Source organism: Micromonospora sp. NPDC048898, from assembly GCF_043198035.1.
Classification (GTDB): domain Bacteria; phylum Actinomycetota; class Actinomycetes; order Mycobacteriales; family Micromonosporaceae; genus Micromonospora.
Map to the genome: position 1 here is coordinate 111,599 of NZ_JBICUF010000001.1, position 56,971 is coordinate 168,569.

The following is a 56,971-nucleotide window of genomic DNA, read 5'->3' on the forward strand; positions in this document are numbered from 1 at the left end:
AGAATCCCGCGTCGATGCGGGACATGCCGACCCAGCAGATGCCGGTCATGCACGACGGGCGTCGCAACGACATGCAGGCACCCGGTACGGAGACCAAGCAGGCGTTCAAGACCACCGAGTTCTGGATCTACCTGATCGCGGTGGCCGCCGTACTGGGCGCGTCGCAGGTCGTTGGTCAGAACTCCACCGGGGTGGACATCTTCCGGGCCGACAACGCCTGGTTCCTGATCACCCTGCTGACGCTTGGCTACCTCGGTAGCCGTGGCCTCTCGAAGGCCGGCAGCAACTGGCGCAGCAGCGAGGAGCGCAAGGCCCGGCACTGACCGGTTCACGGTGCACGGTGGCCTCCGGGAGATCCTCCCGGAGGCCACCGTGGTGTTCGTACCGGCTACTCGTCGCCGCCGAAGTCACCACCGAAGTCGCCCTCGAACGCGTCCTCGATCATCTCGCCGGCGACCATGCCACCCGCGACGCCGAGCGCCGCACCGGCCACCATGCCGCCCATCCCGTGCCCACGGCCCTGACCGTGACCGCGGCTCGGGCCGTACTGCGAGCGGAGGCTGCCGTAGCGGGACGTGGTCTCGCGCAGCCAACCGTCGACGACCTGCGCCCAGTCCACCCGGTCGACGTCGGTGTGCGCCACCTGGAAGCGACCGAACGCGTCGTGCCCGGCGCTGAGGAAGCCGCCCCGCTTGTCGCACTCCAGGATGACCTCGACGCCGCGCTGACTGGTCACGAAGGTCAGCTCGACCTCGTTGATGGTGCTCGCGTACTGCGGCGACGCGAAGAACTCGATCTCCTGGTAGAACGGCAACGTCTGCTGGACGCCCCGGATGTGACCGCGCTCCAGGTCGGCGTGCTTGAACCGGAAACCGAGCCGCTGGAACGCCTCCAGGATCCGCTCGTGCACCGGCAGGGGGTGTACCGCCACCTGGTCCAGGTCGCTCTTGTCGACCGCGCGGGCGATCGCCAACTCGGTGCGCAGGCCCATCGTCATGCCGTGCAGGCGCTGGCCGTACACGTCGGTGATCGGGGTCTCCCACGGCACCGGGAGCTGGAACGGGATGGAGAGCTGCTGCTTCGGGGCGAGCACGAACGCGCCGCTGACCGCCATCCGGTGAAACTCCAGGGTGCCGGAGTATTCGGCGTCGTGCCCCTCGACCTCCACCCGGGTCACCAGGCCGATCACCACCTGCTCGATGGCCGCCTCGGCGTCGCCACCGACGAGGTTGACCTGCCCGTCGAGGGTCAGGCCGGGCCGGGTGTTGGGGTTGGTCAGCACAGTGTCCACACTGGGACCGCCCACACCGAACGCGCTCAACATCTTCTTGAAGACCATCGGAACTCCTGTGCGACGCCGACCGCTCCTCCGCTGGAGTCGGACGTTGACTCGACGGGCACCCTATCCAGCACCCCTGTGAGATGGCTGTGAAGCGCCACCGCCGTCTGAGTCGGCCGCGGAGTCGGCCGCGGCTGCGGCGCTTGATCGACTCGGGTTCCTGAAAAACGGGGCATCACCACGACCGGGACACCCCGACTTCCGTGAACCCGAGTTGATCAGCGCTTCAGATCCGCGATCGCAGTCCGGCCGGTCGATGTCTGCCTCCCGTGCACCGGCAGCGAAGGGTGGACGTCAGGCGGCGAGCCTTCGGGCTGATGTCGCAAACGAATCGGGGCAGCACCGCCAGCGGCCCGACCCACACCGAGAAGTGACCGGACCGGGCGCCGGTGAGGCGGCCTGCCTTCCGCTGCACGGCCACCGGACCACCCCCCACCGCCCACCGCCCACCGCCCACCGCCCAGCGCCCAGCGCCCAGCGCCCAGCGCCCAGCGCCATCGTCGACGGCGGTGCGGGCCGCCAAGCACCGCCCTGGCCTGGTTCCCGCACCGCGGCATGCCGAGAGGCGGCATCAGCAGAGGTGATCAACTCGCGTTCATGAAAGTCGCGGTGTCCTGGTCGCGGTGACACCCCGCCTTTCAGCAAACCGAGTCGATCACGCATCGCGGCGCGCAATCGACGTCTCTCACGCTGCGACTGAGGGGACGTTCCACGCATCTCGGCGACACAAAGTGCAAGATCGGCGCGGGACAGGGCGGGGAGCAGGCCGCCGCGGGACGGGGACACGCAGCGCGGGGCGGGAACGCACGGCGCGGCGCGGGGACGGCGCGGCGCGGGGACGGCGCGGCGCGGGGACGGCGCGGCGCGGGGACGGCGCGGCGCGGGGACGGCGCGGCGCGGCGCGGGGGCGGCGCGGCGCGGCGCGGGGACGGCGCGGCGCGGGGGCGGCGCGGGGCGGGGACGCGCTCAGGCAGGGGTGACGATGACCAACTCGCCTACCTGCTCGCCGATCGTAGTGCGGGCCTCCGTCGGCAGGCCCACGTCGGTGATCAGGACGTCGGCCGCCTCCAGTGGGGCGATCGTGGCGATGCCGATCGTCTCCCACTTGGTGTGGTCAGCGAGCACCACGAGCCGGCGGGCGGCGCCGATCAGGCACCTGTTGACCCCGGCCTCCAGCAGGTTGGGTGTGGTGAACCCGGTGCGTGGGCTGAGCCCGTGCACGCCGAGGAAGAGCAGGTCGACGTTGAGCGCGCTGATCGCCGCCTCGGCCACCGGCCCGGTCAACGCGTCCGACGGGGTGCGGATGCCGCCGGTCAACACCACCGTCTGGTCGGCGCGCGGGTCCTGGTAGAGCGCGTCGGCCACCGGGATCGAGTTGGTGACCACGGTCAGCCCCCGTACGTCGGAGAGCAGGGTGGCCAGCGCCGCCGTGGTGGTGCCGGCGGACAGCGCGATGGCCATCCCCGGCTCCACCATCGTCGCCGCCCGCTCGGCGATGGCCCGCTTCTCAGCCTGCTGACGGATCGACTTGGCCGCGAAGCCGGGTTCCTCGGCCGAACCCGGTCCGGCGAGTGTCGCGCCGCCGTGCACCTTGTCCACCAGGCCGCGCTCGGCCAGCGCCTCCAGGTCACGGCGGATCGTCATGTCGGACACGCCGAACCGGCTGACCAGGTGGCTCACCCGTACGCCGCCCCGTTGGCGGATCAGATCGAGGATGGCGGTCTGCCGCTGCTGGGCGAGCATGGGAAACCTCCTTCGCGCCGCGACCTGTGGTCAGAGTCTGGGCCGATCCTCACGGACGACCGCCACCGCACCGGCCGGCACCGTCAGCTCACCGGCACACCGCGCACCGGTCAACAGCTCGACGCCGGCCGCCGGGAGCCGGATCTCCGCCTCGGTGTGGTTGATGACGAACAGCCAGGTGCGCTCGCCGTCGCGCCGGCGTACCGCCTCCACTCCGGGCGGCGCCGGTGCCGCCGGGCGCACGCCGGCCTCGTCGACGAGCCGGGCGACCAGCCGCTCGGTGGCCGACTCGTCCAACCGGGTGCCGACATACCAGGCGGCGCCGTCGCCCACCCGGCGCCGGGTCAGCGCCGGCACGCCCGGCAGGGGCCCATCGGTGTACGACGCGAGCACCTCCGCGTCGTCCGCGTGCAGCCACTCGGTCCACACGTCGGCGGTGCTGCCGTCGTCCAGGTGGACCTGCTCGCCCTCGCGCAGCGGGAAGAACTCCTCGGTCCGTACGCCGAGCAGCTCCCGGAACGCGCCGGGGTAGCCGCCGAGGCGGATGTGGTCGTTGGAGTCGACGATGCCACTGAAGTAGGTGACCGCCACGGTGCCGCCGCCCTCGACGTAGCGGTGCAGTGCCGCGACGTCGGCGTCCCGGACCAGGTAGAGGGTCGGCACCAGAACCAGCCGGTAGCCGCTCAGGTCGGCCGACGGGTGGATCACGTCGGCGGTCACGCCGGCCTTCCAGAGTGCGCGGTAGAGGGCGTTGAGTCGGTCGTCGTAGGTGACGTCGGCGCTGGGGTGGGAATCCAGCTCGACTCCCCACCACGCCTCCCAGTCGAACAGGATCGCCACGTCGGCGTCGACCCGACTGCCGCGTACCTCCGCGAGGGCCTTGAGGTCCGCGCCGAGTTGGCAGACCTCGCGGAACACCTTGGTGTCCGGCCCGGCGTGTGGCACCAGCGCGGAGTGGTACTTCTCGGCGCCGAACCGGGAGGCGCGCCACTGGAAGAACAGCACCCCGTCGGCCCCGCGGGCGACGTGCGCCAGGCTGTTGCGGCGCAGTTGACCGGGCAGCTTGGCCACGTTGCGCGGCTGCCATTGGACGGCGCTCGTGGAGTGCTCCATCAGCAGCCACGGATCGCCGCCGGCGACGCCCCGGGTGTGGTCGGCGGCGAGCGCCAACCCGAGGTGCGCCTGCGGGTCGGCGGCGGTCAGGTAGTGGTCGTTGGACACCAGGTCCACGTCGTCGGCCCAGGACTGGTAGTCCATGTCCTTGACGCCCATGCCGATCATGAAGTTGGTGGTGATCGGCTGGCGGACCAGGGTCTTCAGGACCTCGCGTTCGGCGCGCAGTTGGGCCCGCAGTTCGTCGGAGGAGAAGCGCAGGAAGTCCAGCTGCTGGGTGGGGTTGGCGAAGGCCGTCACCGTGCGCGGCGGGTTGATCTCGGCCCAGTCGCCGTAGCGCTGACTCCAGAAGGCGGTGCCCCAGGCGTCGTTGAGCCGGGCCAGGTCTCCGTAGCGCGCCCGCAGCCAGCGGCGGAACGCCTCGGCGCTGACGTCGCAGTAGCAGTGCGCGTTGTGGCAGCCCAGCTCGTTGGAGACGTGCCACAGCACCACGGCGGGGTGTTCGGCGTACCGGCCGGCGACCGCCCGCACCAACTCCAGCGATCGCTCCCGGAACACCGGTGAGCTGGGGCAGTACGCCTGTCGGCCGCCCGGCCAGAGGATCGTGCCGTCGGCCTGTCGGGGCAGCGTCTCCGGGTGCGCGCGGGCCAGCCACGGCGGTGGGCTGGCGGTGGCGGTGGCCAGGTCGACCTGGATCCCGCCGTCGTGCAGCAGGTCGAGCACCCGGTCCAGCCAGCCGAACTCGAACCGGCCCGGGGTGGGCTCCAGCAGGGCCCAGGAGAAGATGCCGACCGAGACCAGGTTGACCCCGGCGCGGCGCATCAGCTCGATGTCCTCGGACCAGGTCTGCTCGGGCCACTGCTCGGGGTTGTAGTCGCCGCCGAAGGAGATGCCGTTTCCGTGCCATTGCCGCATGAGAGCTGAGGGTGCACGTCGCGCGCCAGCCAAGTCAACAGTTTCCAACATTGATTTCGTCTTCCACGCCTACCGAGTAACGGGCGCATCAACACGGGGTTATCGAGGTGAACTGCCCTCTTGACAGCGCCTGACCGAGGGGTAGCTTGAGGCTCCACTGGCCGACCACGTTGACCAATGTGGATTATCGGTGGATTTCGATGGGTGATCACGGCTGCCTGACCATGGGAGCGTCCGGAGGATGACGATCCTGCACCTGCGCCGCGCGCGGACCAGCCTGGTGCTCGACGCGCGGGGCCCGGGGCTGCCCCGGGTCGTGCACTGGGGCGGCGACGTCGGCGACCTCGACGACGATGCCCTGCGCCAGCTCGCCGAAGCGACGGTGCCGCCGGTGGTGCCGAGCAGCTTCGACGCGCCGCCCACGCTGTCTCTCCTACCGGAGGCGAGTGCCGGCTGGGGCGGCCGGCCGGGACTGGCCGGGCACCGCGACGGACGGGACTGGTCCACCGCGTTCCGCCTCGACGGGTTGGACGTGTGCGACATCGGCACCGACCCGGGTCACCTGGCTGCGGGCGGGGAGGTGGTGGGCGTACTCCCGACCGACGGTGGGCACGACGCGCCCGGCGCGGCGCTGCTGACCGTGCGGGCGTCGGACCCGGCCGCCGGGCTGACCCTGACCTGCGAGATCACGCTGGACCGGCACGGGCTGCTGACCATGCGGCACCGGCTGCGCAACGACGGCGGCAGCGTGTACGAGCTGCGGGAGCTGACGCCCGTGCTGCCGGTGCCGGCTGTCGCCACCGAGCTGCTCGACCTGACCGGCCGGTGGTGCCGGGAACGGTCCCCGCAGCGACACCCGTGGCCGCACGGCGCCTGGGTCCGCGAGGGCCGACACGGACGGACCGGGCACGACGCGACGCTGCTGCTGGTGGCGGGCACCGCAGGGTTCGGCTTCGGCCACGGCGAGGTCTGGGCGGTGCACACGGCGTGGAGCGGCGACCACGTCACCGTCGCCGAGCGGCGTCCCACCGGCGAGTCCACCCTCGGCGGCGGCGAGTTGCTGGCCCCCGGCGAGATCCGGCTCGGCCCCGGCGAGTCGTACGAGACTCCCCTGCTCTACGCCGTCTGGTCCGACGACGGGCTGGACGGGCTCAGCGACGTACTCCACTCGCACCTGCGGGCCCGGCCCGGCCACCCGCGCTCCCCCCGACCGGTGACCCTGAACGTCTGGGAGGCCGTCTACTTCGACCACGACCTGGACCGGCTGCGGGCCCTCGCCGACCGGGCCGCGCAGATCGGCGTGGAGCGGTTCGTGCTCGACGACGGCTGGTTTCGCGGCCGGCGCGACGACACCGCCGGCCTCGGTGACTGGTACGTCGACGAGGGCGTCTGGCCCGAGGGTTTGCAACCGCTCATCGACCACGTGACCGGGCAGGGCCTGCGGTTCGGTCTGTGGGTCGAACCGGAGCTGGTCAACCCCGACTCCGACCTGTTCCGGGCGCACCCGGACTGGCTGCTGGCCGTGCCGGGCCGGCTGCCGCCGCCGTGGCGCAACCAGCAGGCGCTCGACCTGGGCCGCCCGGAGACCTACGACTACCTGCTGGAGCGCCTCGACACGCTGCTCACCGCCCATCCCGGCATCAGCTACCTCAAGTGGGACCAGAACCGGGACCTCACCGAGGCCGGGCACCACGGCCGTCCCGGGGTGCACGGGCAGACCCTGGCGGTCTACCGACTCCTCGACGAGGTGCGCCGCCGGCACCCGGGCGTGGAGGTCGAGAGCTGCTCGTCCGGCGGTGCCCGGGTGGACCTGGCCATCCTGGCTCGCACCGACCGGGCCTGGGCCAGCGACTGCAACGACGCCCTGGAACGGCTCAGCATCCAGCGCTGGACCGGGCTGCTGCTGCCACCGGAGCTGATCGGCACGCACATCGGCCCGCAGCGCTCACACACCACCCGCCGCGTACACGACCTCGGCTTCCGGGCGGCCACCGCGCTCTTCGGCCACCACGGCATCGAGTGGGACATCGCGTCGATCAGCGCCGCCGAGCAGACCGAACTGGCCGCCTGGGTGGCACTGCACAAGCGGCTGCGCCCGCTGCTGCACTCCGGGCGGGTGGTCCGGGTCGACCACCCGGACCCGGCCGTCTGGGCGCACGGCGTGGTCGAGGGCGACAAAACCCGAGCGGTGTACGCGGTGGCCCGGCTGGCCACCTCGGTGGCGCAGACCCCGGGCGCGGTACGGCTGCCCGGCCTCGACCCGGCCCGGCGGTACCGGGTGCGACAGGTGGCGGACGTACCCGCCCCGGCGACGATCGAACGGGCCGCGCCGCCATGGCTGGCCTCCGGTGTCACCCTCAGCGGGGCGGCGCTGGCCCGGGTGGGCGTGCAACTGCCCGCGTTGCACCCGGAGCAGAGCCTGGTGCTGGAGGTCGACGCGGTCGGCTAGAAATTTTTCCGCCGGAGTGTCGAGAACGGCGGTGCCGGCTTCTACCTCAGGGTGAGAGCACCGACGACGGTGCGCGGACGTGAGGGGCGAACCATGAAGTACATGCTGCTGATGCAGTTCAGCGCCGCCGGGACCGACTTCCCGAGCATCGACACCTGGACCCCGGACGAGGTCCGGGCGCACATCGCGTTCATGGGCGAGGTCAACGACAAGCTCACCGCCGCCGGGGAGTGGGTCGATGGGCAGGGGCTCGGCGGTCCGCAGCAGGCCCGGATCGTCCGCGCCGGTACGGGCGGTGCGCCGGTGGTCACCGAGGGGCCGTTCGCCGAGACGAAGGAGTTCCTGGCCGGCTTCTGGATCGTCGACTGCGACAGCCCGCAGCGGGCCGTGGAATTGGCCGCGTACATCTCCACCGCACCCGGCCCCGGGGGCCGTCCGCTGAACATGCCCATCGAGGTGCACCCGGTGATGTCCGCCCCACCGCAGGAGCTGTGAGGGCTGACTACCGATCCCCGCGTCGAGGACCTGCTGCGCGAGCTGGCGCCGCAGGTCCTCGGCGTGCTCGCCCGCCGTTTCGGTGACTTCGCCACCGCCGAGGACGCCGTGCAGGAGGCCCTGCTGGCCGCCGCCACCCAGTGGCCGATCGACGGGTTGCCGGCGAACCCGCGCGGCTGGCTGGTCCAGGTCGGTTACCGCCGAATGATCGAGCTGGTCCGCGGTGAGCAGGCCCGGCGCCGCCGCGAGGACCTGGTCGCCCGCCGAAACCCCGACGACCAGCGGTACGCCCCGGCCGCGGACGAGGAGTTGACCGCCGAGCGGGACGACACCCTGGTCCTGCTGATGCTCTGCTGCCATCCGGCGCTCGCCCCGACGTCGGCCGTGGCGCTGACCCTGCGCGCCGTCGGCGGGCTGAACACCGCCGAGATCGCCCGCGCGTTCCTGGTGCCCGAGGCGACGATGGCGCAGCGGATCAGCCGAGCCAAGCAGCGCATCCGCGCATCCGGGTTGCCGTTCCGGATGCCCGAGGAGGTGGAACGGGCCGAGCGGCTGGTCGCCGTCCGGCAGGTGCTCTATCTGATCTTCACGGAGGGGCACACCAGCACCGCAGGCCCGGACCTGCGCCGCATCGACCTCGCGGCGGAGGCGATCCGGCTGGCCCGTGCGTTGCACGCGCTGCTGCCCGAGGACAGCGAGACGGCGGGGCTGCTGGCGTTGATGCTGCTCACCGAGGCGCGCGGCCCGGCACGGACCGGGCCGTCCGGTGAGCTGATCTCCCTTGCCGACCAGGACCGCAGCCGCTGGGACGCGGCGGCGATCGCCGAGGGCGTCGCACTTGTCACACGTGCGCTGCCGCGCGGGCCCGTCGGCCCATACCAGGTGCAGGCAGCCATCGCCGCCGTGCACGACGAGGCACCGAGCACCGGGCAGACCGACTGGCCGCAGATCCTGGCGCTCTACGAGGTGCTGGGGCGGCTCGTCGACAGCCCGGTGGTGGCGCTCAACCGGGCCGTGGCGACCGCCATGGTGCACGGGCCGGCGGCCGGCCTCGCCGCCCTCGCCGCGCTGGCCGACGACCCCCGACTGGGCGGGCACCATCGGCTGCCCGCCGCCCGCGCCCACCTGCACGAGATGGCCGGCGACCGGGAGCAGGCGATCGTCGACTACCGGGCCGCCGCCGCCCACACGAGCAGCCTGCCCGAACAGCGCTACCTGACGATGCGGGCAGCCCGCCTCGCCGCCGAGCCCGTCGACCTCCGTGACGACACGATCTAACTGGCCATCTTGGACACTTTGCGTCAGCTCGTAACAGCGCGGAACGGAAAATGTCCAAGATCTACCCAGCCCGACGCGTTCATAGATCATCGACGACCAGGGGGAACACATGGCGTACGTGCTGCTGGGGATCGCGATCCTCGCCGAGGTGCTGGCGACCAGCCTGATCAAGAGCACCGCCGGGTTCAGCCGCCTCTGGCCGACGGTGGGCTGCCTCGCCGGGTACGCGCTGGCGTTCCTCCTGCTGGCCCAGGCCGTGAAGGAGATACCGGTCGGTGTCGCGTACGCCCTCTGGTCCGGTCTGGGGACCGCGGCGATCGTGGCGATCGGCGCGGTGTTCCTGGGCGAGTCGGTCGGGCTGGTCAAGCTCGCCGGCATCGCTCTGATCATCGCGGGAGTGGTCATCGTGAACCTGACCGGGGAGCACTGACCGCAGCCGTGTCGGTGATCCGGCGCGGCCGGGCCGGGCAGCTAGGGCGATGGATCGGCCCTCGCAACCGGTTCAGTTGACACGCCCGGACTCCGGACAGCCGCAACGGCCCGCGCGGACACGGGCCGTTGCGGGGCGGTCATCCCCACCACAAGGATGTGCGCCACCTCCGGCTCTTAACCGGTTAAGACCGACGGTAGGCAGGTCACCGTCATCCCGTCAAGCGCCCGCGAACCGGACGGGAGGGTTGACCCGGGCCGAGCGGGGTATCCCGGGAACGATCAGTCGGTGAAAGGGGAAACCAGGATGGTCAGCGTCGGCTACACCCTGATGGGCGAACAGGCCGGTCCCAAACAGTTGGTCGACCACGCGGTCCGCGCCGAGGCCGCCGGCTTCGACCAGCTGGTGATGTCCGACCACTACTATCCCTGGCTGGACTCGCAGGGCCACTCCCCGTACGCCTGGTCGGTGCTCGGCGCGGTCGCCCACGCCACCTCCCGCGCCCAGCTCATGTCGTTCGTGACCTGCCCGATCCGCCGTTACCACCCGGCCGTGGTCGCGCAGAAGGCCAGCACCATCGGGGCGCTCTCGGACGGCCGGTTCACCCTCGGCCTGGGTGCCGGGGAGAACCTCAACGAGCACGTGGTCGGCGGCTGGCCGCACGTGCAGCAGCGGCACGAGATGTTCGAGGAGGCGTTGCAGATCATCCGGCCGCTGCTCAACGGGGAGACGCTGACGTTCTCCGGCAATCACTTCGACGTGCCCGACGCGTACATCTGGGACCGCCCCCAACGGCCGGTGCCGATGGCCGTCGCCGCGTCCGGCCGGCAGTCCGCGACGCTGGCCGCCGAGTACGGCAACGGCATCATCTCCACCGAGCCCGACCGGCAGATCATCGAGATGTACGACGACGCCGGTGGCGCGGGCCAGCCCCGCTACGGGCAGGTGGCCATCTGCTACGGCCCCGACGAGGCGGAGTGCCGCAAGATCGTGCACGACCAGTTCCGCTGGTTCGGGATGGGTTGGAAGGTCAACGCCGACCTGCCCGGCCCGGAGTCCTTCGCCGCCGCCACCCAGTTCGTCCGGGAGGAGGACGTCGCCGAGGGCATCCCCTGCGGCCCGGACGTCGACGCGCACGTCGAGGCGTTCCGCAAGTTCGTCGACGCCGGCTTCACCCACGTGGCGATCATCCAGGTCGGCGGGGAGAGCCAGCCGATGTTCCTGGACTGGGCGCAGGAGCAGTTGCTGCCCCGGCTGCGGGCGTTGTGAGGCCGGGGCCCGGCGGCCGCTTCGGCCCGGCGCAACTGCGGCTCGCCATGGCCGCGCCCCGGCCGGCCGCCGGGCTGACCAGCGAGTGGCGGCTCGTCGACGGGCTGCGCACCCACACCCGGCGCAGCACGGGCCCGGAGACCGGGGCCCCGCCCGTGGTGCTGGTGCACGGCCTGGCCGTCTCGCACCGCTATCTCACCCCGCTGGCCGTCGCGCTGGCCGCCACCCATCCGGTGTACGTGCCGGACCTGCCCGGCTTCGGGCTGACCGAACACCCGGTGGGCGCGTACGACGTCCACCGGCACGCTGATCACCTGGCCGCCTGGTTGGCCGCGTACCGGCTGCCTCCGGTCTGCCTGCTGGGGCACTCGTTCGGTGCCGAGGTGGCCGCCTCGGTCGCCGCGAACCACCCGGAGGCGGTACACGCCCTGGTGCTCGCCGGGCCGACGAGCGATCCGGCGGCCCGGTCCCGGCGGGCCCAGTTCGGCAGGTGGCTGCTGGACACCCTGGGCGAGGCGCCGCTACAGGCGCCGGTGCTGGGCCGGGACATCTGGAACGCCCGGCCGTGGCGGGTCCTCGCGACGCTGTCGCACTCGGTACGCAACGCGATCGAGGCGGATCTGGTCCGGATCACCGCGCCGACCCTGATACTGGCCGGAGGGCGCGACCCGATCGCGCCGGCACGGTGGCGGGACCAGGTGACCCGGCTGGTGCCGGAGGCGGACCTCGTGGTCGTGCCCGGCGGCCCGCACAACGTGGTCGCGACCGCGCCGACAGCTGTCGCGGACGCGATCCGCCACCTGCTCGCCCCGCATCCCGCACTCTCGACAGGTGACGCTCATGCGCTTCGGTAACACGGAGATCCGCCCGCTCGGCGGTGGCGTCGGCTGCCTCCTGATGATCCTCTTCTCGATCGTCGCCTCGGTGGTGCTCACCGTGCTGCTCAACCTGGTGCTGTGAGGACGGCCGCGACCGCGATCCGCCCACTCGGCGGTGGCCCGGTCAGCGGCGTAGGCCCAGGGCGCTGAGCACCTCACGGGAGGCCAGCCGGGCCGGGTCGAGCACCGACCGGCGGGTCCACCGGGCGGCGGGCGCGACGGTGGCCCGCCAGGCCGCCCGGACGCCGTGCGCCACCGGCACGACAGTCACCGACCAGGCCCACCGGGCTCCCCGCAGCAACGGGCGCATGCCGTGCCGCCACACCCAGCGCAGCCCCTGCCCGAGCGGGCGCAACAGCAGGCGGTAGAACTGCCGCAGCACCCAGCCGGCCGACCACCACGCACCGACCACCACGGCGACGAGCAGCCGGCCGAACCCCACGACGACCCACCAGATCCCTCGGACCAACCCGACGAGCGCGGCGCCCACCGCCCCGGCGAGAGCGGCGACGCCACGCCACAGCAGCCGGCCGGCGGGGGTGAGCGCAGCGCCCAGCCAGCGCAGCGGCCGCCGGACCAGATGCTCGGCGAGCCACACCAGCACGCGCCCCAGAGCGACGAGAGGCGGACGCAGCCCTCGGCGGGCAAACCAGACCAGCGGTGCCCACAGCAGCGTGCGGACCAGCCAGGCGATGCCGTACGCCAGCCAGACCAGCGGCTGCCAGATCAGCGTGCGGGCCACCCACGCCAGGCCCCGTCCCAGCCAGAGCAGCGGAAGCCAGACGAGGGTTCGGGCCACCCAGCGCACCGGAACCCAGAGCAGGTTGCGGGCGCACCAGACCAGCGGGAGCCAGAGGAGTCGGTGCAGCGCCCAGCCCAGCGGGGACAGCAGCCAGCGGCGCAGGAACCGGCCGGCGGGGGTGAGCAGGCTTCGGTACACCAGCCGGCCGGCAGCCGCGACCAACTCCCAGAGCAGGCGTACCGGAAGCACCACGACCAACGCCACACCCCGCGCGACGGCCGCGACGAGCGGGAGCGCGACGGCGGCCGGCTCTGCCGTGTTCGCGGCTGGAGTGGCGGGGTGCCCGCTCGGCGGGCCGGGCAGCGGCGAGCGGGCCGGCAGGGGGTCGGTCACGGTGGGCACGGTAGCCGGCCCGCGCCAGGTCTCAGGTGTCGGTCGCGGCGGGGCCGAGATCGAGCGTGGTCAGCAGCGGATAGTGGTCGGAGGCGGTGTCCACGGTTGCGCCCCGGACGACCCGGCACTCCCGCGTCCGCCGCGCCACCGCGTGGGTGCCGAGCAGGTAGTCCAGTCGCATCCCGGCGAACTCGGCCCCACCGAGGCGGGTGGGCACGGTCAGGCCCTCCGCCTCGGCCGCCGCGGCGTTGACCGACGGCCAGAGGTCGACGAGGTCGGCGGCGAGCAACCGGGCGATCGCACGGGTGTCCACCTCGCCCCCGCCCCGGCGCAGGTGCCGCCGCCGGTAGAGGGTCGGCATCCCGGCCAGCCGCTCGGTGTGGTCCACACCCGGGTCGAGCGAGTTGAGGTCACCGGCGACGAGCGTCAACGGGCCCCCGGCCCGCCGCACCGCCCGGACCAGCCAGTCGGCCTCCATCCGCCGCCGTCCACCGGAGTACGGGTAGAGGTGCGTGCCGAGCACGGTGAGCGGGCCGGCGGTGGTCGCCACCACGACGCGGACGGCGGCGTGGTGGAACGGGCGGCGCAGCGTCCCCGCGTCGAGGACCTGGTACGGCGGCCGGACCAGCACCGCCACCGGCTGCCCGAGGCAGGACCGGGCCAGGTGCGGCGTCATCCCCACCCGACCCGCCACGCTGGCCATCAGCCCGTCGCGGTCGAAGCCGCGCAGCTCCTGGAGGGCCAGCACGTCCGGCGCCTGCTCGTCGACGACCCGGGCCACCTGGTCCAGCCGGTCGGCACCGCCGCGATCCCGACCGCCGGTGCGGATGTTCCAGGTCAGCAACCGCAGCACGGCGGGCGCTCAGTCGGCTCGGCCGGCCCGCGCCAGCTCGTCGTCGAGGGTGCCCACGTCCTCCGACTCGATGGCCGGTCGGTTGCCTTCCCTCAGGTCGGCGTTGGGGCGGATGACGAGGTAGAGCAGCCCGATCCAGAGCGCGGAGAGCAGGATCGCACCCATGAAGTCGGTCGGGTGGTGCATCCCCCGGTACATCCGGGAGGTGGCGACCCCGACCGGCATGAGCACGGCCAGCGCCACGAAGATCCACCGCCACCACCTGTCGGTACGCGGGAACACGATGACGGTGATCGCCAGCCAGACGCAGATGGTGGCCGCGATGTGCCCGGACGGGAACGACGAGGTGGGCATCTGCCCGTCGAGGTTCTCCACCGGCGGGCGCGGTCGGTCGACGGCGCGGGCCGAGGCGAGGAACAGGGTCAGCTCACCCACCATCGCCAACGCCAGGAAGAGCACCGGACGCCAGCGCCGCCAGACCGCCAGCACCAGTGGGCAGAACACCAGCGAGATGATCAGGATCGCGTGGGTGTCGCCGAACTTGCTCCACCACCAGCTCACGTCGGTCAACACGTCGGTGTGCCGCTCGGCGAACCACTGCGGCACCTCGGTGTCGAGGGTGTCGAAGAGGGTGCCCTTGGCGTGGTAGCTGACGTACGTGCCGAAGGCGTACAGCGCCCCGAACACGAGCACCCAGCCGACCAGCAGCTCGGCCAGCGCCGAACGGGGGTGGGCCAGCACGTGTTCCTCGGCCGGGGCGGCGGCGATGGCGTGCCCGGCCTCCGGCTCCAGGCCCTCGCTCAGCGACGGCACCGGACGCCCACGCTCACGACGCCACAGCCGGAAGGCGTACGCGGTGACGCCCAACCAGGCCGCGCCGAGCAGCCAGCCGGCCAGCACGTCCGAGATGTAGTGCACGCCCAACGCGATCCGGGTCAGGCCGATCACCGCCACCAGGACGCTGAAGCCGACGATCGCCGGCTTGCGCCAGCGCGGCGCCATGGCCGGCAGGAACACCAGCAGCAGGGCCCCGTACGCGACGATCGAACCCAGCGCGTGCCCGCTCGGGAAGCTGTTGCCGGGTGCGCTGGCGATCGGCACGTCCACCACCGGGCGGAGCCGACCGACGAGCGTCTTCAGCGACGGGTCGAGGATCAGGCCACCGACCCCGGTGACGATGAGGTAGACGGCCAGCCGCGGCTGCTTCCGGATCAGCAGCCCGACCACGGCGACGGTGACCAACCAGATGTAGATCGGTCGGCCGCCCAGGTCGGTCACCGCCTGCAGGACGGTGACGAGGGCGTGGTGCGGGGCGACGAGCCCGTTGAACCACTCGGCGACGGCGTGGTCGGCGTCCTGCAACGGGCTCCACCGCACCCGCACGAGCAGCAACAGCAGCCCGAAGGCCACCCCGGCGCCGGTGACGGCCGCCAGACCCGCGATGCTCCGCTCGGCGAAGTGACCGATCGGACGTCGCGCCATCTCTCTGACCGCGGTCACCCCGCACCTCCTTGTTCGGCTCTGGCGGGGCCGTTTTACCCGATCCGCGTTCGTCGTACACGCTAGAGCGCCGACATGTCCCCGGTGTCGAGCAGCTCGACGCGGTCCGTGTCGGGCTCCCACAGGTCTGGTTGGGCCGGCTCCCGCACCCCGATGCGCAGCGCCTCCAGTTGGGCGGCGAAGGACAGCCCTCCGAAGAGCGCCATGCCGGTCAGGTTGGCCCAGAGCAGCAGCGCCATCATGCCGGTCAACGCGCCGTAGGTCTGCCCGAAGCCGTCGCTGAAGCGCACGTACGCGGCGAGCAGCAGGCTGGCCAGCCACCACAGGACCGTGGCGATGCCGGCACCGAAGAACAACCAGGACAGGCCGGGCTGGTTGCGTCGTGGGGCGTACCGGAACAGGACGGCGACGGCGAGGACGGTCAGCCCGAGGCTCAGGGGGAAGCGGACCACGTCCCAGATGCCGTTGGCGACCGCGCCCCACTCGTAGTGCTCGCGCACCGAGTCGCCCATCGCGCCACCACCGACCAGGATCAGGAAGCCGGCGAGCGCGGGCAGGCCGGCGGTGACGGCCAGCACCGCGGCGCGGAGGTACTTGCGCAGCGCGGGGCGGTCCCGTTCGACGCCGTAGATGCGGTTGGCCCCCCGTTCGATCTGGGCCATGGTGGTGGTCAGCGCGAACAGGCCGGTCAGCAGACCGAGGGTGAGTGCCAGCTCGCCCGCGTCCTCGACGCGTTCACCCTCGCCCAGCAGCTCGCCGACCATCTGCGCGCTCTGGCCGGGGGTGAGCGCCAGGACGGTGTCGGCGACGACCTGACCGCCCTCCTCGACGCCCAGCTCGCTGATCAGGCCGGTGAGGGCGATCAGGAACGGCACCACGGCGAGGCAGAGTTGCAGGGCGAAGGCCCGGGAGTGGCTGAACCCGTCGCCGTAGCGGAACCGGATGAAGGCGTCCCGCAGCAGGTGCCAGGTGTTCTGCCGGCGCAGGGTGTGCCAGGCGTCGTCGGCGGACAACTCCTCGTCGGCCATCAGCCGGGTCTCCGGCACGATCCGGGTGCTACTCACGGCGCGCCTCCTCGATCAGCTGCTCGCCCCGCTCTCCGGCGCCCTGCGCGTCGACGGCCAGGTCGGGGACGTCCTCGGGTTGGGGGACGCAGAGCCAGAGCGCCTGGGGTCGGACCTCCGCCCGTAGCTGCCGGCCCGGGGAGATCAGGTCGCCGTCCAACTCCCGGGGCTGGGCCCGGTTGCTGGTGACCACCACGCGCCGACCCCGGAACACCTCCATCTGCGGCACCTGGCCGCTGCGGCGGATCACCGCCCAACCGAGCGCGAGCCAGTGCCGCAGGTTGCGGGGGGTGAGCACGGCGACGTCGAGCCAGCCGTCGTCAGGCTCGGCCTCGGTGAGCAGGATCACCCCACCCTGGAGCCGGCCGACGTTGGCGATCAGGACCGAGCGGGCTCGGCGACGCAGCGGCGGGCGGTCGTCGACGCGGATCTGCACCCGCATCGGTCGGTCCCGTAGGTGGCGGGCGGCGCCCACCACGTACGCCGGCCAGCCGAAGCGGGCCTTGGTGGTCTCGGAGGTGGCGGCGAGCATCTGGGCGTCGAAGCCCATGCCGGCCATCACGGTGAAGTAGTGGCCCTCGACGGCCCCGACGTCGAGCAGCCGTCGGCCCCGTTCGACGGCGACCTGGAGCCCGGCGGCCAGGTCGGTGGAGAGACCGAGGTTGGCGGCGAGCAGGTTGCCGGTGCCCTGCGGCAGCACGGCGAGGGCCACGTCGGTGCCGACCAGCGCGCTGACGCAGGACATCACGGTGCCGTCGCCACCGCAGGCGAAGACCAGGTCGACGCCGTCCTTGACGGCCTGCTCGGCCTGGCCGCGGCCCGGGTCCTCGACGGTGGTCTCGTGCCACTGCGGCTCCGGCCAGCCCGCCGCCCGGAGGGCGTCGCGCACGGTACGACGCAGCTCGTCGAGATCGTCCACCTTCACCGGGTTGACCACCACGGCGGAGCGCAGCCCGCCGTCGCCGCCCGAGGGCCGCCTGTCCTGTCCAGCATCCACGGGCGCCAGTGTGCAGCACCGGGACACCTTCAGCGACCCGGTGCGGGGCTCGCGTCGAAAGTGCCACAGACAGGTTTCAACGCGAGCGCACCCGTCAGGCCGCCGTCCGTAGCGCGTTCTCCACCCGGCGGCGCAGATCGTCGAGGTCGACGCCGGACTCGGTGAGCACCAGCGCGCCCAGCCCGTGGCCCTCCCGGAGCACGCCGAGCAGGATGTGCTCGGTGCCGATGTGCTTGTGACGCAGGCGCAGCGCCTCGCGCAGGGACAACTCCAGCGCCTTCTTCGAGCGGGGCGAGAACGGCCCGCCGAGGTAGCGCTTGCGCCGCCATCTGCGGCGCGGTGCCGGCACGGCCTCCCGCAGCGCGTCCGGGCCGAAGGACTGCTCGATGCGGGCCACGATCGCGGCCAGGTCGATGCCGATCTCCCGCAGGGCCGCCGCGTCCGCGTCGCCGAGGCCGGCGCCGCCGCTGGCGGTGTGTCGGCGGACGCGTTCGCGCAGGTCGTCGGCGTGTACGCCGGCGTCGGCGAGCACCCGGGCGGCCAGGCCGGCGTCGTCGTCGAGCAGGGCGAGCAGCAGGTGCTCGGTGCCGACCGGCCGTTGGCCCTCGGCCCGCGCCTCTTCCAGCGCCCGGTGCACCACGCTCCGCGCCCGGTCGGTGAACCGTTCGAACATCACGCCTCCCAGGATGAGTTGACCGCCGGCCGTCCGGCGTGCTTCTTGTGCACCGCCTGCCGGCTGACCTCGAGCGCGTCGGCGATGTCCTGCCAGGACCAGCCCTGTCGACGGGCGTTGTCCACCTGGACCACCTCGAGCCGCTCGAGCAGCCGGCGCAGCGCGCGGACGGCGCGCAGCCCGACCCGGGGGTCGGTGCTGCCGGCTGCCGCCGCGAGTTCTGTCGCCTGACTCATGCCGTCAACATACGTTGACAGCACCACTCGTGTCAACTCCAGTTGACGGAGTGCCGGAACCGGCCCGTCATCGTGTCGCCCCGACTACCCTCGGTCAGGGACAGCTTGGTCAGGCCGGGCGCGACGCCCGGGAGGTGATATCGATGGCCGTACCCGCCGACGCAGCGGTGCTGGTCGGCCTCGGCTCGATCCTCGACCTTCCGGTCGTCGAACAGGCCGCACAGGAAGCCGCCGGGCACGGCCGGCCACTACACCTGCTGCACATGTTCGACTGGCAGGCGGCCTTCGCCGCGGACAGTGTCGCCGCACCCCGCGACCGGGCCGAGGAGCTGCTCACCCGGGCCGCCCAACTCGCCCACCAGGTCGAGCCCGAGCTGACCGTGGGCAGTGAGATCATCGAGAGCGGCATGCTCGCCACCCTCATCCGCCGGTCGGAGACGGCCTTCCTGCTGGCCGTCGGCGACAGCGGCATGGCCGGCAGCGGCCAGTGCGTCCCGGCTGAGACGCCCGCCGTGCAGTTGGCCGCGCGGGCCGGTTGCCCGCTGCTGGTGGTCCGCCACGAGCCACCACCGCAGGGGCCGGTGCTGGTCGGGGTGGACGGCTCACCCAGCTCGCACCTCGCCCTGCGGTGGGCCGTGGAGTGCGCGGCCCGCCGGGACACCCGGCTGCTCGCGCTGCGGGTGGTGGAGCAGGACGAGGACACCGACGCGGTCGCCGAGCAGCTCGTCGAGGCGGTGGCCCAGCACACCGGCCGCAACGGTTCGGTGCCCACCGAATGCCGGGTCGTTCGCGGCGACCCCGGTCAGGTCCTGATCGACACGTCCCGCACGTCGCAGTTGGCGCTTGTCGCCGCCCGTGGCGACGAACCGGGGCGAGCGATGCTGGGCGCGGTCGCCCAGTCCCTGCTCTACCACTCCCCCGCACCGGTGGTCGTCGTCCGCGGCCTGGCCGAGGCGCCACTGACCGGGCCGGCCACCCCGACGGCACGGGACCAACGGCCCTGATCCCTGGCGTTCGCGGCGGCGAAGCCGCACGCCCCACTCCTACCCGCGAGAGGCAGCCCGATGGACACCGCTCTCGACGTGCGCCGCGCCCTCACCGACGACGAGCTACGCCGGCTGGACGCCTACTGGCGCGCCGCGAACTACCTCACCGTCGGGCAGATCTACCTACTGGGCAACCCGCTGCTGCGGGAGCCGCTGACCCGCGACGACATCAAGCCCCGGCTGCTCGGGCACTGGGGCACCAGCCCCGGGCTCAACCTGATCTACGCCCACCTCAACCGGGTGATCGTGGCGCGTGACGTCAACGCCATGCTGGTCACCGGCCCGGGGCACGGCGGCCCGGCCATCGTGGCCAACACCTGGCTGGAGGGCACCTGGTCGGAGCGCTACCACGACGTGGCACGGGACGAGGCCGGAATGGCCAAACTGTTCCGCCAGTTCTCCTTCCCCGGTGGCATCCCCAGCCACGTCGCGTCGGACGTGCCAGGCTCGATCCACGAGGGCGGCGAGCTGGGGTACGCGTTGAGCCACGCCTACGGCGCGGCGTTCGACGACCCGGATCTCGTGGTGGCCTGCGTGGTCGGCGACGGTGAGGCGGAGACCGGGCCACTGGCCGGCAGCTGGCTCTCCAACGTGTTCCTCAATCCCGCGCGCGACGGCGCGGTGCTGCCCATCCTGCACCTCAACGGCTACAAGATCGCCAACCCGACGGTGCTGTCCCGGATCCCCGAGACCGACCTGCTCGACCTGATGCGCGGTTCGGGCTACCAGCCGTACGTGGTGGCCGGTGACGATCCCGCCGTGGTGCACCGCACGCTCGCCGCGACGATGGACCGCGCGCTGGACGAGATCGCCGAGATCCAGCGGCGGGCCCGCTCCGGTGGTGCCGTCGAGCGCCGCCGCTGGCCGATGATCATCCTGCGGACGCCGAAGGGCTGGACCGGCCCGAGCGAGGTCGACGGCGTCCAGGTGGAGGGCACGTACCGCGCCCATCAGGTGCCGCTGTCGGGGGTACGCGACAACCCGGCGCACCTGGCCGAGCTGGAGCGGTGGCTGCGCAGCTACCGGCCCGAGGAGCTGTTCGACGCCACCGGCGCGCCGGTGGACGAGCTGCGGGCGCTGCCGCCGCACGGGGACCGGCGGATGAGCGCCAACCCGGTCACCAACGGTGGCGTGGTGCTGCGCGACCTGGCCCTGCCCGACTTTCGCGACTACGGCGTGGACGTCGGAGAACCGGGCAAGCCGATGGCCGGCGCGACCGGGGTGCTCGGCCCGTGGCTGCGCGACGTCATCAGCGCCAACCCGGAGACGTTCCGACTGTTCGGCCCGGACGAGGTCGCCTCCAACCGGTTGGGCGCCGCGTTCGAGGTGACCGGCCGGGCGTGGGTGGCGGCCACCGTCGCGGGCGACGACCACCTCTCCCCCGACGGCCGGGTCATGGAGGTGCTCTCCGAACACCTGTGCCAGGGCTGGTTGGAGGGCTACCTCCTCACCGGCCGGCATGGCGTCTTCACCAGCTACGAGGCGTTCATCCACATCGTCGACTCGATGCTCAACCAGCACGCCAAGTGGCTGAAGGTGACCCGGGCCATCCCCTGGCGGCAACCGATCGCCTCGTTGAACTACCTGCTGTCCAGCCACGTCTGGCGCCAGGACCACAACGGTTTCTCCCACCAGGACCCCGGCTTCATCGACCACGTGGTCAACAAGAAGGCCGAGGTGGTCCGGGTCTACCTGCCACCGGACGCCAACACCCTGCTCTCCACCATGGACCACTGCCTGCGCAGCCGGCACTACATCAACGTGGTGGTGGCCGGTAAGCAGTCGGCACCGAGTTGGCTGACGATGACCGAGGCGATCCAGCACACCCGCCGTGGCCTGGGCATCTGGGAGTGGGCCAGCAACGACGGGGGAACCGAGCCGGACGTGGTGCTCGCCTGCTGCGGCGACGTGCCCACCCTGGAGACGTTGGCCGCCGTCGAGCTGCTCCGCCAGAACCTCCCCGAGTTGAAGGTGCGCCTGGTCAACGTGGTCGACCTGATGCGCCTGCAGACGGACACCGAGCACCCGCACGGCCTGACCGACAACGAGTTCGACACCATCTTCACCGCGGACCGGCCGGTCATCTTCGCGTACCACGGCTATCCCTGGCTGATCCACCGACTCACCTACCGCCGCAACAACCATGACAACCTGCACGTACGCGGTTACAAGGAGGAAGGGACCACCACCACCCCGTTCGACATGGTGATGCTCAACGACCTGGACCGTTTCCACCTGGTCATCGACGTCATCGACCGGGTGCCCGGCCTGGGGCCCCGCGCCGCCCACCTGCGCCAGCGGATGGTCGACGCCCGGCAGGCCGCCCGCGACTACACCCGCCGGTACGGCGAGGACGACCCCGCGGTCGCCGAGTGGCGCTGGGTCCGTGCGACCGACCCGACGAACCCCTGAGGAGGACGACGTGCGCGACGCGGAGATCCTGGTCGGCTTCGACGGCTCCACCGACGCCTCGGTGGCGGTGGACTGGGCGTTGGAGGAGGCTCGGCACAGCGGCCGACCGGTGCGACTGGCGTACGTCTTCGAATGGTTGACCGTGGCCGGCTGGGTCGGTCCGGGCGTGGCGCCCGGGGTCTGGCCGGACGAGACCGCCCGCCGGCAGGTCGAGGACCTGGTGCGCAAGGCCGCGGCGAACGCCGCCGCCACCCACCCCGAGCTGCGGATCACCGGTGAGGTGTACGACGGGCCACCCGCGCTGGTGTTGCAGGAACGCTCGGCCGAGGCCGGCATGCTGGTGCTCGGCAGCCGGGGCCACGGCGGTTTCGGGGGACTGCTGGCCGGGTCCACGGCCGTGTCGGTCGCCGCGCACGCGCACTGCCCGGTCGTGGTGGTCCGCGACGGGACGGCCGGTCGACCGGACGGCCCGGTGGCGGTCGGGGTGGACGGTTCGGCGCCGTCGCTGGTGGCGCTCGGCTTCGCCGCCGAACGGGCGGCACGGCGGCAGGTGCCGCTGCGCGTGCTGCACGCCTGGACACCGGGCCCCGGTGGGGCAGCCGGGGTGCCCGACGAGCGGGCCGCCGTGGAGCAGGCACTGGAACCATGGCGACGGACGTTTCCCGAGCTGAACGTCACCGTCGACCTGATCCCGGGCAGCCCGGCGGCGATGCTGATCGAGGCCAGCCCGTCCGCACAGGCGGTGGTGGTGGGCAGCCGGGGTCGGGGCGGACTGGCCGGGATGCTGCTCGGCTCGGTCAGCCAGCAGGTGATCCAGCACGCCAGCTGTCCGGTCGCGGTGATCCGGGAACGCTGACCGCGGACACACGCGCTCAGCCGCTGAGCACGGCGGCCTCCCGTGCCGGGGCCAGACCGATCGAGCCGCGGTCTGGCCGCCCGGCGCGCGGCGGGACCGTGCCCACCTCGCGGAGCCACCGCCAGGTGTCCTCGACGGTCTCGACCACCGGCCGGCAGGTCAGCCCGGCGGCGAAGACGCGGGTCACGTCCCGCTCCAGCAACCCCCGGTACGGGTGACCGACCGGCAGCCAGATCGGCAGATCGCTCCACGGCTGCACACCGGCGGCGAGGATCGACGCCGGATCGGTCCAGCACAGCCGGGCGTCGGCACCGGTGACTGCCACGCACGCGCCCAGCAGCTCGCCCATCGTGGTCTGCGCCCGCCGACCGATCGCGTTGAACGTGCCGCCCACCCGCTCGGCGCCCGCGTCCAGCATCCAGCCCGCCAGGTCACGTACGTCGATGTACTGCACCGGCAGGTCCGCCGGCCCGGGGGCGAGCACGTCGCCGCCCCGCTCGACGCGCCGCAGCCACCAGGGCAGCCGGCCGATGTCCTCCCCCGGGCCAAGGATCAGCCCGGCCCGGGCGACCAGCGCCCGCTGCCCGAAGACCTCCCGCACCGCACGCTCCGCACCGGACTTGAGCTGCGGGTAGTCGCCGTCGACGGAGTCCGGGTCGGCGTCCACCACCGGGGAGTCCTCGTCCAGCCCGGCAGCGGCCGGGTCGGCGTAGACCGACCCGCTGGACACGTACACGTAGTGGCCGACCGCGTCGACCAACGCGCGCGCGGCGTCCCCGGCAGCGCGCGGCGCGCCGTCCCAGATGTCCACCAGCAGGTCCCACTCGCCGCCGGCCAACGCCGCCAGGCCGTCCGGCGCGCCGCGGTCACCCCGCAACCGGTGTACGCCGGGCGGCACCGTCCCGTGCAGCCCTCGGTTGAACACCGTCACCGACCAGCCGCGGCGGACCGCCTCGGTGACCGTCGCACCGCCCACGAAACCCGTACCACCCAGCACCAGCAATCTCATGCGCCCACCCTGCCGGTGCGGGCCGGCGGACGACAGCCATGTTCACCGGCAGCGGATCTGCCCGTGGCAGAACCGTCAGCCGAGCAACCGATCCAGGGGTCGGGGGATGGCGCCCGGGTCGACGGCGCGGACGAGCGCGGACGCGTACCGGGCCTTGCGACCGCTCATCGTGCCCAGGAAACGGCGCAGTTGCCGCTCGATCGTCCGTCCGCGCTGCGCGGGCTGCTTCTGGAAGATCCGGAACCTCGCCAGATCCCGCTCGGCGTCGATGACCCGCTCGACACCAGCGCTGCCCAGCGCGCGGATCAGCTCGTCCTCCAGGTCGGCCACACACACCTGGAAGCCGAGCGCCTCCAGGGCCGGGCGGGTCAGGTCGCTGCCGAAGCCGGCCTGCTCCAGCCCCCGTCGGAAGAAACCCTCCTCGGCCTCGTCGCAGAGCCCTCGTACCGTCAGGGCCAGACCCTGCGCCCCGAAGAGCCGCAGGTACCGGGCGACACTCATCGCGCCACCGATCGGCAGGACGCACACGCCCTCACCCGCCAGGTCACGGCCCCGCCGCTCGGCCAGCGCCTCCACCGCGCACTGGTCGCTGAAGCCCTCGACGAGCACGACCGTGCTCAGGTCACCGGCCAACTCGCGGGCGACCGTCGCGGCTGCCGCGGCGTCCGCACCGCCGGCCGCCCACACCCGCACGGCACCTCGGAAACGGTCCGGCTCTCGCACAGGCCAGAGTCTCGCAACCCCCGACGAGGACCGCCATCGATTTGGGTACGGCGACGACTCGTCACCGGGTCGCGATGACGAGAAGTTTTCGCGGTGGGCGATACTGGCGTACCGCAGCTTGCCCAGGCCACCCGAGGCTGGCTCCACGTCGGCACAACCCGGACGGAGAACGGCATGCCCCGCACACCGCTGTCCCTGCCGCAGCCATCCGCGCGGGCGCCCGAGTTCGGCCGGGACGCGCTCATCGTCTGCGAGAACCTGGTGCGGATCTACCAGACCGGTTCGATCGAGGTGCAGGCACTGCAGGGACTGGACCTGGCCGTGCAGAGCGGCGAACTGGTCGCCGTCGTCGGTGCCTCCGGGTCGGGCAAGTCGACACTGCTCTCCATCCTGGCCGGTATCGACGCACCCACCGCCGGGCGGGTCCGGGTCGACAGGTGGAACCTGCTGGCGATGTCCCGCGCGGACCGGGTGGACTACCGGCGGCACACCGTCGGGTTCGTGCGGCAGCAGACGGCGAGCAACCTGATCCCGTACCTGACCGCACGGGAGATGGTGGACCTGCCGATGACGGCGGCCCGCACCCCGAAGGAGGAGCGCCGGGAGCGCGCGGCCGAGCTGCTGGACAGCCTCGGCGTCGCCGACTGCGCCGACCGGCGGCCCGGGCAGCTCTCCGGAGGGCAACAGATGCGGGTCGCGATCGCGGTGGCGCTGGCCAACCAGCCGCGGGTCCTGCTCGCCGACGAGCCGACCGGCGAGCTGGACGCCGCCACGTCCGCGGAGGTCTTCGGCGTGCTGCGCGACGTCAACCGGCGCTACGGCGTCACAGTCGTCGTGGTGACCCACGATCCGGAGGTCAGCGGCCAGGTCGAACGGACCGTCGCGATCCGGGACGGGCGCACCAGCAGCGAGGTGCTGCGCCGCACCACCACCGACGCGGAGGGTGACACGCACGTGATCGCCGAGGAGTACGCCGTGATGGACCGCGCCGGGCGGGTCCAGGTGCCCCGCGAGTTCCGCCAGGCGCTGGCGCTGACCCGACGGGTCCGGCTGGCCCTGGAAGCCGACCACATCACGATCCACCCCGACTCGGGAAGCGGCGAATGAGCAGCGAGCCGCTGCTGCGCGTGCGCGGTGTCCACCGGCGCTTCCGCACCGGGCCGAGCGTCGTACACGCCCTGCGCGGTGTGTCGTTCGACGTGGCCGCCGGGTCGATGGTGGCGCTCGTCGGCCGGTCCGGCTCGGGCAAGACCACCCTGCTCAACGTCATCGGCGGCCTGGACCGCCCGGACGCCGGCACCGTGCACGTCGACGGCACCGACGTCACGGCGCTCGACGAGGACGGCCTGTCCGGGCTGCGGCGCGAGAAGGTGTCGTACGTCTTCCAGAGCTTCGGGCTGATCCCGGTGCTGTCGGCCGCGGAGAACGTCGCGGCCCCGCTGCGGATGGCCCGCGTCGCCCCGAACGAGCGCGAGCGGCGGGTCGAGTTGCTGCTGGAGCTGATCGGCCTGGCCGACCACGCCGGGCAGCGGCCGGCCGAGCTGTCCGGCGGCCAACAGCAGCGGGTGGCCATCGCCCGCGCGCTGGCCGCCTCGCCCCAGCTCCTGCTCGCCGACGAACCCACCGGGCAACTGGACGCCGAGACGGGCCTCTCGGTGATGGCCCTGTTGCGCGGAATCGTGGAGTCCGAAGGCGTCACCGTCCTGGTGTCGACGCACGACGCGGTGATGATGGCCCTGGCCGACCGGGTGATCCGCATCCACGACGGGCACCTCGACGAACAGGCCGCCGGGTGACGCGACGATGAGGCTGGTCAGCCGGCGCGCCCGCGCGCAGTGGCCGTTGCTGGCGGCCCTCCTCGGGGTCGTCACGATCGGCGCGACCCTGCTGGGCACCTGCACCCTGCTGATCACCCGCACCGCCGAGCGGGCGCTGGAGGTCGCCATGGCCCGCGCCGCCCCCGCCGCCGTCGACGTGACCGTCTACACCGGCGCCGTCGAGGGCCCGGACACGTCGTCCGTCGCCGCCGACACCCGCAGCGTGGTGACCTCCGCGCTCGCACCGTTCCCGGCGACGACGACCGCGCGGGCGTCGACGGTGCTGCGGGCGCTGCCGCCCACACTCGCCAGGGGCACCACCGTCGGAGCCCAGGCGTACCTGTCGGGGATGGACGACCTGCCGACCCGAGGCGAGCTGATCACCGGGCGCTGGCCACAGCGCCCTGGCGACGCGGTGCTGCTGGAGTCCACCGCACAACTGCTCGGCCTCACCCCCGGCAGCCGGGTACGCCTCGGCGCCGAGCTGGCCCACGCGCCCGTCCCGGCCATCGACGTGACAGTCGTCGGTGTGGTACGCCCGCTGCCCGGGCGCGGCTGGGACCGCGACCCACTGGCCGCGGCCGGCTCCGCCCCCGGCTACCGGGACGGCCGCTTCCTGCAGCCGGTCAACGCCTACGGCCCGTTCCTCGTCGACCTCGCCGACCTGGTCACCACCGGTGCCACGGTCGACCGGATGGAGGTCACCGCCCATCCGGACCTGACCGACCCCAACCGCCGCGACCTGGAGACCGTCGCCGGGGCCGTCCGCGATGCCGACCGCCGGCTGGCGGGCACCCTCGGCGACCGCGTCCGGCTCGCACGTGTCTCCTCCGAACTGCCGCTGACCCTCCGGTCCGCCGACGACCAACGGCACGTCACCGCCGCCGTCGTGCTCGCCATCGCCGTCCTCGGCGGTGTCCTGACCGCGACGGCACTCGTCCTCGCCGGCCGGCTGACCACGGGCATCCGCGCCGAAGAGACCGCCCTGCGGTCCGCCCTGGGCACCAGCCGTCGCCAACTCGCCGCCACCGCGACATTCGAGGCCGGGCTCATCGCCGCCGTCGCCGCCACGCTCGCGATACCGGCCTCGTCGGCCCTGCATGCCGGCCTGACCCACCTGCCGCCGCTGGACGCCGCGGGCCTGACCGTCGGGCCGGCCATCGCCGGTACCCAGATCCTCGCGGTCGTCGGCGGCGCGCTGGTGCTCGCCGCCGTCCTCACCGTCCTGGCGATCCGCCCCGTCCCGGCGGCCGGCGACCAGCGCACCCGCCGCGAGCTGCTGGCCCGATCCGGCGCCGACGTGCTGCTCGCGGCATTCGCCGCCGCCGGCTGGTGGCAGCTCTACGCGCAGCCCACCACCGCCAGCCCACGCGCCGACGCGGTCCGGGTGCTCGCGCCGGCGCTGCTGCTCACCGCGGGCGCCGCCCTGGCCCTCCGGGTGGTGCTGCCCGCCCTTCGCGGCGCCGACCGGCTGGCGTACCGCGCCCGCGGGCTGGCGCTTCCGCTGGCGGTCGCCGAGGCCGCCCGCCGGCCACAGGCGGTCGCCGCCGGGCTGCTCGTCGGGCTGGCCTGCGCGGCCGGAACCTTCGGCCTCGCCTTCGACGACACGTGGCACCAGTCGCAGCGCGACCAGGCCGCGCTCACCGTCGGCACCGACCTGGCACTCACCCTCGGCACGGCGCCGGTGGCCGGAGAGGGCGCGGCCGTCGGCGCGGCCACCGCGGGAGCCGTGAGCCCGGTCCTCGACCGGGGCACCACAGTCGGTCAGTGGCTCGGCAACGCGGGCGTTGCGCCGCGCCTGGTCGCCGTCGACACCACCCGCGCCGACGCGCTGCTGCGCGGACGGCTGGACGACGACCGCGGCTGGGCCGACGTGGGCGCCGCGCTGGCACCCCGTACCCGGGTCACCGGCCTCGCCGTTCCGGCTGGTGCCCCGCTCGTCCTGCGCGGGACGGCCGCCGACGGCACCCCGCTCGCCGTGACGCCCCAACTGCTGCTGCAGGACGCCACCGGCCTCCGCACGTCCTGCACCGGTCCCGCCGTACCGCTCGACGGCCAGGAGGTTCGGCTGCCCGCCTGCGCGACGGCTGACGGGCAGCGCCTCGTCGCGGTCGCCCTGCCGCTCACCGCCGACGCGGTCGGCGGATCCGTCGCCGTGACCGTCACCCTCACCGTGCCGCCCACCGGGGCGGTGGAGAAGCCCACCGACGGATCGGACTGGACCGCCACGTCCGCGCCGCCGATCCCCAGCAAGGTGAGCGACCTGACCGTCGGGGTGTCCGCCACGCCGACGGGAACCGCGCTGCGGATGGCCGCGACCGTCGACCTCGGCGGCGCCGAAGACGCCGCCCGGACCCTCGTCGCCACCGCATTCCCGGACCCCAGCCCGGTGCCCGTCGCCGTCTCCGCCCGCTTCGCCAGCGAGGTCGGCGCACAGAGTGGCAGCCAGCTCAGCGTCACGATCGGCATCACGCCCGTCCGGATCGTCGTCACCGAGGTCGTGCCGAGCGTGCCGTCCGCCCCCGGCGCCGTCGCCGTCCTGGCCGACCTGGACACGCTGTCGCGCGCACGCGCCGTCACCGGCGACCTCACGTTCCCCGTCGACGCGTGGTGGGTCGGCCATCCCGCCGCTGCCGGTGCCGCCGAGCGGGCCACCGCCCTGTATCTGGGCACCGTCTCGACCCGTGAGGCGGAGACCGCCCGCCTCACCGGCGGCCCACTGCGCGCCGGGCTGCCGGCCGCCCTCCGGCTCCTCGTCCCGGCTGCGGCCCTGCTGCTGCTCGCCGGCGTCGTCCTGCACGTCACCTGTGATCTGCAGGTCCGCGCCGTCGAGGTGACGCGGCTGCGCGGCCTGGGGATGTCCCGGCGCGGCATCCGGGCCGTGCTGCTCGGCCAACACGCAGGCGTTCTGCTGCCCCTGCTCGCGGCGGGCGCGACCGTCGGCGCGCTCGGCACCCGCGTCGTCGCACCCCTGCTCGTACGCTCCGACACCGGCGCCGCGCCCGTCCCGGCCACCCAGCCACACTGGCCGTGGCCAGCCGAGGCCGCACTGCTCGCCGTACTGCTGGCCGGCTGCCTGCTGGCGGTCGCCGTGGTGGTCACCGTCCAGGTCCGCCGGGCCGACGCCGCGCACCCGCGGGTGACGCCGTGAAACGATGGCTGACCGGCCGGTGGCCGGCACCGCACTGGCCCAGCGTCCGTGGCCGTGGCCGTGCCGACGCCGGGGCGCTGCTGCTCACCGCCGCCGTGATCGCGGCCGTCGCGCTCCTGGCCGGGGCCGTGCCGACGCTGCTCCGGGCCGCCGCCGACACCGCCGTCCAGGACACGGTCCGCCGCGCCGGCCACGACTCGAACGTCCTCGTACACGCCGACTGGGAACGCGACGACGGGCCGACCGGCGGACGGGTCCGGATGCCCCGCCTCGCCGCGGAGGTCGACCGCTTCCGCGCCCGGGCGACCTCCGCGCTCGGACCCGACCTGGACGCCACGCTGCTCCCGCCCGTCGCCGTCGTCAACGGCCCGATCCTCACCATCACCGACGCCAGCGTGCCGCGTACCTTCCAGCTCACCTACCTGGCCGGTGACCTCGGCAGCCCGGCCGTGACCTGGATCGCCGGCAAGGCGCCCGGTTCCACCGCCTCCGACGAGTACGTCGAGACCCCCTACGACGGACCGCCCTGGCCGGTGCAGGTCGGCCTCTCCGAGGCCGCCGCCGCCGCACTGCACCTCGGCCCCGGCGATCGGATGCGGGTCAAGGACGCCCTGGGTAGCGACACGGACGTCCGGATCAGCGGAATCTATCGACCCGCGGACAGCGCCGACCCGGCCTGGCGACTCGCCCCGGCGCTCCTGCGCCCCGTGCCCGGCGCCGACGGCGCGGGGACCACCCGGTTCGCCGGCCTACTGTCGCGCGAGTCGTTGCCGGACGCCCGGCTCGCCGTCGCCGAGGGTCAGCTGCGGCGCACCGTCCACTTCGCCCCCGACCCCGACGCGCTCACCTGGGACGCCACCGCGCCGCTCGCCAGCAAGGTGGTCAAGCTCAAGGCGTCCTCCGGCTCATCAGGTGCCCGCGACCAGTCCCTGAAGTGGGAATCGCAGCTGGACACCACCCTGCGCGACGCCCGGACCCGGAGCAACGCCGCTTTCGCACAGGCCGCCGTCCTGCTCGTCGGCGTGCTGACCGCCACCGTGCTGGTCCTGCTACTCGCCGCCGAACTGCTGGTCCGCCGCCGTACCCCGGTGCTGAGCGCCGCCCGGCAGCGGGGCGCCGCACTACCCGACCTCGGTACGGAACTGACAGTCGAATCCACAGTCGTGTCCCTGTCGGCCGCCGCCGTCGGGCTCGCGCTCGCCCGCGCCGTCGCTCCGGGCGTCTCCTGGACCTGGGCCGTTCCCGTGGTCCTGGCCGGAGCCGTCGCCGGTCCGGCGTTCGGCACCCTCGCCGCCGCCCGCGCCAGCCGCGACCGGCGCCAACCCGCCAACCCGGCCGCTCGGCGCTGGATCCGGGCCACCGGACAGTTGCGCCGCGCCGCCGTGGAGGCCGCTGTCCTGATCGCCGCGGTCGCCGCCCTCGTCACGCTGCACCAGCGCGGGCTGCTGCCCGTCGCCTCCGACGGCGACACCGGTGAGCTGACCGGCGACCTGATCCTGCCGGTCAGCGCCCCCGCTCTGGGCGCGCTCGTCGGCGCGCTCGTCCTGCTCCGGCTGCTGCCCCTCGGGGCGCGGTTCGCGCTCCGAGGGGCCCTGCGCTCGCGCCGCCCGCTGGCCGTGTTCGGTGCCGCCCACGCGGCCACGACGGCCGGGCGCGCGCTGCCACTGCTGGTGCTGGTCGGCACCACGGCGCTCGCGTCGTTCGCGCTGATCCTCGGCAGCACCGTCACCCGCGGTCTGGCCGACGGCGCGTGGAGCACCGTCGGCGCGGACGCCCGCGTCGACGTCGGCACCGATGCCGAGGCCGCCACACCCGCACTCGCCGAGCGCATCGCCGCCGCGCCCGGGGTGGGGCAGGTCGTCGTCGCGCAGGTGACCGACTCGGCACACGTCTCCACCGATTCGACACCGCTCACCCCACGCCTGGTCGTCGTGGACGCCGCCGCGTTCCAGCGCCTGCTGGCCACCACTCCGCTGCCCGACGCGCCGGCGCTGGCCCGGCTCACCGCACCCGGTCGGGGCTCCGGGGACGTCCCCGCGCTGGTCCGATCGAGCGACGGCGGTCTGCGGACCGGCACGCGGCTGCAACTGTCCCGGGACGACGCCCCGGCGATCGGTCTCGCCGCGGTCGGTACCGCTCCCTCCGTCGGCGGTGCCGACGACGTCGTCATCGTGGACGCCACGGCGCTCGCCGACGCCGGGCTGCCCGCCGTTGCGAACACCGTCTGGGTGACCGGCCCCGGCGCGGCGCGGGCCGTGTCGAACACCGGCGTCGCCGCCGACGTCGTGCTGCGCGCGGACGTCCAGCGGGCGCAGCGGGTGGCGCCGCTGACCGCGGGGCTGCTACGGCTGTCGTGGACGGCCGCCGCGGTGCTGCTGGCGCTGGGGTTGCTCGGCCTCACGCTCGCCGCCGCCGCCGGCGCGTCACAGCGGTGGCAGACCCTGACCCGGCTGCGGACCCTCGGTCTGCGACCACGCGACGCCCGCTGGGTCGCCGCCGGAGAGCTGCTGCCGCCGGTCGTGGTCGCCGCGGTGTGCGGCCCGCTGCTCGGCGCCCTGCTCGCGCGCCTGACGCTCGGCCCGCTCGACGTGCGGCTGCTCACCGGCCAATCCGCCGACCCGGCGGCGGTCCTGCCGTGGTGGCTGCTGGGCCTGGTGAGCGTGGCGCTGCTGGCGACGGCCGCAACTGTCGTGCCTGTCGAGTCGGCGCTGCGGCGACGCGACCGGCTGAGTGAGGTGCTCCGCGCCGGCGAGTGACCGACCCGCCTGCATGGATGGTGGGCGATACTGGGTTTGAACCAGTGACCTCTTCCGTGTCAAGGAAGCGCGCTCCCACTGCGCCAATCGCCCGTGGCGGCCCCGTGGGGCACATCGAGAGCGGACGACGGGATTCGAACCCGCGACCCTCACCTTGGCAAGGTGATGCGCTACCAGCTGCGCTACGTCCGCACGTCCCCGACAAGCGCCGGCGACAGGTGAACTCTACCCGATGCCAAGATCGCTTGGCACGGCACCCTGTCCGGTCGCGGTTGCGCTGGTCGCCGCCGGGGTACTGAAGGGCTCGACAGCGCACCACACCCCCTAAGGAGGCTGTCGTGGGTATCGGCACCAGCATCTTCCTGATCGCGCTCGGCGCGATCCTCACCTTCGCACTGGACGCCAGCGTCGGCGGCATCAACCTCGACGTGGTCGGCTGGATCCTGATGGGAGCCGGCGTGCTCGGCCTGATCATGACCACGCTGATCTGGGGCCGCCGCCGCGAGGTGGTCACCACCACCGAACAGCCGGTCGAGTACCAGCGGGTCGAGGAGCGGCGGGACATCGCCCCGCCGCTGTGACACGACCACTTCCACCGCCGACGGACCAGACGCTGCCGGGCCGGCCGCCCCGATGAGGGCAGCCGGCCACCGGCGGGATCAGAACTCGATGACCAACCGGCCGCGTACCCCTCCGGCTTCCAGGAGCTGATGCGCGCGGGCCGCCTCCTGCGGTGGGAACCGGCCGGCGACACGAAGGCTCAGCGCACCCTCCTCGGCGAACCGCCGAAGCAGGTCGAGCTTGTCGCGGCGCCCGTCATACTCGTGCACGTGGGCAGCCACCATCCCGATCCCCCGTTGGTTGGCCTGAGCCAGCAGCAGCGGATCCGGCCCGCCGCGCAGCAGCGCCACGGCGCCACCGTCGCGGACCGCCGGCAGCAGCGCGCCACCGATCAACGCGGCGTCAACAGCGGCGTCCACGCCGTCCGGGGCGTGCTCCCGGAAGCGGTCGGCGACACCCGGGCCTCGGGCCACCGTCACGTCGGCGCCGAGCGCGGCGACCAGTTCGACGTCACCGGGCGCCGCGTCGGCCAACACGCGGTGACCGGCGGCCTTGGCGAGTTGTACCGCGTACCCGCCGACGGCGCCGGCCGCGCCGGTCACCGCGAGGGTGCTGCCCGGCGGCAGCCGCAACTGGTCCAACGCGTGCAGGGCGGTCAACCCGTTCATCGGCAGCGTGGCCGCGTCGGCGGGTGAGACGCCCGCCGGCGCGGGCACCACCCAGGCTTCCGGAAGCACCACCCACTCGGCATACCCACCGCCGGCCTCCCGGGTCGGGTTGACCATGGCCATCACCGGGTCACCCGGGGCGAGCGCACCACTGCCCCCGGGGCCCACCTCGTCGATCGTGCCGGCGATGTCCAGGCCGGGCAGCAGCGGGTCGGTGCCGCGCAGTCGCACCGGCGTCATACCGGCCCGGATCAGGGTGTCCGCCGGGTTGACCGCCGCCGCGCGTACCCGGATGCGGACCTCACCGGGGCCGGCGTGCGGGGTGGGAAGTTCGACCACCCGCAGCACCTCCGGCCCGCCGTAGCGCAGCAGTCCGACCGCTCTCATCATCGACTCCTCGTCGCTCGGGTTGGGTCGTGCCGGTGGTGCCGGGCCGCCCACCTCGGACGACGGGTCAGTCCAGGCAGGTGAGCGCGACCTCGGCGTACCGGGTCAGCGCCGCCCGGTCCGGGTTGATGGCACCCATCACCCGCAGCCCCTGAAGGCTGGTCACCAGGAAGCCGGCCAGGTCGGTGGCGCTGCGATCGGACGTGATCTGGCCCCGCAACTGCGCCTCGGCGAGCAGGTCGTAGAGCGCCAACTCCAGGGACTGGGTGGTGGAGCGGAGCCGCTCGGCGACCCGCAGGTCCTGGTGTGCCCGTTCCATCGACGCGCCGACGATGAGGCAGGCGAGGTGCCGGCCGTCGCCGGTGATGTCGTCCACCGCGCCGACGAACACCTCACGGAGGACCGCCCGCGCATCGTTGCCCGAGCGCAGCAGGTCGACCATCGGTGCGGCGTAACGCTGCCGGTACAGGTCGAGCACCGCGAGGTAGAGGCCGTCCTTGCTGCCGAAGGCGGCGTAGATCGAGCCGCTGCCGAGGCCGGTCGCCTCCGCGAGGTCGCGCATCGAGGTGCCCTCGTAGCCCTTCCTCCGGAACACGTCCATCGCGGCGTTGACCGCGGCGTCGAGGTCGAACTCGCGGGTACGTGCCATGCCCCGGACGCTACCCGCTATCTGGAACGATCGACAAAGTATCGCCGATCACAGTCGCCGCGTCGATCCGTTTCCGCAGCTGAGGGCCGCCGAGGAGACCGCGCTAACATCCGGATCATGGGGTCTCTCGACACGCTGCTGGCCGCGCACCGGGCGTACCTGCTCGGTTGGAACATCGGGGTGGCCGGCGGGCCCGACCTTCCGACCTACCGCAGCGAGGTGCCGCACGCGACCCTCAACGGCGTGCTGCGCGTGGCCGGACGTACGCCGCGGGACGCGCTCGTCGAGGCCCGGCAGCGCCTGCACGGCGTACCTCGGGTCTGGTGGGTCGGCCCGGACAGCGACGCCGGGACCGCCGACGGTCTGCTCTCCCTCGGCGCGGCCGAGATCGCCCGCCTGCCGATCATGAGTGTGACGATCGACGCGGCGGCCGAGGTCCCGGCGCCGGCGGGCCTGCACATCACCGAAACCACAGACCTGGCCACGTTCGTCGCGGCCTACGCCCGGGTGTCCGGAATTCCGGCCGGCGCGCTGAACGCGACGACCGAACGGGAGAAGGCGTTCACCGGCGACGGCACCGTGCTCAGACTCGCCGGCCGCCTCGACGACGGCCAGGTGGTCGGAACGGCAGTCGCCTGGCTCAGCCACGGACTGGCCACCCTCTACTTCGTGGGTACGCAGCCCGAGCACCGCCGCCGGGGCATCGGCGCGGCCATGACCAGGGCCGCACTCAACCTGGCCAGCGAGCGCGGCGCCCGCACCGCCGCCCTCACCTCGTCCCCGATCGGTGAGCCGGTCTACCGCCGCCTCGGCTTCCGGCCCGTGGGCGAGTTCCGCATCCTCACCTTCTAGGAACCCCGCGACGGTGGCGACGGCTCCGCCGCCATCGGGTTCTTCCGGGGGGCAGCGCTGTAGGCCGGGTGGGCTCGGTGCAGCGCCCGGAACGGCAGGTAACAGAGCATGATCAGCCGGCTGGTCAGCCAGGCCCGCCAGTAACTGGCGCTACCGGCCCGCCCCGAGTGGCTGGCATAGGAGGCGTCGATCATCCGCAGGTACGCCCAGAAGTCGGCCGGGTCGTTCCGGAAACGGCGCGCCGAGGTGCCGGCCCGAAGCTCGGCGGCGAAGACCACCCGGTGGCCGGCCCGCCGCAGGTGGATACCGAGGTCGAGATCCTCGTGGTAGCGGCGATCGTCGCAGAGGTCGGTCCGGATGGCGTGCCAGGCCCGAGCCCGGACCGCCATGTTCGCACCGAACAGCCAGTCGAGCCGCTGCCGGCTCGGCAGTGTCCAGGCCCGGCGCAGTGTCCGGTCCACCGCGTTGAGGACCGCCGGAAAGCGGATGTCGTAGTAGGTCACCGGACCGGTCACCGCCGCGACGGTGCCGTCCGCGAAGACCCGGCGGACCCCCTCCACCCAGTACGGCGGCAGCCTGGTGTCCGCGTCGATCCGGCCGATCACGTCACCGGTGGCCGCCATCAGGCCACGGTTGCGGGCGGCCAGGACGCCCAACCGCGGTTCGGTGAGCAGCACGACCCGATCGGTGTACCCGGCCAGCCGGGCCCGCGTCGCGTCCGTGGAGGCGTTGTCCACCACGATGATCTCGTCTGCCGGCGTCGTCTGCCGCAGAGCCGCATCGAGGCACGGGCCGATGTTCTCCTCCTCGTTGTGCACCGGCACGACGATCGAGACCCGCGGTGCGCGGGCCGGACCCGCCCCGGCACTGTCGGATGGTTCGGCGCTGTCAGATGGTTCGGCGCTGTCGGATGGTTCGGCGCTGTCGGATGGTGCAGCCGCCCCGGCCATGGCCCGCCCCCGCCCTAGGGTCGATGGATCGTCGCGCGGGAAGCGTGCCATGCGAGGCCGCACCGGCGCTGTCCCGGTCGTGCGGAGGCCTGGACAGCAGCAGGCCCGTTACCGGAAGCCGGTAACGGGCCTGCTCAACTACCTAAATACCCTGTGGGCGATACTGGGTTTGAACCAGTGACCTCTTCCGTGTCAAGGAAGCGCGCTCCCACTGCGCCAATCGCCCGTGCTTGTTGCCGAGGTGGGGACGGGATTTGAACCCGCGTACACGGCTTTGCAGGCCGTTGCCTCGCCTCTCGGCCACCCCACCGAGGTTGCCCCCGTCATGCGTGGCGGCAGCTCCGAGCGGACGACGGGATTCGAACCCGCGACCCTCACCTTGGCAAGGTGATGCGCTACCAGCTGCGCTACGTCCGCACGTCCCCCGGCGTTCCCGGGTGACGGATGAGAACTTTAGCCGAGCCGGTGAAAGACTGCCAACTCGGGGTCACCTCGGCGCGTCCGCTCCTCGGGAGGCGGGAACGGAGATCACCACCGGCGAGCTTCCTAGGGGACTGGCCTGGTGTCGAGCGGCGCCACCGACCGTCACCCTCGGGCATCCACTCGACAATGACGGCCATCATTGCATCAACCGCCCGTCACCAGGGCCTTCGTGCGCCACCCCATCGCGGCGGACCTCGACTAACACACTCACAGGAACGACTGACGGCACCCCGGGGAATTGTCCGGCTTCCGACTCTCGCGCCGCGGATCCAGGCACGGCCGTCACTGTTCGTGTTCAATCGGATGGGCTACGGTAACGGTCGTGACGAGACGTGCGGCCGAGATCCGCCTGGATGCCCTGCTGCGCACCGCCTGTGACGTGATCGTGGAGCGCGGTCTGGCCAACACCCGGACGGCCGATGTGGCACAGGCCGCCGGTGTGAGTCAGGCGTTGGTGTTCTACCACTTCGCGACGAAGGAGCGGCTGCTCGCGCAGGCCTTCGCGTACGCGGTCGAGCAGGATCTGGCCCGACTGGACGTGGTGACCCGCTCCTCGGCTCCGCCGCTGACCAAGCTCCGCCGGATCCTCAAGCTCTACACGCCGGCCGGGCGGGCAACCTCCTGGTCGATGTGGATCGACGGATGGTCCGAGTCGCTGCGCACCCCGGAGTTGGAGAAGGTGTCCCGCCGGCTCGACCTGCGCTGGCGGCAGGATCTGGCCGCGGTGATCTGCGCCGGGGTGGCCGACGGCACCTTCCAGTGCGCCGACCCGGAGGGCGCCGCCTGGCGGATCAGCGCGGTGATGGACGGGCTTGCCGTCCAACTCGCCGTGCACGACCGGGTGATCTCCCGCCGGCAGTTCGGCGAGTGGGTCCGGCTGGTCACCGCCCGAGAGCTCGGCCTGGATCCGGTCGCACTGGACTGAGCCGACCGACCACCGGTCCGGCGCACCCAGGGCAGGCAAAACGGCTCGGCCCGCCCCGACGACCGGAACAATCGGCAGCATGGACCTGCTGGACGCGTACCGCCGGAGCCTGGCCGAATTCGTCGACCGGGTGGACCAGGTCGAACCCGGCCAGTGGTCCGACCCGACGCCCTGCTCGGACTGGGACGTACGCACGCTTGTCAACCACGTGGTGCGTGAGGATCGGTGGAGCGTCCCGCTGCTCGCGGGCCGGACCATCGACGAGGTGGGCGACCGGCTCGACGGCGACCAGCTCGGCACCGACCCGATCACGGTGGCGCGGGAGGCGGCGGCGCAGGCCGAGATCGCCGCGACCCACCCCGGCACGCTCGACCGCACCGTGCATCTCTCCGCTGGTGAGACCCCGGCCGCGGAATATCTCCAGCAGCTCCTCGCCGAGCATCTCGTCCACGGCTGGGACGTGGCGGTGGCGATCGGGGCGCAACCACGCCTGGACCCGGAGACGGTACACGTGGCCGCCCGCTGGTTCGCCGGCCAGATCGACGACTACCAGGACAACAACCTGGTGCAGACCGGGGTACGGGTGCCCGACGACGCCGACGAGCAGGACCACCTGCTGGCCGCCTTCGGCCGCAACCCCGACTGGACACCGGACGACTGACCACCCGCAGCGTGCCTGACGACTGACCACGCGCAGCGTGCCTGACGACTGACCACCCGCAGCGTGCCCGGAAGCTGACCACGCGCAGCGTGCCCGAAGACTGTGCCGTACGTGGTGGCCCCGGTTGTGCCTCGCCCACGCGCCGTGCTCGACGGCCGGGCGATCCGCCCCAGAGCTTGCCGCGACCCCGGCCGCCTGATATCCACAGATGCACATGCGTGATCGCGCAGCGACGGCCGGCGGACCGCCGGCCATTTCGCTCCCACGAGGAGGTTCCGTGCCACGACCCGAATGGTCACCCCCGATGAGCCGGCGTCGACGCCGGCTCATCGCCATCCTGGCGACGACGGCCACGGTCGCCGCGTTGCTCCCCACCGGCGTGAGCACCGCGGCCCCCACCGGCAGCGCGCCGTCGGCCGAGCGCCGGTCCGGACCGTTCAGCGAGGGGCACGAGCCCGCCGACGCCGACAACCGCATCGGTACGGCGGCACCCGACGCCCGTCAGCGCGGCCTGGCCCGCGCCGCCGACCCCGACGTCCGGTGGAACCGACTCGGCACCCCGCACGCCCTCGGCCCCGGCCGTACCCCGCTCGCCACCGGGCTGCCCGCCGACGCGGAGGCCGCCGCCCGCGCCTACCTGAGGGCCAACCGCGACCTGTTCGGCATGGACGCCGCCGCGGTGGCCCGCATGGAACGGGTGCTGGTCCGGCCGATCGGCAGCGGTGCGGTGGTCACCCTCCGACAACGGTTCGGCGACCTGCCGGCCGGGCCGGACGGTCTCGTCACCCTCGCGGTCGCCAACGGCTCGGTGGTGTCGGTCAGCTCCTCGCTGGCCCGCGACACCGGCACGCCCGCGCCGGCCACCCGCACGGCCGAGCAGGCGTACGCCGCCGCGCTCGCCGACGCCGGACTGACCGCTGGCGCGGTGGCCAGCCACACCATCCGGCAGGTGGCCGTACCCACCCCGCTGGACGGGCCACGGGCCGCCTACGAGGTCACGATGATCGGCGCGGACACCGACCACCCGGTCGCGTTCACCAGCTACGTGGACGGCGGCACCGGGCAGGTGCTGGTCCGTGAGGACCTCGTCGACTTCGACTCCGACAACCCGAGCTGGGCGGTCTTCCCGGCCACCCCGCCCCGCGACCTCGACCCCGGGCAGGACCCCCGGGTGCGCTGGTGCGGCGACCCCGCGCCCGGCTGCCAGGCCGCCCTCCGCGACCCGGCCACCGGCCAACCATGGGACGTCGACGCGGCCACCGGCACACCGACGTTCACCTCACGCGGCAACTCGGCCAACACGGTGCTCTCCTGGGGTGCGGGCACCCCGATCGTCCCGGCCACCACCAGCCCGGACCGCCGCTACGAGTACCCGTTCACCGACCAGTGGCGCCAGGCGAAGTGCAACCCGGAGGTGTTCACCTCCGCCCAGCGCAACGACGCGGACGCGTCGATCGCCAACCTCTTCGCCATGCACAACCGGATGCACGACTGGTCGTACCAGTTGGGCTTCACCGAGTCGGCGTGGAACCTCCAGGCGGTCAACCTCACCCCGGCCGGGCTGGGCGGTGACGCCGAGCAGGGCCGCGCCCAGCAGGGCGCGCTGACCGGCAACCGCAACAACGCCAACCAGGGCACCGGGCGCGACGGGCTGCCGCCGACCACCAACATGTACCTGTGGCAGCCGCAGGCCGGCGGCCCGTACCCGCCGTGTGTGGACGGCGACTACGACATGACGGTGATCGGCCACGAGTACACCCACGCGATCACCAACCGGATGATCGCCGGCCCGGACAGCGGGATCGGCGGCCACCAGGGTGGTGCGATGGGCGAGTCGTGGGGCGACCTGCTCGCCGCCGAGTACCTGTTCCAGAACGGGCTACGCGCACCCGGCGAGACGCCCTTCGTCACCGGCGGCTACGTCACCGGCAACCTGGTCAGCGGCATCCGCAACTACGACCTGAGCCGCAGCCCGCTCAACTACTCCGACATCGGCTACAACACCGCGGGTCCCGCCGTGCACGCCGACGGGGAGATCTGGGGCGCCACCAACTTCCGGGTCCGCTCCGCGCTGGTCAAGCGGTACGGCCTCGGCACTGCGCAGCGGCAGCTCGACTGCGCACAGGGGAAGGTCGCCGCCGACAGGTGCCCCGGCAACCGGCGCTGGTCGCAGTTGGTCTTCGACTCGTTCCTGCTCCAGGCGGCCAGCCAGGTCAGCATGCTCGACATGCGGGACAACATGCTCACCGCCGACCTGCTCCGCTTCGGCGGCGCCAACCAGGACCTGATCTGGGCCGAGTTCGCCCGCTCCGGGATGGGCCGCGACGCCGCCACCAACGGCGCCGGCGACACCGATCCGACACCGAGTTTCGCCTCGCCGCGCGGTGGCAACGCGACACTCACCCTGCGCCCGCGCGGGGACAGCGTCGACGCGCCGATCCGGGTGTACGTCGGGGCGTACGAGGCGCGGGCCACGCCGATCGCGGACACCGACCCGGCGACGCCGATCCCGGACACCGTGGAGCTGGTGGCCGGCACGTACGACCTGCTCGCCGTGGCACCCGGCTTCGGGCACCAGCGGCTCAGCGTGGTCGCCAAGGCCGATCAGGACGGGTACGTGGACCTGCGGATGAGCCGCAACCTGGCGTCCACGGCGTCCGGGGCGACGGTCACCGGCGACGGGGTCAACCTGGACCGGATCGCCGACGACACCGAGGCCACGAACTGGGCCTCCCTGGACGGGGTGGCCGGCCGGCAGCTCACCGTGGCGTTGCCCGGGGACGCCCCGCAGACGGTCAAGCGGCTCAACGTCAGTGCGATGCTGCGCCCGGCGATCACCGGGGACGCCGACACCGGCAGCCAGAACGCGCTCAGTGCGTTGCGCTCGTTCGCGGTGTCCGCCTGCGACGCGACGACCACCGACTGCGCGGACCCGGCCCGCTGGCAGCGGATCTACACAAGCGCGGGCGACGCGTTCCCCGGCGGGGCGTACCGGTCGTACAGCCGGGACATCAACCTGCGGACGTTCGCGGTGCCCTCGACCCCCGCCACCCACCTGCGCCTGGAGGTGCTGGCGAGCCAGTGCACCGGCGGCCCCCGGTACGCGGGCGAGCAGGACGACGACCCGGCCACGACGACGGACTGCGCGACGGCCAGCCCGGCCCGGACGCAGGTCAGGATCGCCGAGTTCCAGGCGTTCTCGCAGTGACGCCGAGGGGGCCGGCGGACTACCCGCCGGCCCCCTCAGCCCCCGATCAGCGGCGGGCCGGTCGCCAGCGGTCGGCCGGGGCCGGCCGTTCCCAGCGCCGGTCCACCGTCGGGTCCTCGCCCTCGTCGGACGCGGGCCGGGTCAGGTGTCGCAGCCGCAGCAGCAGGCCCATCCCGAGGAAGAGCAGTAACGCGCCGAGCAGGAACGCGGCCTGCACGATGCCGAACCCGCCGGACTGCGAGACCTGTCGGCCGGCCGGTGGCGCCGCGTCGGCCGGGTAGTCCCCGACCGGCTCCTCGGCCGTCGTGCTCTCCTCCTCGGCCGGCTCGCTGGGCGGCAACGACGTCGCGGTCGGCGTCGGCGTACCGGTCGGGGTGCCACCCGCCCCCACCACCGAGCGGGTGGCGGTCTGCCGGGCCAGCAGACGCCGGTTGGCGTCGTACGCCTCGGCGGCGAGGGTGACCCGCCCCTGGGTGACGTCCTCGGCGAAGGCCACCCGGTAGCGGGCTGTGACGGTGCGGCCCGGGCAGAGCGTGCCCGGGTCGAGCTGCCGGTCGGTCAGCCGGGCCACGTCACCCTCGGTCTGGATCTCCAGCGGGAAGTCGCCGGTCTCCTCCACCCGGTCCATCTTCACCTGGTCGAGTCGGAGGCCCTGCACGCTGAGCACCATCGACCAGCGCACCTTCGCACACCCGCCGCGCCGATCCGTCTGCGAGACCACCGCCGAGATCGTCCGCACCTGGTCACCGGCGGTGAACCGGGCCGGCAGGCCGCTCATCTCGGTGGCGAAGGCCGCCTGTGCTGGCGCGGCCAGGGTCAGCACCGCCCCGGCCACGCCGGCAACCAACGCCCCGATCCGCAGCGCGTACCGCCACACGATCACCATCACCTCGCCTCTTCTCGTCTCCTGCGCAAAACGCTAGGAGGAAGCGGGCGGGTCGGACAGAGGGGTGTCTTCGCACCGGACGCCAAGGACGAGTGGTGTTTTCACCGACAGTGGTGAACCCCTTACCCGTACCGGTCCACCTCCCGCGCCGCCCGGGGTGACAGGTGCGCGAGAATCGTCGGGTGTCCGAGCTCTCCAGCACGTTCGTCCGGCTGCACGCCCGGCTGGGTCCGGTTCCCTTCGTCCCCGAGGTGCGACTGCACCAGGCCGACGAGCCGATCGGGCTGTGGGAGCTGACCGAGGGCGAGTTCTCCACCGACCGGCCGCCGCCGTTCTGGGCGTTCGCCTGGGCCGGCGGGCAGGCGCTCGCCCGCTACGTGACAGACCACCCGGAGCTGGTCGCCGGCCGCCGGGTGCTCGACCTCGCCTCCGGCTCCGGCCTGGTGGCCATCGCCGCCGCCCGCGCCGGCGCGGCGTCGGTGCGCGCCGTCGAGGTGGACGAACTGGCGGTCGCGGCCGTCGCCCTCAACGCCGAGGCCAACGGGGTACGCGTCGACGCCGAGTTCGGTGACATCCTCGACTCCGACGCCGGGGACGCCGAGGTGGTGCTCGCCGGCGACGTCTTCTACAGCGACGCGATGGCCCGGCGGGTGCTGCGGTTCCTGCTGCGCGCCGCCCGGGCCGGTGCACCCGCGCTCGTCGGTGACCCCGGCCGGGCGTTCCTGCCCCGCGACCGCTTCGACGAGTTGGCCGCGTACGACGTGCCGGTGCCGGAGGCGCTGGAGAGTGTCCGGGTGAAGCGCACCACCGTCTGGCAGTTGCGTGCCGGGCTGCCCGGAGCCGCCCGCTAGCGTGTCGACGTGCTGTTTTCCGGCTGGGGGTCCGCGGTCGAGGCACCCTGGCCGGACGTCGCCGAGGTGACCGACCACGTCGGCGTACGCCATCTGGTCGTCACCCGGCACGCGCTGGTCCGGCAGGTGCTGGCCGACCCGGTCACCTACCGCCCGGACAACGCGCTGGACGCCGTGACACCGATGCCGGTGAGCGCGCTGCGGGTGCTCACCGGGCACCATTTCCGGCTGCCGCCGACCCTGGCCAACAACTCGGGTGCCAGCCATCCGGAGATCCGGGCGATCGTCGCGGCGGCGTTGCACCCCGAGCGGGTCGCCGCGCAGCGGCCCTGGCTCACCGCGCTGGTCCGGGACCGGATCGCTCGGCTCGGCGCCCGGCTCGACACCGGCGCGTCGGTCGACCTGTACGCGGACCTCGCCGCCGACCTGCCGCTGCTGGTGCTGGCCCGGCTCGTCGAGCTGCCGGACGCACCTGTCGGTGCGGTCAAGGAGTTCGCCCGCGCCGCGCTGGAGTTGTTCTGGGCACCGTTGGACGTCGACCGGCAGCTGGCGCTCGCCGCCGAGGTGGGTCGGTTCCACGGCGTACTGCGGGACTTCGCGACAAGCGGGGGCGGGTTGGCCGGCGAGTTGCGCGCGACCGGGCACCCACCGGACGTGGTGGTCGGCGCGCTCTTCTTCCTGCTGGTCGCCGGGCAGGAGACCACCTCGCAGTTCCTCACCCTGCTGCTGCACCGGCTGGCCGGCGAACCGGCGGTGCGGGCCGGGCTGCGCACCGGCGCGGTCGCGGTGGCCGACGTGGTGGAGGAGGGGCTGCGGCTGGAGCCGCCCATCGTCACCTGGCGGCGGGTGGCGGCGGCGGACAGCACGCTGGGCGGCACGGCGGTGCCGGCGGGCAGCAGCCTCGTGCTCTGGCTGGCCCGCGCCGGCCGTGACCCCGCGGTCGTCCAGTCGCCCGACGAGTTCCGCCCGGGGCAGCGTGGGTCCCGCCGACACCTGGCGTTCGGGGCTGGCGCCCATCGCTGCGTCGGTGACGTGCTGGCCCGGATGGAGGCGGCCGTGGTGGTTGCCGAGGCGACACCACTGCTGGACGCGGTGACGGTGGTACGCCCACCCTGGTGCCCGGACAATCTCACCTTCCGGATGCCGGACGCCTTCGTGGTGCGGGGCACCGGCCTGACCGGATCCTGATCTCGCTTCGGTAGGTTTCCGGGCGTGTCCGCGACCCCCGCACGTCGGATCCTCGTCGTCTTACCAGTTCTGGCCCTGCTGCTGCTGAGCGCCTGCACAGCCGGCCACACGGTCCACGCCCGGCAGATCACCGCGACCCAGCCGACACCGTCCGCCCCGCCGACACTCTCGGCCTTGCCGACGCCCTCGGCCTCGCTGTCCCCGACGGTCAAGCCCACACCGGGAAGTCTGGCCTGGTACGTGTCCCAGGTCCCGACCTTCCCGCAGGCGCCGCCGCCGCAACCGGTGCCGCTGCCGACGACCGGCGTCGCCCAGTTCTGGCACCGCCTGCCGACCGACCAGAAGGTCGCCTTCATCACCATCGACGACGGTGGGCTGGCCCGACCGCCCGAGGTGGCCGACTTCGTCTGGCAGGCGCACATCCCGGTCACGATGTTCCTCAACTCACCGGCGGCGGCGGAGCACACCGACTACTTCCGGCAGATCCAGGTGGCCGGCGGGGTCGTCGAGAACCACACCATCAACCACACCTCGCTGGCCGGCCGCTCGTACGACTACCAGAAGCACGAGATCTGCGGGGCGGCGGACAAGCTGGAGACACTGTTCGGCAAGCGGGCGACCCTGTTCCGCCCGCCCTTCGGCAACCACGACGCCACCACGTTGAAAGCCGCGTACGACTGCGGCGCGAAGGCGGTCCTGCACTGGACCGAGACCGTGCACGAGGGGAAGGTCCGCTACCAGACCCCGGAGAAGGTGGTCCAGCCCGGCGACGTACTGCTGATGCACTTCCGGCCGGCGCTGATGGACGACCTGCTCGCGGCGCTCAAGGCGATCCACCGGGCCGGGCTCACGCCGGCGCTGCTGGAGGACTACGTGCGCTGACCGACCGCCGACGACCTGACGAAAGTCAGGGTCGGGTGGTGCCCTTCGGGCGCGGTGCGGCAGCGGGTCGCGCGCCTAGCGTCAGCGCATGATCACATTACGTGGGTTGACGAAACGGTTCGGGGCGACAGTCGCGGTCGACGCGTTGACCGTCGACGTCGCGCCCGGCCGGGTCACCGGCTTCCTCGGCCCCAACGGCGCCGGCAAGTCCACCACCATGCGGATGATCCTCGGGCTGGACCGCCCCACCGCCGGACAGGCCCTCGTCGGCGGGCGCGCGTACCGGGAGCTGCGCCGACCGTTGCACGAGGTGGGCGCGCTGCTCGACGCACGGGCCATCCACCCGGCCCGGTCCGGCCGGGCCCACCTGCTCGCCATGGCCCGCAGCAACGGCATCCCCGCCCGCCGGGTCGACGAGGTGCTGGACACCGTCGGGCTGGACGGGCGGGCCGCCGGCAAACCGGGCCGGACCCTGTCCCTCGGCATGGGCCAGCGGCTCGGCATCGCCGGGGCACTGCTCGGCGACCCGCCGGTGCTGATGTTCGACGAGCCGGTGAACGGCCTCGACCCGGACGGGGTGCGCTGGGTACGACAACTGACGCGCTCGCTTGCCGACCAGGGGCGGACCGTCTTCGTCTCCAGCCACCTGATGAGCGAGATGCAGCTCACCGCCGACCAACTCGTGGTGATCGGGCGGGGCCGACTGCTCGCCGACGCACCGATCGGCGACGTGATCGCCGGCAGCACTGTCGCGGTCCGCGTGCGCAGCCCACACCCGGACGGGCTGGCCGCCCTGGCCGCGCGCCTCACCGCCACCGGGGCGAGCGTGGTGGCGGCCGACCGCACCGAGCTGACCGTCACCGGCTCCACCGCGGACCGGGTCGGTGACCTGGCCTACGAGCTGGGGGTACGACTGCACGAGCTGACCGCGCAGGCCGCGACCCTGGAACAGGCGTTCATGGAGCTGACCGCCGACAGTGTCGAATACGCGGGCGGTCCGACCGAGGGTGGGCACCGATGAGCACCCGGACCGACGCGGGCACCCGCCCCGCCAGCACACCGGCCGCCGGTGCGCCGGGCACCGTCCGGGGGGCGGTGGCCGCCGAGTGGACCAAGCTCTCCTCGGTGCGCAGCACCTGGTGGACGGCGCTGGCCGGGCTGCTGGTGATGGCCGCGAGCGCCGGCCAACTCGCCATCTACGCCGCGAACGCCAACACCAACGACGACCCGACCGACGACCCGGGAATCGTCACCGTCGGCAGCGTGCTGATCGACTCGGTCGACCTGACCCAGTTCGTGGTGCTCGCCCTCGGCCTGCTGGCGATCACCACCGAGTTCACGAGCGGCACCATCCGGACCACGTTGCAGTGCACCCCGTCCCGCGGCCGGGTGCTGCTGGCCAAGGCCACGGTCGTCGGCACCGTCACCTTCGCCCTCGGGTTGCTGCTCGGCGGCATCGGCACCCTGGTCGCCCGGCCGGTGCTCGGCGAGTGGGGCAGCGCCCCGGCCGCCGAGACGATCGGCGACATCATGGCGGTGGCTGTCTACCTGGCGCTGATCGGCGTGTTCGCCCTGGGTCTCGGCGCCGCACTGCGCAGTGCGGTGCTCACGATCACCGTGCTCCTCGCCACCCTGATGATCGTGCCGCTGTCCCTCCAGGAGCCGGACATCGAGGTGTTGAACCGGATCGCCGACGGGTTCCCCGGCGTGGCCGGTGGGCACTTCCTGGCCGGCGACACCGAGCCGTACCCGAGCCTGGTCGGGCTGCTCCTGCTCGCCGGCTGGGCCGGTGCCGCGCTGCTGCTGGGCCGGGCCGCACTGCGCCGCCGCGACGCCTGACGAGCTGAGCGGGGGCTTCCCGGCCCCCGCTCAGCCGTCGACGAGCCCCGCCTCGTACGCGAGGATCGCCGCCTGCACCCGGTTACGCACGTCCAGCCGGGTGAAGATGCTGGTCAGGTAACTCTTCACGGTGCCCTCCACCAGGTGCAGTCGGCGGGCGATCTCGGCGTTGGACAGCCCCGCCCCGACCAGGGCCAGCACCTCCCGTTCCCGCTCGGTCAGCCCGGCCGTACGGTCCCGCGCAGCCGGCCGGCGGGCCAACCGCCCCGCACCCAGCTCGATGACCCGGCGCGCCACCTGCGGCGACAGGTACGCGCCACCGTCGGCCACGGCGTGCACACCGGCGATCAACTCACGCGGGTCACCGGCCTTGAGCAGGAACCCGTTGGCACCGTGCCCGAGCGCGCGGGCCACATGGTCGTCCTCGCCGAACGTGGTCAACATGATCGTCGCGGTCTCCGGCACGAGCCGGCGGATCTCGGCGGCGGCGGCCAACCCGTCCAGCCGCGGCATCCGGATGTCCAGCAACACGACCCGAGGTCGGTGCGCGCGGACCAACTCCACCGCGGCGCGTCCGTCACCGGCCTCGGCGACCACCTCGATCCCGGGATCGGTGGCGAGGATGGCCCGGACGCCGGCCCGGATCATCGCCTCGTCGTCGGCCAGCACCACCCGCACCGGCGCTGCCCCCGCCCTGTCGGTGTCCACTAGGCGATCCACTCCTTGCTGGCCAACCGGCCGTCGGTGAAGCAGAGACGCCAGGTCGGCTCGGCGAGGGGGAAGTTGCCGTCGGTGTAGTACTCGCAGCCGGCCCGGTCGACACCGACGGGGCTCTCCAACTGCCGCCGGGGCAGACCCTCCAGCTCCGAGCGGGCCGTGCCGACGCGCATCTGGTCGAAGGTGGCCCGGTCCAACACCGTCCCGGCGGTCGCCACCGGGTAGTAGACGAGGGAGAGCACCAGGGCGAACCCGGCAGGTGCCAGGAGCGCCACCAACAGACTGCGCCGGACCCGCCGACGGGCGTCGTGCAGCCGCCGCGCCGCGTCCACCGGCTGCTCCACCGGGCCGGGCCCGCCGCCGGACGGTGCGGCGACGTCGCTCTCGATCGCCTCCACCGCTGGCGCGGTCGCCGGCAGCACCGCCCGGACGACGAACCCGCCCTCGGTGCGGGGCCCGGCGTCGAGCGTCCCACCGGCGAGGCGGACCCGCTCGGCGAGCGCGAGCAACCCGCTGCCCTGCGACGGCGGGGCCGGCAGCGGCTCCGCCGGCGGCGCACCGTTGACCACGCACACCTCGACCCGTTCACCGTCGCGGCTGAGACGAACGTCGACCGGGGCGCCCGGCGCGTACCGGGCCGCGTTCGTCAGCGCCTCACGGACCACCCGGTGCGCCGCGTGGCCGGTCATCGCCGGCAGCTCCGCGACCGCCGAGGCGGCCTCCAGCCGGACCGCCATGCCGGCCTCCCGGGCATTGTCGACCAGGTCGGCGACGGTCTCCCCACTCGGACGCACCGACGCGCCACCCTCCTCGCGGAGCACCCCGATGATCTCGTGCAGTCGCTCGGTGGCGGCGGAGACGCTGGCCCGCAACTCCCCCGCCGCGGCCCGGTGCCGGTCGTCGAGGTCGGCGGCGACCTCCAGGGCGGCGGCGCGCAACGCGATCAGGCTGAGGTCGTGACCCAGCGAGTCGTGCATCTCCCCGGCGATCCGGGCCCGTTCCCGCAGCCGGATCCGCTCGGCGGCACCGCGCTCCTCGCGGATCAGCGAGTCCACGTGACGACGACCCGCGGCGGCCAACTCCCGCTGCTGACGCCGGTAGCGGCCCACCAGCCAGGGGAACACCGCGGCGAAGAGCAACACCGAGGCCAGCAGGAACCAGGTGGCCTCGCCGGTGCCGAGCAGACCCAGGTTGAGCGCCGTCCCGCCGGCCACGATCAGCACGAAGACCCCGGCCACCGGGGCCGCGGAGACGCTGCGCCGCCCGGTGAGATAGCTGAAGACCGGAATGGCGAAGACGAAATTGCCGTCGACGACCGACCCGAGCACCACCAGCACCAGGGCGACCAACGGTCGGCGTCGACTCGCCACCGTGGCCGCGCCGAGTAGCAGCAACTTGCCGACCAGCAGCGGCACCGCGTACCGCGGGTAGGGCGGGCTGACCCCGGCGTAGCCGACCGGGGCCGCGACCACCGCCCAGAGCAGCGCGTCCAGCAGCAGGCGACGCCGCCGGTCCAGCCAACCTGGCGGCGAGAAGTCGAGAATCCGCACGGCGGCCAGGCTACCCACGCCCGACCTGCGCGGACACCGACGAAAGTCAGGTGTTCAGCCGCTCTCCTCGGCCCAGACCCGCCAGTCGTCGAGCACCCCGTGCAGGGCCGGGGTGAGCCAGCCCGGCGCGGAACGCCGGAACACACCCGGGTCCATCGCCCCGGCGCCGTCGGGCAGCGCGCCGAGCAGATTCGGCACCAGCTCGGTGAGGTTCGTCCAGTGCACCAACTCCGGCCGGCTCGGCCAGGCCCCGATCACCACACCGGCCGGCACCGCCCGCCGGTCGAGCGCCTCCAGGGTCAGCGCGGTGTGGTTGAGCGTGCCCAACCCGGCGCGGGCGACCACCACCGCCGGCGCGCCGAGCGACACCGCCAGGTCGGCCATCGTCCACGCCTCCCCCGACGGGCGCAGCCCCATCGGCACCAGCAACCCGCCCGCGCCCTCGATCAACACCAGGTCGTGTTTGTCCGCCTCGGCGCGAACGGCGTCCACCGCCTCGTACAACTCCAACGGCGGCAGGTCGGCGACCCGGGCGGCCGTCAACGGGGCGAGCGGGTCGGGATAACTGGCCAGGGTCCGCCCGGTCAGCGGGGCAGCCAGCCGGTTCACCGCGTCCACGTCGCCGGGCTCACCGCCGGCCGTACCCGTCTGGCCCGGTTTCACCACCGCCACCCGCAGCCCGGCGGCCTGCGCCGCGGCCGCGATCGCCGCTGTCGCCACCGTCTTGCCGACCTCGGTGTCGGTGCCGGTGACCAGGACCGGCCCCTCCCACCCGGTCATTAGGCCACCTCTGTTCGCGACTGCGGGGCACACTCCACGATGACCTCCAGGGCCCGCTCGAAATCCGCCCGGGGCACCCCGGCGCTGACCGTGAGACGCAGCCGGGACCGGCTGTCCGGGGTGGACGGCGGCCGGAAACACCCGACCGCGACGCCCCGATCCCGGCAGTCGACGGCCCAGGCGCTGGCCGCCTCCGGCCCGGGGGCCGTCACCGAGATCACCGCCGCGTCCGGCGCGGAGACGGTCAGCCCGGCCGCCCGCAGCCGAACGACAGCCAACCGCACCCGGTCGGACAACTCCCCGCGCACGTCGTCGCCGACCCGGGCCAGCCGCAGCGCGGCGTGCACACCGGCGGCGACCGCCGGCGGCAGCGCCGTGTCGAAGATGAACGTACGCCCGGTCTCCACCAGATGCCGGACGAACTCGGCGGGGCCGGCGACCACGCCACCGGCGCCACCGAGCGCCTTGGACAGGGTGGCGGTCACCAGCACGTCCGGTTCGCCGGACAGCCCCGCGGCGGCCACCGCACCCGCGCCGGCCGGGCCGGTCACGCCGAGCGCGTGCGCGTCGTCGACCAACAGGAGCGCGCCGTGCCGCCGGGCCACCGCGTGCAGCCGGGCCAGCGGTGCGAGGTCACCATCGACCGAGAAGATCGACTCGGTCACCACCACCGCCGGGCGGCCCGGGGCGGCCGCGAGTGCGGCGGCGACGGCGTCCACGTCGACGTGCGGCGTGACGACCGTCTCCGCACCGGAGAGCCGAGCGCCGTCGATCAGGGACGCGTGGTTGTGCGCGTCGGAGACGAGCAGCGTCCGAGGTTGGACCAGTGCCCGCAGCGCACCGAGGTTGGCCAGGTAGCCGGAGGAGAAGACGAGGGCCCGATCGGTGCCCAGCCACTGCGCCAGCTCGTCCTCCAGCGCCTGGTGCGCGTCGGTGGAACCACGCACCAGGCGCGACCCGGTCGCCCCCAGCCCGTACGCCGACAGTGCCGCCGTGGCCGCGGCGGTGACCTCCGGGTGGGTGGCCAGGCCGAGGTAGTCGTTGCCGGCCAGATCGGTCACCTGATCACCGGCGGGACGCGGGTGCAGTCGCCGGGTCAGCCCCGCCTTCGCCCGCAACTGCGCGCGGCGGTCGAGCGCCGCCAGCCAGTCCGCCACCGTCACCCCTTCGTCGCCCTGCGCGCCGGTCAGCCCGACACCTGCCGGGCGAAATTACCACCCGCCACCGCCGGCCCGACGGATCCGCTCGGTGCGCGGGGCCGGCGGGCTGCCAGGCCATCCGGCTGACCGGGGGCCTAGTAGGGTACGAGGCATGCCAGAGATCCTCGACCAGGCCCGGACCCAGGTCCTGGGTGACGGTGTCGGCCTCGACCAGGCCGGCATCCTCGCGGTGCTGACCCTGCCCGACGAGCACCTGCCCGCCGCCCTGCAACTCGCCCACGACGTGCGGATGCGCTGGTGTGGCCCCGAGGTCGAGGTCGAGGGCATCGTCTCGCTGAAGACCGGCGGCTGCCCGGAGGACTGCCACTTCTGCTCCCAGTCGGGTCTGTTCACCTCACCTGTGCGGTCGGTCTGGCTGGACATCCCGTCGCTTGTCGAGGCGGCGAAGCAGACCGCCGAGACCGGGGCGACCGAGTTCTGCATCGTCGCCGCGGTGCGCGGCCCGGACGCCCGGCTGATGAAGCAGATGCGCGACGGCGTCGCCGCCATCCGGGCCGCTGTCGACATCCAGGTCGCCGCGTCGCTCGGCATGCTCACCCAGGAGCAGGTCGACGACCTGGTCGACATGGGTGTGCACCGCTACAACCACAACCTGGAGACCTGCCGGTCGTACTTCCCCAACGTGGTCACCACGCACTCCTGGGAGGAGCGCTGGGAGACGCTGCGGATGGTGCGCGACTCCGGCATGGAGGTGTGCTGCGGTGGCATCCTCGGCCTCGGCGAGACCGTCGAGCAGCGGGCCGAGTTCGCCGCGCAGCTCGCCGAGCTGGCCCCGCACGAGGTGCCACTCAACTTCCTCAACCCCCGGCCGGGCACGCCGCTCGGCGACCGCCCGGTGGTGGAGGGCAAGGACGCGCTGCGGGCCATCGCGGCGTTCCGGCTCGCCATGCCCCGCACCATCCTCCGGTACGCGGGTGGTCGCGAGATCACCCTCGGCGACCTCGGCACCCGTGACGGCCTGCTCGGCGGGATCAACGCGGTGATCGTCGGCAACTACCTGACCACGCTGGGTCGACCGGCGACCGCCGACCTGGCCCTGCTGGACGAATTGAAGATGCCGGTCAAGGCGCTCTCTGCCACGCTGTGACGACCATGACGACGACCGAGCTGTGGTGCGACAGGTGCGGCGAGTCGGCGACGGCCGACGCCCACCGCGCGTGCGCGTCGGCCCGCCAGTTGGAGCCGCCGCGGTTCTGCTCGCGGTGCCGCCGCCGGATGAAGGTGCAGGTGCTGCCGGTCGGCTGGTCGGCGGTCTGCGTCGAGCACGGCGAGAGCAGGGGCTGAGCCGGTGCTGCGCGGGCGGTCGGTGACCCTGCGACCGGCGACTGTCGCGGACGTGCCGGCCTTCGCGACGATCCGGGCCACACCGGAGGTGCGCCGCTGGTGGCGTGGCGGCGACGACCTGACCGAGTCCGTCCGCGCCGACCTCGGCGACGACGACCTGCACGTGTACGCGATCGAACACGACGGCCGGGTGGTCGGCGCGATCCAGTGGTACGCCGAACCCGACCCGGACTACCGGCACGCCAGCCTGGACGTCTTCCTCGACCCGGCGGTACGCGGTGCCGGGCTCGGCGTCGACGCGATCCGCACCCTGACCCGGCACCTGATCGACGAGTACGGCCACCACCGGTTCACCATCGACCCGGCCGCGGCGAACAGCGCCGCCATCCGGGCGTACGCGAAGGTCGGTTTCCGTCCGGTGGGCGTGCTGCGCCGCTACGAGCGCGGCGACGACGGGCGCTGGCACGACGGTCTGCTGATGGACCTGCTCGCCGACGATCTCGTGGAGTGACTCACCCGTCCCGGTTGTTCCCGGGCGTGACGAGACCTTGGACAGTCACCGTCTCGGCGTAACGACAACTGCCCAAGGTCTCGTCGTCAGTGGGCGCTCAGGAGAGCGCGCAGGTGGTGTTGTTGACGGTGAAGGACGTCGGCTTCGGGTTGGTGCCGGTGTAGGCGCCGTTGAAGCCGAAGTTCACCGACGCGCCCGGCGCGATCGTGCCGTTGTAGGACAGGTTCGTGGCGGTGACCGCCGCGCCGGTCTGGCTGAGCGCCGCCGACCAGCCCTGGCTGACGGTCTGCCCGCCGGGGAAGCTGAACCGCAGCGTCCAGCCGTTGATCGCGGTGGTGCCGGTGTTGGTGATCGTCACCGCGGCGGTGAAGCCGGGGCTCCAGTCGGTGGTGGCGTACCCCACCGAGCAGGTGCCGCCGACCGGCGTGGGCGCGGTGGTCACCGCGACCGGCGCGGACGCCGCGGAGGTGTTGCCGGCCGCGTCCACGGCCACCACGTAGAACTGGTACGCCGTCGACGCGGTCAGCCCGGACACCGCCACGGTGGTGCCGGTCGGCGAGCCGACAAGCGCGTCGGTGGCGCCGGCCTCGCGGTAGACCCGGTACCCGGTGACGGCGACGTTGTCGGTCGACTGGGTCCAGGCCAGGGTGAGCCCGGTGGCGGTGACCGCCGAGGCGACCGGGGTGCCGGGGGTGCTCGGCGCGGTGGTGTCGGCCGAGCCGGTCGGCGGTGTGGTCACGGTGAGCACCGGTGAGGCCGCCGACCTGTTGCCCGCGCCGTCGCGGGCGACGACCGAGAACTCGTAGGTGTGCTCCGGCAGCAGCGTCGAGATGGTGAGCGTGGTGCCGGTGACGGGCCGGGTCAGCACCGTGTCGCCACCAACCTCGATTTCGCGGACGTCGTAGCCGGCCAGGCCGCTGCCGCCACTGTCGGTGGAGGCCGGCCAGGTCAGGGTGACCGAACGGGGTGCGAGGCCGGACGCGACAGGCTTACCCGGCGTGGTCGGGGCGGTGGTGTCCGGCACGACCGGCCCCGGCTCGTCGCCCCAGACGCGGGTGGTGCCGGAGTAGAGCGGCACCTTCCGGTTGGGCCCGGCGGTGGCCTGGTACGACGGGTCGTTGGTCGGGTCCCAGGTGCCGCCCTCCGGCACGCCGATCTTGAACTGGACCTCCATCCGGTGCGCCGACTGGCCGGCCGGGGCGATGGTGTGCCCGGTGCAGTCCACCTCGACGTACCAGATGTCGCCGCTGAACTGCTTGGCGGTGGTCGGGGACGGGCAGCCCTGGGTGTAGCCGGCGGTGACCTGCACCGGGCCGGTGCCGTCGGGCCGGAAGTAGTAGCGGAACTTCCCGTCGGTCAGCGCACGCGCCGGAAACGCGGACTTGTTGTAGACGATCGCCTTCAGCCCGGTGGCCCGGGGCTCGGCCTGCGCCACGGTGGTCTCCACGGTCAACTCGTCGATGTCCGGCGTCTCGGCGACCGGGAAGTTGGCCAGCGGCGTGCCACCGTACTCGGAGGTCAGCCGGACCAGCGCGGACGTGAAGCCGGCGTTGTAGTCGGTGGCCACCTCGTTCATCACGTAGTCCGACCGGCTGTCGCTGTACGCGTCGTTGGCCGCGGACGGGCCACCGACAAGCGCGCCGTAGAGGGTGTGCCGGGTCTGCACGGGCACGGTCTGGCTGTCCCACCAGGAGCCGTGCGCGGTGCGGTGGTGCGGGTTCTTCGGCGAGTTGGCGCCGAACCCGATGACGTAGCTGGAGCTGCGCGGGTTGTCGCCGAGCGCGTAGTTGATCTGCCGGACGGCGAAGTCGTGGTAGCGCGCCTTGCGGGTCGTGTCGGTGGTCTTGTCGCTGTAGACGAGCGCGGCGAACGAGGTGTTGGCCGCATACCGCAGCGCGCCCCAGGAGTCGAGCACCGCCATCCCGCCGGGGGAATACGGAACACGCTGCCCGTTCACCCCGACGGTCCAGTAGTCCAGCCAGCGGTTGGCGTCGTCGACGTACTTCTGCTTGCCGGTCAGGTTGGCCAGCAGCACGTACGCGCCGAACTGCTTGTTGTCCCAGGCGATGGTCCACTTGTAGGAGCGGGTGGTGGACTGGTTCTCGGTGTTGAGCTTGTCGTACTCGCTCTCGGCCTTGGCCAGGTAACTCGCCTCACCGGTGGCCCGGTGCAGCCAGATCGCGGCCCAGACCAGCTCGTCCTGCCAGCCGCTCCACGAGCGGTAGAAGCTCGTCGCGTCGGTGATGCACTCGTGGTATGCCTTCCGCACCGTGTCGGCGAAGGTGTAGAGCTGCCGGGCGTGGCCGAGCAGCTTGTCCGCGTAGGCCGCGTCGGTGGGCCGGAACACCATCGAGGAGGCGGCCATCGCGGCCGCCGTCTCCCCCGCCAGGTCCGCGCCGCCACAGCTCGCATCGATCCGGTACGCGGGCCGCGCCATCTGCATCACCTCGGCCGGACCCCACCACTTGTGGTCGTCGTCGCCCTTGCCGACCTGCCCGTAGAGGACGTTCGCGGACGGGTGCGCCTTGATGAAGTAGTCGTTGACGAAGCGCAGGTTGTTGAGTAGGTGCGGCAGTTGCCCGGAGGCCGTGTAGCCGCTGCGGTACTCGACCGCCCCCCACGCCAGCATGGTGGCGCTGAACGCCATCGGGAAGCCGAACTTGACATGGTCACCGGCGTCGTACCAGCCGCCGGTGAGGTCCACTCCGACGTCGGCGCCGTCGGTGAGGGCGCTGTCGCCGCGCCAGGAGACCCGGTTCCAGTCGGGCAGCCTGCCGGACTGCTGCGCCTCGTAAAAAAGCAGCGACTTCTGCAGCGCCTCGGCGTAGTTGTAGGTCGCGGCCGGCGCGGCGGCGGCGGGACCGGACGGCGGTGCGGTGACCGCGAGGGACGCGCCGGTGAGCAGCGCGACGCCGACGGCCAGCAAGCGCCGGGGCCAAGGCTGGTCGGCGACCGGTGACCGACCGGGGTGGCCGCTGGACGGCCGGGTCAGGTGGCGCATGCGGGCTCCTGTCGGAGGTGCCGCCGGCGGTCGCACCGACGCGGGACGGCGTACGGGCGGCACGGCCACCGGCGACTGCGAGGTGGCGGTGTGACCACGGAAGGCGTGGAAGCGCTCCCATGGATAACCGACAATGTAATGCGCCCGTCATCGATTGGGAAGCCCGTACTGCACCGCCAGCGCCGCCGCGACCGTGGGTGTTACGACGACACGCGCACGGCAGCAGGAAACACCGACCCGGCAGGCACTTCCCGACCGAGACGTCGCCCAGGTCAGGCCGGTCGAGTGATGCCGTCGGCAGGCCCTCGACATGGGATCATGAGCGGCCCCCTCGACCAACACCGGAGGAATCCTCATGCCACTGCGTCGGCGCCTGACGCGCGCGGCCGTCTCCACCGCCGCCGCCACGGCCGTTCTCGCCATCGCCTCCCCGGTCTGGGCATCGAGCGTCGTCCCCCTCAACCCCGCGCACGCCGGCGCGACGGCGGGGATGTTCCAGCAGGAGTGCCGGGACCCCAAGTTCGGCACACGACCCACCGATCAGGACGGCTGGCACTTCGTGCTGCCCACCAAGCGGGCCGGTGACTTCCAGAGCCTGACTCTGACCTTCAAGGACACCGCGGGCGTGTCGGTGACGGTGACCGTGCCGAACCCCGCGGATCCCTACACCGACTTCCTGTCCGCCAACGGCGGCGGCGACAAACAGGTGAAGCACGCCTATCTCTTCACCCCGGCGGGATGGACGTTGACCGGCGGCAGTGCGCTCGTCAGCGGCGAGGGC

Annotated in this window: 49 protein-coding genes and 5 tRNA genes (2 of these 54 cut by a window edge); 28 read left to right on the forward strand and 26 right to left on the reverse strand. The window is 73.1% G+C overall.

Features of this window, described 5'->3' with window-relative positions; all coding sequences use genetic code 11:
- A protein-coding gene (locus tag ACGFIQ_RS00610) for a hypothetical protein (RefSeq protein ID WP_393237196.1) crosses the window boundary here: on the forward strand, nt 1-323 show its 3' portion. 55 nt of this gene lie to the left of the window's left edge; only the last 323 of its 378 coding nucleotides appear in the window; the start codon falls outside the window, past its left edge; its stop codon occupies nt 321-323.
- A gap of 65 nt (nt 324-388) precedes the next feature.
- Here ACGFIQ_RS00610 and ACGFIQ_RS00615 read toward each other — a convergent pair whose 3' ends face one another.
- From ACGFIQ_RS00615 to ACGFIQ_RS00625, 3 genes are all read right to left on the reverse strand, one after another.
- The gene (locus ACGFIQ_RS00615; RefSeq protein ID WP_393237199.1) at nt 389-1,339 is read right to left on the reverse strand and encodes a sporulation protein; all 951 of its coding nucleotides are present in this window, start codon (nt 1,337-1,339) and stop codon (nt 389-391) included.
- Nucleotides 1,340-2,305: 966 nt separating this feature from the next.
- The gene (locus ACGFIQ_RS00620) at nt 2,306-3,082 is read right to left on the reverse strand and encodes a DeoR/GlpR family DNA-binding transcription regulator (RefSeq protein WP_393237202.1); all 777 of its coding nucleotides are present in this window, start codon (nt 3,080-3,082) and stop codon (nt 2,306-2,308) included.
- A gap of 30 nt (nt 3,083-3,112) precedes the next feature.
- Nucleotides 3,113-5,110 (reverse strand): beta-galactosidase, encoded by a 1,998-nt coding sequence (locus tag ACGFIQ_RS00625; RefSeq protein ID WP_393237205.1) that lies wholly within the window; start codon nt 5,108-5,110, stop codon nt 3,113-3,115.
- 241 nt (nt 5,111-5,351) lie between these two features.
- On the opposite strand from ACGFIQ_RS00625, the gene ACGFIQ_RS00630 reads away from it, so the two are divergent.
- The 6 genes from ACGFIQ_RS00630 (at nt 5,352) to ACGFIQ_RS00655 (ending at nt 11,885) form a co-directional block, all read left to right on the forward strand.
- A complete protein-coding gene (locus ACGFIQ_RS00630; protein ID WP_393237208.1) occupies nt 5,352-7,559 on the forward strand; it encodes an alpha-galactosidase in 2,208 nt (735 codons plus the stop codon).
- 93 nt (nt 7,560-7,652) lie between these two features.
- Nucleotides 7,653-8,054, forward strand: a complete 402-nt coding sequence (locus ACGFIQ_RS00635; protein ID WP_393237211.1) for a YciI family protein — start codon at nt 7,653-7,655, stop codon at nt 8,052-8,054.
- 3 nt (nt 8,055-8,057) lie between these two features.
- Nucleotides 8,058-9,332, forward strand: coding sequence for an RNA polymerase sigma factor (locus tag ACGFIQ_RS00640; RefSeq protein WP_393240222.1), 1,275 nt, complete (start codon nt 8,058-8,060; stop codon nt 9,330-9,332).
- Nucleotides 9,333-9,441: 109 nt separating this feature from the next.
- Nucleotides 9,442-9,762, forward strand: coding sequence for a multidrug efflux SMR transporter (locus ACGFIQ_RS00645; RefSeq protein ID WP_357556149.1), 321 nt, complete (start codon nt 9,442-9,444; stop codon nt 9,760-9,762).
- 306 nt (nt 9,763-10,068) lie between these two features.
- Complete coding sequence (locus ACGFIQ_RS00650; protein ID WP_393240225.1) at nt 10,069-11,031, forward strand: TIGR03557 family F420-dependent LLM class oxidoreductase; 963 nt, start codon at nt 10,069-10,071, stop codon at nt 11,029-11,031.
- A complete protein-coding gene (locus ACGFIQ_RS00655) occupies nt 11,028-11,885 on the forward strand; it encodes an alpha/beta fold hydrolase (RefSeq protein WP_393237215.1) in 858 nt (285 codons plus the stop codon). The genes ACGFIQ_RS00650 and ACGFIQ_RS00655 overlap by 4 nt, the downstream gene beginning before the upstream one ends.
- A 148-nt stretch (nt 11,886-12,033) precedes the next feature.
- Here the strand turns inward: ACGFIQ_RS00655 and ACGFIQ_RS00660 are convergent, their stop codons facing one another.
- From ACGFIQ_RS00660 to ACGFIQ_RS00690, 7 genes are all read right to left on the reverse strand, one after another.
- Nucleotides 12,034-13,044, reverse strand: coding sequence for a hypothetical protein (locus ACGFIQ_RS00660; RefSeq protein ID WP_393237218.1), 1,011 nt, complete (start codon nt 13,042-13,044; stop codon nt 12,034-12,036).
- Between the two features lie 31 nt (nt 13,045-13,075).
- The gene (locus ACGFIQ_RS00665; RefSeq protein WP_393237221.1) at nt 13,076-13,897 is read right to left on the reverse strand and encodes an endonuclease/exonuclease/phosphatase family protein; all 822 of its coding nucleotides are present in this window, start codon (nt 13,895-13,897) and stop codon (nt 13,076-13,078) included.
- A gap of 9 nt (nt 13,898-13,906) precedes the next feature.
- Nucleotides 13,907-15,397, reverse strand: a complete 1,491-nt coding sequence (locus ACGFIQ_RS00670; RefSeq protein ID WP_393237223.1) for a phosphatase PAP2 family protein — start codon at nt 15,395-15,397, stop codon at nt 13,907-13,909.
- Between the two features lie 62 nt (nt 15,398-15,459).
- Complete coding sequence (locus ACGFIQ_RS00675) at nt 15,460-16,461, reverse strand: YihY/virulence factor BrkB family protein (RefSeq protein WP_393237226.1); 1,002 nt, start codon at nt 16,459-16,461, stop codon at nt 15,460-15,462.
- Nucleotides 16,454-17,458 (reverse strand): diacylglycerol/lipid kinase family protein, encoded by a 1,005-nt coding sequence (locus tag ACGFIQ_RS00680; RefSeq protein ID WP_393237229.1) that lies wholly within the window; start codon nt 17,456-17,458, stop codon nt 16,454-16,456. Before ACGFIQ_RS00680 ends, ACGFIQ_RS00675 begins: the two co-directional genes overlap by 8 nt.
- Before the next feature lie 94 nt (nt 17,459-17,552).
- Nucleotides 17,553-18,131, reverse strand: coding sequence for a Clp protease N-terminal domain-containing protein (locus ACGFIQ_RS00685; RefSeq protein WP_393237233.1), 579 nt, complete (start codon nt 18,129-18,131; stop codon nt 17,553-17,555).
- Nucleotides 18,131-18,367, reverse strand: coding sequence for a helix-turn-helix domain-containing protein (locus ACGFIQ_RS00690; protein ID WP_272616519.1), 237 nt, complete (start codon nt 18,365-18,367; stop codon nt 18,131-18,133). The genes ACGFIQ_RS00685 and ACGFIQ_RS00690 overlap by 1 nt, the downstream gene beginning before the upstream one ends.
- Nucleotides 18,368-18,510: 143 nt before the next feature.
- Here ACGFIQ_RS00690 and ACGFIQ_RS00695 point away from each other — a divergent pair, with 143 nt between their 5' ends.
- The 3 genes from ACGFIQ_RS00695 to ACGFIQ_RS00705 are packed head-to-tail and all read left to right on the forward strand — an operon-like array spanning nt 18,511 to nt 22,681.
- Nucleotides 18,511-19,371, forward strand: coding sequence for a universal stress protein (locus ACGFIQ_RS00695; RefSeq protein ID WP_393237236.1), 861 nt, complete (start codon nt 18,511-18,513; stop codon nt 19,369-19,371).
- A 60-nt stretch (nt 19,372-19,431) separates the two neighbouring features.
- Nucleotides 19,432-21,825, forward strand: a complete 2,394-nt coding sequence (locus tag ACGFIQ_RS00700; RefSeq protein WP_393237239.1) for a phosphoketolase — start codon at nt 19,432-19,434, stop codon at nt 21,823-21,825.
- Nucleotides 21,826-21,835: 10 nt separating this feature from the next.
- Nucleotides 21,836-22,681, forward strand: coding sequence for a universal stress protein (locus ACGFIQ_RS00705; RefSeq protein WP_393237242.1), 846 nt, complete (start codon nt 21,836-21,838; stop codon nt 22,679-22,681).
- 16 nt (nt 22,682-22,697) lie between these two features.
- Here the strand turns inward: ACGFIQ_RS00705 and ACGFIQ_RS00710 are convergent, their stop codons facing one another.
- On the reverse strand, nt 22,698-23,690 hold the full coding sequence (locus ACGFIQ_RS00710; protein ID WP_393237245.1) for an NAD-dependent epimerase/dehydratase family protein: 993 nt from the start codon (nt 23,688-23,690) through the stop codon (nt 22,698-22,700).
- Nucleotides 23,691-23,765: 75 nt separating this feature from the next.
- A complete protein-coding gene (locus ACGFIQ_RS00715) occupies nt 23,766-24,413 on the reverse strand; it encodes a TOPRIM nucleotidyl transferase/hydrolase domain-containing protein (RefSeq protein ID WP_393237248.1) in 648 nt (215 codons plus the stop codon).
- A 174-nt stretch (nt 24,414-24,587) separates the two neighbouring features.
- On the opposite strand from ACGFIQ_RS00715, the gene ACGFIQ_RS00720 reads away from it, so the two are divergent.
- From ACGFIQ_RS00720 to ACGFIQ_RS00735, 4 genes are read left to right on the forward strand one after another with little or no spacing between them, the layout of a single operon-like run.
- The gene (locus ACGFIQ_RS00720) at nt 24,588-25,520 is read left to right on the forward strand and encodes an ABC transporter ATP-binding protein (protein ID WP_393237251.1); all 933 of its coding nucleotides are present in this window, start codon (nt 24,588-24,590) and stop codon (nt 25,518-25,520) included.
- A complete protein-coding gene (locus tag ACGFIQ_RS00725) occupies nt 25,517-26,209 on the forward strand; it encodes an ABC transporter ATP-binding protein (protein ID WP_393237254.1) in 693 nt (230 codons plus the stop codon). Before ACGFIQ_RS00720 ends, ACGFIQ_RS00725 begins: the two co-directional genes overlap by 4 nt.
- A gap of 7 nt (nt 26,210-26,216) precedes the next feature.
- Nucleotides 26,217-29,381, forward strand: coding sequence for a permease (locus ACGFIQ_RS00730; RefSeq protein ID WP_393237257.1), 3,165 nt, complete (start codon nt 26,217-26,219; stop codon nt 29,379-29,381).
- Nucleotides 29,378-32,137: an FtsX-like permease family protein gene (locus ACGFIQ_RS00735; protein WP_393237260.1), complete on the forward strand. Its 2,760-nt coding sequence runs from the start codon at nt 29,378-29,380 to the stop codon at nt 32,135-32,137. Before ACGFIQ_RS00730 ends, ACGFIQ_RS00735 begins: the two co-directional genes overlap by 4 nt.
- A gap of 18 nt (nt 32,138-32,155) precedes the next feature.
- Here the strand turns inward: ACGFIQ_RS00735 and ACGFIQ_RS00740 are convergent.
- Nucleotides 32,156-32,230 (reverse strand) — tRNA-Val (locus ACGFIQ_RS00740).
- A 26-nt stretch (nt 32,231-32,256) separates the two neighbouring features.
- Nucleotides 32,257-32,329: transfer RNA gene (locus tag ACGFIQ_RS00745), tRNA-Gly, on the reverse strand.
- A gap of 146 nt (nt 32,330-32,475) precedes the next feature.
- On the opposite strand from ACGFIQ_RS00745, the gene ACGFIQ_RS00750 reads away from it, so the two are divergent.
- Nucleotides 32,476-32,718 carry a DUF6458 family protein gene (locus ACGFIQ_RS00750; protein WP_357070106.1) on the forward strand — a complete coding sequence of 81 codons (243 nt, stop codon included), beginning with the start codon at nt 32,476-32,478 and terminating at the stop codon, nt 32,716-32,718.
- A 78-nt stretch (nt 32,719-32,796) separates the two neighbouring features.
- Here ACGFIQ_RS00750 and ACGFIQ_RS00755 read toward each other — a convergent pair whose 3' ends face one another.
- Both ACGFIQ_RS00755 and ACGFIQ_RS00760 read right to left on the reverse strand, forming a co-directional pair.
- The gene (locus ACGFIQ_RS00755) at nt 32,797-33,753 is read right to left on the reverse strand and encodes an NADP-dependent oxidoreductase (protein WP_393237263.1); all 957 of its coding nucleotides are present in this window, start codon (nt 33,751-33,753) and stop codon (nt 32,797-32,799) included.
- Between the two features lie 67 nt (nt 33,754-33,820).
- Nucleotides 33,821-34,402 (reverse strand): TetR/AcrR family transcriptional regulator, encoded by a 582-nt coding sequence (locus tag ACGFIQ_RS00760; protein WP_393237266.1) that lies wholly within the window; start codon nt 34,400-34,402, stop codon nt 33,821-33,823.
- 117 nt (nt 34,403-34,519) lie between these two features.
- On the opposite strand from ACGFIQ_RS00760, the gene ACGFIQ_RS00765 reads away from it, so the two are divergent.
- The gene (locus tag ACGFIQ_RS00765; RefSeq protein ID WP_393237269.1) at nt 34,520-35,254 is read left to right on the forward strand and encodes a GNAT family N-acetyltransferase; all 735 of its coding nucleotides are present in this window, start codon (nt 34,520-34,522) and stop codon (nt 35,252-35,254) included.
- Here ACGFIQ_RS00765 and ACGFIQ_RS00770 read toward each other — a convergent pair.
- From ACGFIQ_RS00770 to ACGFIQ_RS00785, 4 genes are all read right to left on the reverse strand, one after another.
- A complete protein-coding gene (locus tag ACGFIQ_RS00770; protein ID WP_393237272.1) occupies nt 35,251-36,255 on the reverse strand; it encodes a glycosyltransferase in 1,005 nt (334 codons plus the stop codon). The two genes, ACGFIQ_RS00765 and ACGFIQ_RS00770, sit on opposite strands and share 4 nt — an antisense overlap.
- Before the next feature lie 103 nt (nt 36,256-36,358).
- Nucleotides 36,359-36,430: transfer RNA gene (locus tag ACGFIQ_RS00775), tRNA-Val, on the reverse strand.
- 13 nt (nt 36,431-36,443) lie between these two features.
- Nucleotides 36,444-36,514: transfer RNA gene (locus ACGFIQ_RS00780), tRNA-Cys, on the reverse strand.
- Between the two features lie 34 nt (nt 36,515-36,548).
- Nucleotides 36,549-36,621 (reverse strand) — tRNA-Gly (locus ACGFIQ_RS00785).
- A gap of 388 nt (nt 36,622-37,009) precedes the next feature.
- Between ACGFIQ_RS00785 and ACGFIQ_RS00790 the strand changes: the two genes are divergently transcribed.
- From ACGFIQ_RS00790 to ACGFIQ_RS00800, 3 genes are all read left to right on the forward strand, one after another.
- Nucleotides 37,010-37,612 (forward strand): TetR/AcrR family transcriptional regulator, encoded by a 603-nt coding sequence (locus ACGFIQ_RS00790; RefSeq protein WP_393237275.1) that lies wholly within the window; start codon nt 37,010-37,012, stop codon nt 37,610-37,612.
- Between the two features lie 79 nt (nt 37,613-37,691).
- Nucleotides 37,692-38,273, forward strand: a complete 582-nt coding sequence (locus tag ACGFIQ_RS00795) for a TIGR03086 family metal-binding protein (RefSeq protein WP_393237278.1) — start codon at nt 37,692-37,694, stop codon at nt 38,271-38,273.
- Nucleotides 38,274-38,550: 277 nt separating this feature from the next.
- Entirely contained in the window at nt 38,551-41,481 is a 2,931-nt protein-coding gene (locus ACGFIQ_RS00800; protein WP_393237281.1) for a M36 family metallopeptidase, read from the forward strand.
- Between the two features lie 46 nt (nt 41,482-41,527).
- Here ACGFIQ_RS00800 and ACGFIQ_RS00805 read toward each other — a convergent pair whose 3' ends face one another.
- A complete protein-coding gene (locus ACGFIQ_RS00805; RefSeq protein WP_393240228.1) occupies nt 41,528-42,367 on the reverse strand; it encodes a hypothetical protein in 840 nt (279 codons plus the stop codon).
- A gap of 182 nt (nt 42,368-42,549) precedes the next feature.
- Between ACGFIQ_RS00805 and ACGFIQ_RS00810 the strand changes: the two genes are divergently transcribed.
- From ACGFIQ_RS00810 to ACGFIQ_RS00830, 5 genes are all read left to right on the forward strand, one after another.
- The gene (locus tag ACGFIQ_RS00810) at nt 42,550-43,218 is read left to right on the forward strand and encodes a class I SAM-dependent methyltransferase (RefSeq protein WP_393237284.1); all 669 of its coding nucleotides are present in this window, start codon (nt 42,550-42,552) and stop codon (nt 43,216-43,218) included.
- Between the two features lie 9 nt (nt 43,219-43,227).
- Nucleotides 43,228-44,406, forward strand: coding sequence for a cytochrome P450 (locus tag ACGFIQ_RS00815; RefSeq protein WP_393237287.1), 1,179 nt, complete (start codon nt 43,228-43,230; stop codon nt 44,404-44,406).
- A 24-nt stretch (nt 44,407-44,430) separates the two neighbouring features.
- Nucleotides 44,431-45,288: a polysaccharide deacetylase family protein gene (locus tag ACGFIQ_RS00820; RefSeq protein WP_393237290.1), complete on the forward strand. Its 858-nt coding sequence runs from the start codon at nt 44,431-44,433 to the stop codon at nt 45,286-45,288.
- An 88-nt stretch (nt 45,289-45,376) separates the two neighbouring features.
- Entirely contained in the window at nt 45,377-46,309 is a 933-nt protein-coding gene (locus ACGFIQ_RS00825; protein WP_393237293.1) for an ATP-binding cassette domain-containing protein, read from the forward strand.
- Complete coding sequence (locus ACGFIQ_RS00830) at nt 46,306-47,127, forward strand: ABC transporter permease subunit (protein WP_393237296.1); 822 nt, start codon at nt 46,306-46,308, stop codon at nt 47,125-47,127. Before ACGFIQ_RS00825 ends, ACGFIQ_RS00830 begins: the two co-directional genes overlap by 4 nt.
- Nucleotides 47,128-47,157: 30 nt before the next feature.
- Here the strand turns inward: ACGFIQ_RS00830 and ACGFIQ_RS00835 are convergent, their stop codons facing one another.
- The 4 genes from ACGFIQ_RS00835 to ACGFIQ_RS00850 are packed head-to-tail and all read right to left on the reverse strand — an operon-like array spanning nt 47,158 to nt 51,331.
- Nucleotides 47,158-47,835, reverse strand: a complete 678-nt coding sequence (locus ACGFIQ_RS00835; RefSeq protein ID WP_393237299.1) for a response regulator — start codon at nt 47,833-47,835, stop codon at nt 47,158-47,160.
- On the reverse strand, nt 47,835-49,394 hold the full coding sequence (locus ACGFIQ_RS00840) for a sensor histidine kinase (protein ID WP_393237302.1): 1,560 nt from the start codon (nt 49,392-49,394) through the stop codon (nt 47,835-47,837). Before ACGFIQ_RS00840 ends, ACGFIQ_RS00835 begins: the two co-directional genes overlap by 1 nt.
- 54 nt (nt 49,395-49,448) lie before the next feature.
- The gene (gene bioD / locus ACGFIQ_RS00845) at nt 49,449-50,174 is read right to left on the reverse strand and encodes a dethiobiotin synthase (RefSeq protein ID WP_393237305.1); all 726 of its coding nucleotides are present in this window, start codon (nt 50,172-50,174) and stop codon (nt 49,449-49,451) included.
- Nucleotides 50,174-51,331 carry an 8-amino-7-oxononanoate synthase gene (locus tag ACGFIQ_RS00850; protein ID WP_393237308.1) on the reverse strand — a complete coding sequence of 386 codons (1,158 nt, stop codon included), beginning with the start codon at nt 51,329-51,331 and terminating at the stop codon, nt 50,174-50,176. The genes bioD and ACGFIQ_RS00850 overlap by 1 nt, the downstream gene beginning before the upstream one ends.
- A gap of 154 nt (nt 51,332-51,485) precedes the next feature.
- On the opposite strand from ACGFIQ_RS00850, the gene bioB reads away from it, so the two are divergent.
- The 3 genes from bioB to ACGFIQ_RS00865 are packed head-to-tail and all read left to right on the forward strand — an operon-like array spanning nt 51,486 to nt 53,189.
- Entirely contained in the window at nt 51,486-52,481 is a 996-nt protein-coding gene (gene bioB, locus ACGFIQ_RS00855) for a biotin synthase BioB (protein WP_393237311.1), read from the forward strand.
- A gap of 5 nt (nt 52,482-52,486) precedes the next feature.
- Nucleotides 52,487-52,678, forward strand: a complete 192-nt coding sequence (locus ACGFIQ_RS00860; RefSeq protein ID WP_393237314.1) for a hypothetical protein — start codon at nt 52,487-52,489, stop codon at nt 52,676-52,678.
- A gap of 4 nt (nt 52,679-52,682) precedes the next feature.
- Nucleotides 52,683-53,189 carry a GNAT family N-acetyltransferase gene (locus tag ACGFIQ_RS00865; RefSeq protein ID WP_393237317.1) on the forward strand — a complete coding sequence of 169 codons (507 nt, stop codon included), beginning with the start codon at nt 52,683-52,685 and terminating at the stop codon, nt 53,187-53,189.
- A gap of 97 nt (nt 53,190-53,286) precedes the next feature.
- Here the strand turns inward: ACGFIQ_RS00865 and ACGFIQ_RS00870 are convergent, their stop codons facing one another.
- A complete protein-coding gene (locus tag ACGFIQ_RS00870) occupies nt 53,287-56,190 on the reverse strand; it encodes a glycoside hydrolase family 9 protein (RefSeq protein ID WP_393237320.1) in 2,904 nt (967 codons plus the stop codon).
- A gap of 355 nt (nt 56,191-56,545) precedes the next feature.
- Between ACGFIQ_RS00870 and ACGFIQ_RS00875 the strand changes: the two genes are divergently transcribed.
- On the forward strand, nt 56,546-56,971 hold the 5' portion of the coding sequence (locus tag ACGFIQ_RS00875; protein ID WP_393237323.1) for an LPXTG cell wall anchor domain-containing protein. The gene runs 363 nt beyond the window's last position; the window shows 426 of its 789 coding nt (coding positions 1-426); the start codon lies at nt 56,546-56,548; the stop codon falls past the right edge of the window.

What these genes read in the sequence shown, in the direction of transcription:
- ACGFIQ_RS00630 (WP_393237208.1), top strand. Translation starts at nt 5,352, where the DNA reads ATGACGATCCTGCACCTGCGCCGCGCGCGGACCAGCCTGGTGCTCGAC.
- ACGFIQ_RS00860 (WP_393237314.1), top strand. Translation starts at nt 52,487, where the DNA reads ATGACGACGACCGAGCTGTGGTGCGACAGGTGCGGCGAGTCGGCGACG.
- ACGFIQ_RS00690 (WP_272616519.1), bottom strand. Translation starts at nt 18,367, where the DNA reads ATGAGTCAGGCGACAGAACTCGCGGCGGCAGCCGGCAGCACCGACCCC.
- ACGFIQ_RS00870 (WP_393237320.1), bottom strand. Translation starts at nt 56,190, where the DNA reads ATGCGCCACCTGACCCGGCCGTCCAGCGGCCACCCCGGTCGGTCACCG.
- ACGFIQ_RS00765 (WP_393237269.1), top strand. Translation starts at nt 34,520, where the DNA reads ATGGGGTCTCTCGACACGCTGCTGGCCGCGCACCGGGCGTACCTGCTC.
- ACGFIQ_RS00650 (WP_393240225.1), top strand. Translation starts at nt 10,069, where the DNA reads ATGGTCAGCGTCGGCTACACCCTGATGGGCGAACAGGCCGGTCCCAAA.
- ACGFIQ_RS00795 (WP_393237278.1), top strand. Translation starts at nt 37,692, where the DNA reads ATGGACCTGCTGGACGCGTACCGCCGGAGCCTGGCCGAATTCGTCGAC.
- ACGFIQ_RS00770 (WP_393237272.1), bottom strand. Translation starts at nt 36,255, where the DNA reads ATGGCACGCTTCCCGCGCGACGATCCATCGACCCTAGGGCGGGGGCGG.
- ACGFIQ_RS00625 (WP_393237205.1), bottom strand. Translation starts at nt 5,110, where the DNA reads ATGCGGCAATGGCACGGAAACGGCATCTCCTTCGGCGGCGACTACAAC.
- ACGFIQ_RS00830 (WP_393237296.1), top strand. Translation starts at nt 46,306, where the DNA reads ATGAGCACCCGGACCGACGCGGGCACCCGCCCCGCCAGCACACCGGCC.
- ACGFIQ_RS00685 (WP_393237233.1), bottom strand. Translation starts at nt 18,131, where the DNA reads ATGTTCGAACGGTTCACCGACCGGGCGCGGAGCGTGGTGCACCGGGCG.
- ACGFIQ_RS00615 (WP_393237199.1), bottom strand. Translation starts at nt 1,339, where the DNA reads ATGGTCTTCAAGAAGATGTTGAGCGCGTTCGGTGTGGGCGGTCCCAGT.
- ACGFIQ_RS00645 (WP_357556149.1), top strand. Translation starts at nt 9,442, where the DNA reads ATGGCGTACGTGCTGCTGGGGATCGCGATCCTCGCCGAGGTGCTGGCG.
- ACGFIQ_RS00755 (WP_393237263.1), bottom strand. Translation starts at nt 33,753, where the DNA reads ATGAGAGCGGTCGGACTGCTGCGCTACGGCGGGCCGGAGGTGCTGCGG.
- bioD (WP_393237305.1), bottom strand. Translation starts at nt 50,174, where the DNA reads ATGACCGGGTGGGAGGGGCCGGTCCTGGTCACCGGCACCGACACCGAG.
- ACGFIQ_RS00700 (WP_393237239.1), top strand. Translation starts at nt 19,432, where the DNA reads ATGGACACCGCTCTCGACGTGCGCCGCGCCCTCACCGACGACGAGCTA.
- ACGFIQ_RS00825 (WP_393237293.1), top strand. Translation starts at nt 45,377, where the DNA reads ATGATCACATTACGTGGGTTGACGAAACGGTTCGGGGCGACAGTCGCG.
- ACGFIQ_RS00730 (WP_393237257.1), top strand. Translation starts at nt 26,217, where the DNA reads ATGAGGCTGGTCAGCCGGCGCGCCCGCGCGCAGTGGCCGTTGCTGGCG.
- ACGFIQ_RS00635 (WP_393237211.1), top strand. Translation starts at nt 7,653, where the DNA reads ATGAAGTACATGCTGCTGATGCAGTTCAGCGCCGCCGGGACCGACTTC.
- ACGFIQ_RS00720 (WP_393237251.1), top strand. Translation starts at nt 24,588, where the DNA reads ATGCCCCGCACACCGCTGTCCCTGCCGCAGCCATCCGCGCGGGCGCCC.
- ACGFIQ_RS00760 (WP_393237266.1), bottom strand. Translation starts at nt 34,402, where the DNA reads ATGGCACGTACCCGCGAGTTCGACCTCGACGCCGCGGTCAACGCCGCG.
- bioB (WP_393237311.1), top strand. Translation starts at nt 51,486, where the DNA reads ATGCCAGAGATCCTCGACCAGGCCCGGACCCAGGTCCTGGGTGACGGT.
- ACGFIQ_RS00710 (WP_393237245.1), bottom strand. Translation starts at nt 23,690, where the DNA reads ATGAGATTGCTGGTGCTGGGTGGTACGGGTTTCGTGGGCGGTGCGACG.
- ACGFIQ_RS00695 (WP_393237236.1), top strand. Translation starts at nt 18,511, where the DNA reads ATGGCCGTACCCGCCGACGCAGCGGTGCTGGTCGGCCTCGGCTCGATC.
- ACGFIQ_RS00805 (WP_393240228.1), bottom strand. Translation starts at nt 42,367, where the DNA reads ATGGTGATCGTGTGGCGGTACGCGCTGCGGATCGGGGCGTTGGTTGCC.
- ACGFIQ_RS00620 (WP_393237202.1), bottom strand. Translation starts at nt 3,082, where the DNA reads ATGCTCGCCCAGCAGCGGCAGACCGCCATCCTCGATCTGATCCGCCAA.
- ACGFIQ_RS00725 (WP_393237254.1), top strand. Translation starts at nt 25,517, where the DNA reads ATGAGCAGCGAGCCGCTGCTGCGCGTGCGCGGTGTCCACCGGCGCTTC.